Consider the following 56,257-nt stretch of genomic DNA (forward strand, 5'->3'; position numbering starts at 1 on the left):
CCTTACTTAGGTCATAAGGGGTCATTTCTACTGTGACTTTATCCCCAGGCAATATACGAATATAGTGTTTACGAATCTTGCCAGAGATATGTGCTAACACACTATGTCCATTCTCTAACTCAACGGTAAAGGTGGTGTTTGGTAATTTCTCTTTAACAACCCCTTCTAACTCAATGTAATCACTTTTTGACATATTTACTTTAACGACTTTATAAATAAAAAAGGTCATTTTACCCCATTTTATCCCATATACAAAAAGGTTTAACATTCGATAAATACGATATAATTATTGTATTTATAGACTATAAATAGAGACAAATGAAAACAAGTTTTGAGTTTTTCCCACCAAGAACAGAAAAAGGTCAGAAAACTTTGGCACAAGTCCGACAAGAATTAAGTGCCATTCAACCTGAGTATTTCTCGGTAACTTTTGGTGCAGGTGGGACGACGCAGGAAGCAACTTTGGAAACGGTATTAGACATTCAAAAAAATGATAGTATTCCCGCTGCCCCGCATTTATCTTGCATTGGGTCAAAAAAAGATGAAGTTATTGCCTTGCTTGACCAATATAAAAAAGCAAACATCAATCGCATCGTTACCCTAAGGGGTGATGTGCCGTCGGGAATGCGTGATATTGGCGATTTTCATTATGCCAACGAATTGGTGGAGTTTATTAAAACTCAGTACAATGACCATTTTCATATTGAGGTAGCAGCGTATCCTGAGATGCATCCACAGGCAAAAAATATTCAGGCAGATTTACAGCATTTTGCCAATAAGGTCAGTGCGGGTGCAGATGCGGCGATTACGCAATACTTTTATAACGCAGATGCCTATTTTAGATTTGTAGATGAAGCGGAAAAATTAGGGGTTGATATTCCGATTACACCAGGAATTATGCCAATTACCAATCACACGCAATTAGTCAGATTTTCTAACATGTGTGGTGCGGAAATTCCAAAGTGGATTTTAGAGCGCTTAAGATGCTACGAAAATGACTTGGAGGCACTCAGTGCATTTGGCACGGAAGTAGTGACAGATTTATGCCAAACGCTTAAAAATCAAGGGGTGGACAGTTTTCACTTTTACTCAATGAATCGCACCCAGCCTTCTTTAGATATCGCCAAAACACTGTAAATTAAGCGTCTCACTAATGTTGGGATTTAACCCAACCTTGTAATTTGTGTAATGCAATTTTATCCTGAGAATGACATTGCTCTTCAAGTACTATTAAGCGCTCAGTCAATTCAGCAAACACCATTTGGTGGTGTTGATTTTTGATTTCTTCTTGTGCAAATTTGGCTCTTAGCGTGCCAATGATGCCAAGATAAGTTTTTTCATTTTCACTGCGTGCGACTACATCTGCTTCTATTTTATTCATTGCCTCATCTTTAATGCGTTGCATCTTCTGAATATGCTGATCTTCTTCAGAGTCTAAATTAGAGTTTGGATAGGCCAATCGTAAACTATCAGTGGTCACATAGCCCTCATGTGTTTGTAATTTGCCATTATTGATTTGATTTTGAATATCAAAACGACTGATGCCCAACATTCTGGCTGCCTTTGAAACACTTAATTTGATCATTTTCCCCCCCAGGAAACGAGTTATACCGATAGATTAATCTTATTTAAGGATTTCGTCAAGTATATTAACATATTATAAAATACTTTGAATGGCTGCAAGCAAACCTTCATCACGAGTTTCACTGGCAACTGAAATTTTATTAAAACCTACAGACTGTGCAAAAAATTTAATGCGCTCACTCAGTACAACAAGCGGATATTGTTTGATTAAAGTGAGTGCATCCAGATCAATTTGCGCCACCATTGAGGTAAACGCAGAGAGATTCTCAACACTGGTGGCAGTAACAACGCCCTTATCACTTTGCAGAAAGGTAGATAAGGCATTATGGTGTTGCGGTGCGATATCACAAGGAGCACGCCGATAAACTTCAATATATTCAACACTATTATTTTTTTCTAAACCCTGTTTAAGCGTTTCTCTACCACCTTCACCTCTAAAAATCAAAATTGATTGCTCACTTAGATTTTTTATCATTGGCATTGCCAATAAGGCCTCACTGGATGCTTTTTGTTTTGGAAAGCCATCAACTTTAATATTGTAATTTTCTATTTTTTTTGCAGTTGCTGCGCCTATGGCAAAAATTTTAGCTTGATTTTTAAAATTTTTTAAAATATCTATCCCATAATCAACCGCATTGGCACTAATGAAAATTAACGCATCGTATTCGGTTTTTAAAGGTTGGTTGGCAAGTGCTTTAATTTCTAAACTTGGAAAAAGTATGGGCTGATAACCCTGTTCACTTAATAAATTTTGCAAGGGCTGAACTTGCGATAAAGCGCGCGTTAATAAAATATTCAAACTTTTAGTATCCCAATAATTCGGCAATAATACGCATTCTGTCCAATGCATCTCGTTCTGCATATTTGCAGATTAAAATGGTTTTAGTATTAACACTTGCAATACTCTCAAGATAGTTGCGCATTTTCTTATCATCCCATGGCTGCGATGAATAAAGCACGGGGTATTGATTAAAACTTAAGACGGTGTTAGCAACGCTTACTTCTTTTAGATTAAGTTTAAGTGCTTTGCTTGACTGAAAACACACTTTATAGTCGGCTAATATTGTCATAATTGCCTTGCTTGGCGCGTCACTCACCTCACAAAATAAAATAAAATCGTTTGCATATTCTTGCACAGTGCTCAGTAATTTTTGCAGGCTTATTGCGTCACTCAGTTGCGATTCTTCAATCGTTAACACCAGATAAAACCCCTCCTCATCTTCTTGTATGTCTGCAAAAATTTGATCAAGGTCTTCGTCGGTATCAATGGACAAAGAAAGGGTTTTAAAAATGGCGGCATAATAATCAAAACGCCAATCTTCTGGCAAATCATCTGGATAAAAATCGTCTTGCAAGCCCAAACCGCTACGACCAATTAAAAATTCTGTTTTATTCATTTTCTTCTATAACCCTTTATAATATGAAAAAAAAATACTCTATTTATTATGCCCGATATTCTACTACCAATCATCGCCTTATTAACAGGTTTTCTACTTTTAATTTGGAGTGCCGATGTATTCACAGAAAATGGCGCAAAAATTGCAATGATATTCAAAGTATCGCCTTTGGTGATTGGCTTGCTCATTTTTGGCTTTGGTACCTCTGCACCTGAGATGTTAGTGTCTGGGTTGGCAGCGATGGAAGGTAACACAGGCATAAGTATTGGCAGTGCAATTGGCTCTAATATTTTTAACATTGCTTTGGTGTTGGGCATTAGTGCATTAATTACACCAATTGCTGTTAGTAATAATGTTTTGAAAAAAGAATGGATGTTTTTGATGTTTATTACCCTGGTAGTGGGTTTCTTACTATGGGATAAGCGCCTTGATGTGATTGATGGCTTTATTTTAGTATCTTTATTAGCCATATTTTTAATCTACACATTTAAAACTGCAAAACAGGACAATAATAACGAATTTGATGAGGCAATGGAAGAGATTAAGGAAAACCAATCTGGCAAGACTTGGTTACTGCTAATTATTGGCTTAATCGTATTGATTACCAGCGCCAAATTAATCGTTTGGGGTGGTGTAGAAGTTGCCCAAAGTTTTGGTGTGTCAGATTTAGTCATTGGACTTAGTGTCATCGCATTAGGTACCAGCCTGCCAGAGTTAGCGGTGTCTATTGCCAGTGTCTTGAAAAAACAATATGAGATGGTGGTGGGTAATGTGATTGGCTCTAATATTTTTAATACCATTGCAGTCTTGGCAATCCCCGGACTCATTCATCCGTCAGCTGTGGCAGATGAGGTTATCACCAGGGACTACCCTGTTATGCTTTTACTGACCATTTTGTTGTTTGTTCTTGCTTACAAATTCGGTAAACAGCCTATTATTAATCGCTTTGGTGGTATTGTTTTGGTTTGTATATTTGTCGCTTATATGTGGCAATTATTCTAATAAATATGACGATAGAATTAACACTCAATAACGAAACTGAAACTCAGAAATTCGCTCAAAGGTTAGCACAAAATGCCAAAATGCCTTTAGTAATTTATCTGCAAGGGGACTTAGGCGTGGGGAAAACCACCTTTGCCAGAAGTTTTATTCAGTTTTTTGGATTTAATAAAGTCAAAAGTCCAACTTATTCTTTGGTGGAAAGTTACCAAAATCAAGACATTAATATTCACCACTTTGATTGTTATCGTCTCAGTGACCCCGAAGAATTGGAATACATTGGCATTCGTGAATATCTCAAGGGTAGTCATATTCAACTGATTGAATGGCCGGATTTAGGCAAAGGGATGGTCGCACCTGCGGATTTAACCATTGCGCTCAGTGGCAATAACGATACGAGAAAATTAACAGCAACTGATCACAGTAATATCGGCCAAGAATTGTTACAGCGTATTGCCTGAAATATTAAGACTTTTTAGGGGCTATGTCTTTTTCTGGTGGCTGATAATTTGGGTCATTAGGATTCATAAAGAGGAAGCCGTAGCCGCCTTCAGTATCAATTTCGTCAAAATCAACGACCATACCTTCTATTAACTCTTTTTGAGAATAAGCAAGGACATATTCAATGCCGTTTGATTCTAAGTGAATATCACCTTCTGAAAGCTCGTCAAAGCCCATAAGATACTGCCAACCTTCGTCTCTTACATCAACGGCAAAACGCATTTGTAATCCTTGTGCATCAGGATTTTGAGTAGAGAGTCTTATTTCTTCGGCGGCACTCTTGGTAATTGTAATCATAATTTCACCTTGATAAAGTTAACAAATTGCTTGACCCAATGATTACCGCCGACGCTACGCAAATGTGCATAGGTGGCTAATAAATTGTAGGTCAAAATTCCATCTTGCTTATTATCCACACCTACGCCGCGTAAAACCTTGTATGCATAATGGGTTTTAGGGTCAATATTTTCTAATTTAGAATAATGGAATTCATGGGCATATATTTTTTCAGCAACACCCGACCAAGGATGCGCCTTAGTCGGCGTTAATTGCACATAACCCCTGCCAATCGGCTTAGGCGTCATTACAGTGTCGCCCTTAATCACCCCAACCATTTTATGTGTTTTACCTTGGTGACTTATCTCTCGACTAAGGTACATTAAACCGCCACATTCTGCATAAGTTGGCAAACCTTGTTCTATCTTTGACTTAATGTCAGTAAGTAATAAATGATTATTACTTAACGCCTCTAATTGCATTTCTGGAAAACCACCACCGATGAACAGCCCATCACATCTTGGTAATTTTGATGCCTTCAAAGTATCAAAATATTCAATTTTCACGCCCAAAGATTTAAACGCATTCATATCATCTTGGTAATAAAAACCAAAGGCTTCGTCTTTTGCTACAGCAACGGTCAGAGATAAAGGAGACGCAGTCAAAGGGGGTGTTACCTTTTTTTCTTTTTTTAAAAAAAGGGGGGTGCCCCCCTTAGGTGTAAGACCATTAAGCAACAAAATTTTATCTAAGTTCACCTGATCGGCAATGATACGACCTGCACTATCAATAAAGGCTTGTGACTGTGCAGATTCATTGGCTGGCACAAGCCCTAAGTGGCGTTCATTGATAATAAGCGCCTTAGAACGACGAATAGCGCCTAAAACAGGGGTATCGGTGTAATATTCAATAGCTTGCAGCAGTTTTGATTCGTGGCGCTCACCAGCGACTTTATTTAAAATTACACCAGCAATATTCACATCGCTATCAAACGCCTGGTATCCCATCAACAAAGGGGCAATCCCCCGAGTAATGCCAGTGGTGTCAATCACTAAAATAACGCTTGAATTGAGTAATTTTGCCATATCAGCATTAGCATCACCACCACTCACAGTCATACCGTCATACAGTCCTTTGTTACCTTCAACAATAGAGATATCGCTCTGTTGCTGATGAAATAATGCTCTAATTTCATCGTCAGACATCGTATAAAAATCTAAATTGTAGCAAGCGTTACCACTAGCTTGAGAGAGCCAAATTGGGTCGATATAATCAGGGCCTTTTTTAAAAGATTGAACTTTGAGTGTGCGCTCTTTAAATGCGGCACACAAGCCTAAACTAATAACGGTTTTACCAGAGGACTTATGAGCGGCGGAAATATAGATAGACATCATCTATCCCAATTATGAAATCGGCTTATTTTTTATAATGAGGATCTGCAACATCGTCTGCCAAACTTTCGGGCAAGAATGGCAAGAACTTCACTAACAAGGTAACAGCAATGATTGCCACTGCAATGCCGCCAACACCTAGCATCACCTCAGGCAATGATGGCGTATAAGTAGCAATACCGCCATAACCTTCTAAGATTTCTTTACCTGGGAACATCTCCATTGGGTAAGCTTGTCCGCCAACAATAATAATATAGAGTTGTATAATGCCACCAACCAATACCAATACCGATGCCAATCCTAAAGTCATGCGATTGCCTTTAAATGCTGGAAAGTAAATCAACGCCATTGGCACTAAACCACCGATAACGATTTGACCAATCCAGAATAATGGCGTGTAAATATACTCACCAAATAAAATAAAATTTTCAACACCTGCATTCTCGGCAAGATACAAACTACCTAAATGCTTAATGGCAACAAAATACATTACAGCCGCTACAAACACACCCAATAGATTGCCTAAGCGATTAACAATCATGTCGCCTAATGGACGCTCAGTCCACTTATAACTTGCCATTAAAATTAAGATGAAGATCGCCAAGCCAAAAGCAAATGACATAATAATAAACATTGGCGCCATAATTACCGCGTCATACGCTTGACGCGCCACTAAAAAACCGAAAATAGAACCAGTACCTGTGGTTAAGATCAAACGCCAAGAGAACGCTGCCAAACCCGCTTTAGAGGTAAACTTATTCATACGACGCTCGAACATCATCCATAAATAAACAGCAACAATAACGAAGAAACCATTATATAAAATAATATTCCAGGCAAAAATTGAGTTGAAATTATATTCGGTCATTGCCACGATTAAACGGTCAGGACGACCTAAATCAAGCACCAATACCATTAAACCGCCTGCCAATAATGCTAGTGACACCAAGCCCGATAAACGCGCTAAAGGCTTATATATTTTTTTACCAAATACCGAGGCAATAGAGGCAACATTTAATGCACCCGAAGCTGCAACAATTAGAAACAAAGCAAATACATGAGGTATACCCCATACAACTCGATTACTCATACCTGTCACATAGTGACCATGGTGCTCCATAAACAACACACTACCAAGTGACGCTAAAATCAACACACCTAAGCCTGCAATTAATGCATAAAAACCTAAACTTCTTCCTTGAATTTGTTGGTAACGAATGTTCATAAAATTCCTAAATTATTAAATACCGCTATAACGCACACCAGTATTCAGATTTAAATCCGCTCTGATTTGCGTGCTTTGAACTTTTTTAAGCGTTTGATTGATTTTACTGCTTGCATCATACAAATCACCAAAAATCACTGCATCACTATCCACCGCTTCCGCACAGGCTGGCATCTCACCATTATCAACACGATGCACGCACATTGTGCAAGCTTCAACCGTACCTTTGCCACGGGGCATATGTTCTTTTTGGTCTGTTAAGTCTTCATGCACAAATGAACGAGATCCGTACGGACAAGCCATCATACAATAGCGACAACCAATACATAAATGTTTATCAACTAAGACTATGCCATCTTCTCGTTTCATTGAGGCGTTGGTTGGGCAAACATCCACGCAAGGTGGCTCTTCACAATGTTGGCACATCATTGGTAGTGCATCAATTTTACCTATCGCCTTGTCTTTTACTTTAACTTTTTTAATCCAATCTGGCTTTTGATCACCTGTGGAATGCTTTTCAGCGCCCCAGCCATTTTCTTCTTGACAGGCGTTAACCATATCGTCAATATTAGACTCGGTTAATTTATTGATATCAATCAACATACCCCAACGCTTTTCATTAGTCACTGGATTTTCATTGACAGCAGCAAATGTTGTCAAACTAATACCACTGGCAAGCGTTGCCACACCTGTTGTTGCAACGCTTGTATTTTTAATAAAGTCACGACGGTTTAATGTTGTACTCATTATAAATCCTCTTTTGGTGTTGTACGATGACAAGAAAAACAATCCAAACTGGTGCCGACTTTCTCATGGCAAGTTGAACAAAATTGGTCTGGTGCGTTGACTGGAATGTGTTCACCGTCCTTACTTGAACTGTGGCAATTAACACAAGCTTTCAATGAATTACGCTTAGTGCGAACACCTTGTCTTAGAGTTTTATCGCGCTTGTGCTTCAAAAACTCTGGGTGCATTTTTCTAATCTCAGCAAGACTCGGATGAATATCTCTACTCTTTCCTTCTTCCTTTAATTCAGTCGCTCTATCACCAAGATTAGTATGCTTATCGCTCCCATGCGCAAACACATTGGTAAAGGCTAAAGCCAATAAAATAATCGACAAATGTCTCATAATCGCTCTCATTAAATTAATTACTCGCCAAGTCCCATCTGGATATAACCTGTAGGGCATACATCAGCACAGATATGACAACCAATGCACTTATCATAGTCAGTGTCAACATAACGACCTAAGGTTGCTTTATCTTTCTTGACCTTGAATACCGCGTCTTGTGGGCAATACATTACACAGTTATCACACTCAAAACATAAGCCACAAGACATACAGCGACCTGCTTCTGCTTGTGCCTCTTCTTCGTTATAACCGATTAAACGCTCGTCAAAGTTGCCCAATACATTATCAACATCAACCAATTTATGGTTGCGCGCATTACGATCCTCATGGTCAAAATGACCTAAAAATAATTCTGTGTGTGGAATGATAGACGCAAATGAACGGTCTTCATAATTATGTACCGCATAATCAGCAGAATCTGTGCCTTGACTTAACTTACCATTTTCATAATCTGATGGCGCTAAATCCCACTCATTCAGTTTCTCCATTAAGTCAAAGTAATGCACATCAACTTTATTGCGTGATTTTTGGCTATTGCCATCAAGGTAATCACCGATACTTTCGGCAACAATACCCGCTTGACCAATCGCTGTTGTCAATAGGTGCGGACGCACAACATCGCCACAAACGAAGAATCCAGGCTTGTTTGGTACTTGAAAGTTTTTGTCAGCGTCAATAAAACCATGCTCATTGAAGAATGAATCATCCATACCTTCGCCATCAACACCTTGACCAATCGCAGGAACGATTAATTCGCATTCAACATCAAATTCAGAGCCTTCAATTGGCGTAGAGCCATCATCCTCTAAACGAATAAAACGCAATGCAGTTGCACGACCGTCAGCATCTTTAATGACTTCCACTGGCTGTAATTGCCCTTGGATTTCAACACCTTCACGATTAGCATCATCAATTTCTTCTTGTGCCGCTGGCATATTTTCAATAGTAGAACGCGTTGTTAACAACACATCCGCACCTAAACGCTTAGAGGTATCGACCACATCATGTGCGGTATCATCAAAAATAACGCGCTCAGGACGGTCTTTGTCAGCTGTGTTTTCAATGTTACCCAAACGACGGGCAACAGACACAACATCAATTGAAGTATCGCCACCACCAATACAAATCACCTTACCAGTGATATGCTTTAAACGACCTTGGTTGTAGGCTTCAAGGAATGCAACACCCGATACACAATTAGTCGCGTCGCCACCAGGAATTGGCAACATACGACCACTCATTGCACCGATTGCGAACAACACAGCATCATAGTCTTTTTCTAATTCTTCCATAGAAATATCAACACCCACTTTGGTGTTCATTTTGGTTTCAATACCCGTCTCAATAATACGGTCAATCTCATATTGCAACACATCGCGGGGCACACGGTAATCAGGGATTCCGTACATCATCATACCGCCCAATTGCTCGTATTTTTCAAACACGGTAACGCTATGACCTTGCTTACGCAACTGCAATGCCGCAGACAAACCACCACAACCACCACCAATAATCGCAACTTTCTTGCCGGTATCTTTGGCGTTAATTTCAAATTTGTAGCCTTCTTTTTTGGCATTGTCACCAATGAATTGCTCTACTGCATTAATGCCAACAGTATCTTCAACTTCGTTACGGTTACAACCGTCTTCACAGGGTGCTGGACAAACACGACCCATAACGGAAGGAAATGGGTTTGCATCCGTTGAACGACGGAATGCGTATTCCTGCCAAGACATATCAGCAGAAGGTTTTTCCATGCCGCGAACGATATCTAACCAACCACGAATATTGTGACCAGAAGGGCAAGAACCTTGACAAGGTGGCGTTTGACTGACATAAGTAGGACACTTGTGTGAAGTGTCATTTTGAAAAATCTTTTGGCTCCATGGCACTGAACTTAAATCATCACCCTCATTCTTAAACATTCTGAATGTGTGGTTTTCGCCTTTCTCAATTTGTCCGTACGGGTTCTTTTGCATTTTAAATCTCCTTGTCTATTTATTCTGCTTCTGCGGTTTCTGTTTCTACTTCTTCAGCCATTTTGGCATCTGAATCTTCTGTTTGTGGCTTATCCATAATAATTGCCTCACTCACCAATTGGTGGGCACTAACAATCATATAAGGGTCAAAGTCAAATTTTGGTAATACTTTGCTGAACTGTGATTTACAAATAGCACAAATAGCAACCAGTGTATTAACAGCATCGGTTTTTTCTACTTCTTTGAGTGCTTGCATTCTCGGCATTGCACCTTTAATACGAATCTCCATCAAGTCATCTGTCAATAGACCGCCACCGCCGCCACAACAGAAAGTTGATTCCATAATCGTACTTCTTTCCATGTCTACATAGTTATTACAAACGGCTTTAATCACTTCTCGTGGAAGGATAAATTGACCATTTGGAATGCCACCCATGTTGGTTGCACGGGCAACATTACACGAATCATGGAAAGTTACTGTTCTGTCATCATTCGCAGACTTATCAAATTTCAACTTACCGCGTTGAATTAAGTCATGCGTATATTCAATAATATGTTGTGGCTGTGGGTAGCGAGAATCTAATTGATTTTGTAATTTCATTGCATGCTCATCTGATGAATTTGCACCTGCACCAACACCTGACAAAGTGTTCCAGAAACTATAGGCAACACGCCAAGCATGCCCACATTCACCAACCATAACGCGGGAGACTTCTAAATCAAGTGCCGCCTTGCGGATTCTAAGCGCCGCTTTACGCATTACATCGTAAGAACCAATGAACATACCAAAGTTTGCACCTTCAGAAGCATAAGAGCTCAAGGTCCAACTCACGCCATCTTGATGGAAAACCTTACCGTAACCAATCAAACCGTCAATATGTGGCTCAGCAAAGAAGTCAGCTGATGGCGTAATCAATAAAATTTCCGCACCTTTTTGGTCTAAAGGGTACTTAACTGCAATACCCGTCTCTTCTTCAATTTCTTCCTCAAGGTCAAGCAAAGTATCGCGTAATGCTGGCTCAGGCAAACCTAAGTTATTGCCTACTGTGATTGCCTTACCTAAAATTTGGTTACAATATTTTTGACCTACGCCAACTGCATCCAATACTTCACGCGCAGCCATTGAGATTTCAGCAGTATCAATACCATAAGGACAAAACACTGAACAACGACGACATTGTGAACATTGGTGAAAATAGTTATACCAATCATCCAACATTGCGTCGTCTAATTCTTTTGCGCCTACCAATTTAGGAAAGTATTTACCGGCAAAGGTAAAATGGCGACGGTAAACGCTTCTGAATAAATCTTGACGAGCCACCGGCATATTTTTAGGATCGGACGAACCTAAGAAATAATGACACTTATCAGTGCAAGCACCGCATTTCACGCAAGCATCTAAAAATACTTGAACCGAACGATACTTGGATTTAAGTTCACCCATTTTATTAATGGCTACTTCTTGCCAATTATCAACTTTCTCACCTGGAAAGCCTAAAGGTGTTTGAAATTCTTCGACGGATTTGAACGGACCATCGCCGTCCATAATACCTTCTTGAATTTTAGGAATTTCTAAGTAAGTGGGTAATTTTGGTATTTCAAAGTCCTTAGCCATAATTCTTAATCCTTGCCTAATGTTTGCTCTAATTTAACTTCATGGTCTTGCTCTTGTTTTAACGCCCAAGGAGAAATGTGGCGTTTTTTGCGTGCATCATCTACTTGGTTACGCGTCGGGCTAAAGAATATACCCGGAACATGTAATAATTTTGAAATTGGAAACAATGCCAATAATAAAAATGCCAAGAAAATATGCACCAAGAAATGAACCTCTGTTGGTAAATTAGCCCAATCAAAAGTCAACAAACCCGAAGCAAACCCTTTCACCATAATCACATCAGTATGATTACTGGTAAATGTCATTACCACACCACTAACACCAATGACCAATATCAAAATTAGCATTAAATAATCAGACGGCGCTGAGATATAACGAATTCGTTCAACCGTAATACGACGGCCTAACAAACCAATCAGTCCGATTACCATTGCAAATGCTGCGTATTTAAAGGGCTGAACCAATAAAAACACCTCTGGTAGGTTGCCTGGCCAAAAATAACGAGCATGACGAATTAAAACCAGTAGCAAACCTACATGGAATAGCCAGCCAAACAACCAAGTCCATTTGTTAGATTTAAATAAACTCTCGAACAGCACAACTTCGCGTGCCATACGCATTACCACACCCGTTTGCGTTAACGGCGTCGGTGCAGTTGGAATTTTAAGAGGCGCAGGCGTAATCCAATACTGGTAAATCTTCCTTGCCATACCGACAACGAATATCACCAAGGATATATAAAATAAAGCCGTAAAAAAAATGCTTACTACTGACATATTACTCTCAAAAAATTCAAAAAATTTGGGAAAACATCCATTTAAAAATGAATGCTTTCAATCCTCAACAAGAAACCGAAGTTTCTCGGAGGTATTTAGATACAACCAGTTGGCTTAGGAAGGCCAGCAAAACGACAACCTTGCTTACCTGGGCCATAAGGGAATAAAGAATAAAGGTACTTAGAGTTGCCTTTTTCTTTACCGAATTGTTTACCAATTGCTTTAGTAAGTACGCGAACCGCTGGTGCGATTTGATATTCTTCAAAGTAATCGCGTAAGAAATTGATCACATCCCAATGCTCTTCAGATAACTCAATATCATCACCTTTTGCCATTTCTACAGCAATTTCTTTGTTCCAATCACCTAGGTTTACCAAGAAACCTTCTTCGTCTACTTCTGCTCCACATATTTCAGCCATTTTTTACTCCTTTTTATCTTAAAATTAAACAATATACAGCGACTTAAATCGCTATAACCACGAAACCGCTGTTCCGTGCTCTACTACTAAATCAACAAAGCCTTCATAGTCAACCAATTTAATGTTGTCTGCAACCTTTGATGAAATTCCTCTTGCGTCCACATCACCCTGCAACGCATACACTCTACCTTGTGCCGCCAAGTCGGCAAGCACTGAAGATTTTGTGTTTTTTGCAGCGGAAATAACGCCGTCTTCGATGAGTAAAATTACGCTTGTATCGTCAATCGTATTAACACAAGACTGTAATGAATTACGCTCAAAAACTGATTTGTTTACTGTATGTAACATAGTAACTACCCCTTAAAAACTTAAACAAACATCTTGCTCAGACATTATTTTAGTAAGTTCAGCGTTAGAAACAATCTTAACGCTTGGCTTTTCTGCCCAATCATCATCCTCATCTTCGTAAACCAAAGGCATAAGGTCATCTGCACTCAGTCCTCTTTCTTCCAAAGATTCAGCCGATACGAAAAGTTGGTTAATGTCATAGTCGCCAAGTGCATGATAGGTTTTAGAAAAGTTTTTCATACCAATACCATCTGTATTTTGACCTTTAACGATTTGATAAACACCATCGTCAATAAATGCCAAAGACACATCTTGCTCAAAAGCAGCAGCAATCAACACCACCTCTAATGACTCTAATGCATACACAGTACCATAAGGCGCCTTACGGTTTAAATACATAAATTTCTTTGTGCTCATCTTAGTCTCCAAATACCACTAAACGATCGGATTGAATGCCTGCTTCAATTAACTGACCTAAACCAGAGATACGAAACGCAGGATGAATATTATTACCTTCAATCGCATTCTTCCCAGCTTCAGCTTCATCAACCAAACCACGACGAAGTGCAGCAGCAATACAAACCACTAGCTCAGGCTCGCCATCCGCATTTTTAATATTTAATGATGCCCAATTATTGACAACATGACGATCGTCTTGTGGCGGCACGGTAAAGCGTGTCGCGTTATCAACGCCATCATGATAAAAGAACACACGAAAAATCTCGTGTCCTTTTGCAATTGCAGCCTTAGCAAACTGATACGCTGTATCAGATGCTTGGTGCTGGTATGGACCTTCGTTAACTTGAATAGAAATCTTCATTTTGACCAACCCTTAAAAACGAATATAAGCAGAAGAGTTCAACTGATGACGCGTACCTTTCCAGTCAGAAACATGGAATTTAGTAAACGGCAATCCAGTCTTCTCAAAGAATGCCGGCCAGCCAATACGCTCAACCCATTCTCCAACACGCTCCCAATCACGAGCATCGCCTTTATAAACGGCAAGAATTTTCTTAACAACGGCGCCAACTTCCGGCCATCTTGGTGGATTGTTTGGTAGACCTGCTGCCACAAGCTTCTGGAAAGAAGGCTTAGAACGCGCATTCGAGTGTTTACCACCAATCCAAATAGCAATCTTAGAATGCTCTGGATCGTTGATTTGCATCGGAGGACAAGGTGGGAAGCAAGCACCACAACAGATACATTTCTTCTCATCAACTTCCAAAGTAGGCTTGCCGTTAACCATCGCAGGACGAATCGCAGCAACAGGACAACGCGCAACAACCGTTGGTCGCTCGCAAACATTTGCCACTAAATCGTGGTTAATCTTTGGTGGCTTAGTATGTTGAATGTTAATCGCAATATCACCATGACCACCACAGTTAATTTGGCAACAAGAAGTGGTCATATGCACACGATTAGGCATTTCTTCTTTTTTATATTCATCATACAACTCATCCATCAATGCTTTAACAACACCTGATGCATCGGTTCCTGGGATATCACAATGCAACCAACCTTGAGTATGTGAAATCATTGATACGGTTGGTCCTGTTCCACCTACTGGAAAGCCAGCAGATTCTAATGCTTCAATCAATGGTGCAACTTTTTCTTCCTTGTCAACCATAAATTCAACATTTGAACGAATAGTGAAGCGGATATAGCCATCGCCAAATTCATCAGCAATATCTGCTAATTTTTTAATAGTGTAAACATCCATTTGTCTTTGTGTGCCACAACGAACAGTCCAAATTTCTTCATTATGCTTTGAAGTATGGTGTAATACACCTGGACGAGGACGGTCATGGTAAGCCCATGCGCCATAGTTACGACGCATTGTTGGGTGCATATATTGTACAGGATCAGGACAACCTGATTCGATAGGCATTCTAACTGGTTCAGCCATAATATTTTCTCCTAAATTTCTTAATTAAATAAATTACGCGTTTGCTTCGGCTTTGTTTTCAAACCATTTAACCGCTTCTTCGTCCCATTTGTCCATACGAACATATGACATATAACGAGGCGAGTTAACCATGTTAGGATTAACATCTAAGCCAATACCTTCCATGAAGTTTACAATACCGATGCGCTCAATCATTTCACCAGTGCGCTCGTGCTCTAGTGCATTTTCAGCGAAGAAATCAATCACTTCACCTGCTAATTCTTCGATTGCCTCATAATCCTCTTCAGTTTCAAGTTTCATAAATGGCACAACAACCGTACCAAATAAGTCACCAATCTTCAATGTGCGTTTTCCACCCATACAGATAGTAACGCCTTTGTCGTCGCCCGTCGCTAAGATTGCACCTTCGGCAGCATCACTAATATACTTATGTGTCAATGGTGAGGTTGCATTTAAACAATGCATACACTTGACGCAGTTTTTATTGTCAATTGTCAATGAAGTATCAGATTCAATCTTCATTGCTTGCGTTGGACAACGAGAAGTAATGTTGTCAACCACATAGTCCATACCTTTGTCCGCTACCATTGCTTTCCATGCGTCTTGGTTGATTTTAATATCATCTCTCCAAGTGCCGATGGTTGAAAAGTCTGAACGCTCAATAGAGTTCATACAGTCGTTTGCACAACCTGAAACTTTAAATTTCATTTTGTATGGCAATGCTGGTCTGTGCATATCGTCAAGGAATGCATTAACCAATGTACGCAATGCAGCTTGCTCATTCGTGTTTGACATTTCACAACGCGAAGCGCCTACACATGACATACCCGTACGAACCGCAGGACCTGCACCACCCATATCAAAACCATAGTCGTTAAATTTGTTGAAAATAGTTTGTGTTGTTTCTTCACTTGCGCCTTGCAACATAATATCACCTGACTGACCATGGAATGCGATCAAGCCAGAACCGCCATTGTCAACAAACATATCACACATATCTCTTAATAATTTAGAGGTGTAATGCATACCTGCTGGCGGTTGAATTCTTAAGGTGTGAAATTCACCTGCGTCTTTAAATTTATATTCGCCTTCTTCGTTTTTAAGTTCGTTAAAGCGAGGAATTACACCGCCACCATAACCAACAACACCAACTGTGCCACCTTTCCAGTAACCTTTTTTAGTTACATAAGAGGTTTCAAGTGTTGCCAAAACATCACGAACCATGCTTGCGCCAGCGTGATCGTCTTGTGCAAGACGCTTAAGACCTGTTACAAACGAAGGCCATGGACCATTTTCCAACTCATCAAGGTTGGGCGTGTTATATAACTCTTTTGCCATTTTATTTCTCCAATAATTTTAATAAATTTCCTAATCCCCAAGAAAAGGAAATGTGAACGGGAGATATTATACGCAAATACCAAAAAATACCAAGATTTATTCGTGTTTTATTAGTGGTATTTAAGACTATCCCTTAGGAGGTATAAGACAATAAAAAAAGCGTGGTTACTTTTTTAGAATAAGTGCAATGACAATAAAACCAATGCCAGTTAATACAGGTGCAATAATGCCATTAGTAACGCCAACAACTATCATACTGAGTGCAATTATTAAGAGTAGTATTAATAGGTATTTCATGTTAAATAGTCGTTAACTTTAGCGGCGACGCCACGACCTTCGTTAATCGCCCAAACGACTAATGACTGACCACGACGGCAATCGCCAGCTGTGAAAATACCTTTTTTAGAGGTGGCGTATTCGCCATAGTTGGCTTGGTAATTGCCGTGTTTATCTAAATCAATGTTTGCATCGGTGCTTAAATAATGTTCTGGTGCGGTGAAACCCATAGATAATAAAACCAATTGCGTGTTCCAGGTTTTTTCACTGCCGTTAATTTCAATCAACTTGCCGTCTTTGAAATCAACATTCACCGTATTTAATCCAATAACTTTGCCCTCTGCATCTTTATTAAATGACTTGGTCAGCAAATGATATTGCCTCGGATCTGTGCCAAAAACTTTTGTGGCTTCTTCGTGTCCATAATCCACACGATAAATCAACGGCCAGAGTGGCCAAGGGTTGTTTTCCGCGCGATTTTTAGGTGGTTTGCCCATGAGTTCAAAATTCACAATCGATTTCGCACCTTGTCGCAACGCCGTGCCGATACAATCCGTACCTGTATCGCCACCGCCAATAACAATCACATCCTTATCTTTGGCGGACAAGTTTGATTCATCGGCGTGTCCAGTGTTTAATAAACTCTGCGTATTCGCCGTCAAATATTCCATTGCCAAATGCACACCTTGGGCATCGCGATTGTCCACTGGTAAATCACGCGCCTTGGTTGCACCCGTGGTAAACACCAAAGCATCGAAATCTTTTTGTAATTGCTTAGTCGTTACATCCTTGCCGACATTGACATTGGTAATAAACGCAATCCCCGATGCTTTTAGCAGATCCACACGGCGGGCAACCACATCTTTGCCAAGTTTCATATTAGGAATGCCGTACATTAGTAAGCCACCAATTCTATCGGCACGCTCAAAAACAGTCACGCTATGCCCCAACTTGTTTAATTCTTCTGCTGTCGCCAAACCCGCAGGACCCGAGCCAACCACTGCGACTTTTTTACCTGTACGCTTTGAGACGATATGCGGCTGAATCCAGCCTTCTTCAAAACCACGGTCAACAATCGCCTGTTCAATATTTTTAATTGTTACTGCTGGATTGTTTATCCCTAGCACGCACGCACCCTCACAAGGCGCAGGACAGACGCGCCCAGTAAACTCAGGGAAATTATTAGTCTTATGTAATCGCACCAACGCTTCTTGCCACTTATCGTGATACACCAAATCATTCCACTCAGGAATTAAATTATCGACAGGGCAGCCGTTGTTCGACTGACAAAACGGCACACCGCAATCCATACATCTTGCACCTTGATTTTGCAGATGGGCAACATCGTGCGCCCCTGAAAATATTTCATCATAATCCTTAAGTCGCAAATCCACAGGGCGATACGCCTCTGTTTTTCTATCAAATTCCTTAAAGCCTGTTATTTTTCCCATGACAAAATCTATACTTAACAAAAGTGCATAATTATATCTTGTTTAACAATCATAATGACTGTATAATTGCCCCTTTTTAAAGATTTGAACGAAGGAATACAGTCATGAATATAATTGACCAAATTGAAAACGAACAATTAAGAACGGACCTCCCTGCGTTCGCATCAGGCGACACAATTATTGTCCAAGTGAAGGTGCGTGAAGGCGACCGCGAAAGATTACAAGCATTTGAAGGCGTGGTAATTGCTAAGAAAAACCGTGGTATCGGTTCAGCATTTACCGTGAGAAAAATTTCTCATGGCGAAGGCGTTGAGCGTGTTTTTCAAACCCATTCAAAAATGATTGACTCAGTAGAGGTCAAACGACGCGGTAAAGTTCGTCAAGCAAAGTTATATTATCTTCGTGGGCTTACAGGTAAAAAAGCAAGAATTAAAGAAAAGTTGGCTGCTAGGAAATAATAGCGAACCAAGTTTTTTAGAAATACCGACACTGCGTCGGTATTTTTTTGTCTAATATCATTTTCAAAAATAAAATGAATAATATAGTGCTTATAATCGCCCAAGCATTATCAGTAAAAATCCCTATGTTACTGATTGATAACATTGAAATTTTTACTGATAATGCTTGGGATGAGAATGCGCGCTAGATTGTTTAGTTTATTTTTGAAATTGGTATAGAATTTAATAATGGAAAACAACCCAGCTATTATCGACCAATTCCTTGACCACTACTGGCTTTCTACTGGTGCCAGTCACAACACCTTGTCTGCCTATCGCTCCGATCTAAAAATATTCTCAAAGTGGCTAAATCATCCATTAGAATCTGTGGAAGACACCATAATCAACGACTATTTCAAATACCGTTCACTCAACCCAGCCACTCAAGCACGCATCCTTACCTGCTTAGGTACTTTTTATAATTATTTAGTCGCTACAAAAATCATTGCTATTAACCCCACCGAAAAACTCCACCAACCCAAACAAGGGCAAAAACTCCCTACCTTTCTCAACATCAACGAAGTAGAATCCCTATTAGATGCCCCGGATGAAAAAACTGGTTTCGGCATGCGCGACCGTGCTATGTTAGAACTGTTATATTCCTGTGGATTACGCGTCTCAGAACTCGTCAACTTAGAATGCCACAACCTAAATCTAAACGAAGAATACATTCGCATTCACGGCAAGGGCAACAAAGAGCGCATACTCCCAATGGGCGAAGTGGCAATGGATTACCTTACCATCTACGAAAAAAAATCCCGCCCCTTTCTGCTAAAAAATGGCCAGAACAATGCCTATTTCCTTAGTAATCGCGGTGCAGGCATGAGCCGTCAAAACTTCTTTTACATCATTAAGTCCTACGCCGTAAAAGCTGGGATTGACAAACCTCTCTCCCCACATACCCTTCGACACGCCTTTGCCACCCACCTAGTGCAACAAGGCGCTGACCTTCGCAGCGTACAACTTATGTTAGGGCATAGTGATATTTCTACCACACAGATTTACACTCATATCCAAAATACCCAACTTAAATCTCAACATCGTAAGCATCACCCTCGCGGCTAATTTTATACAGCTACATTTGTCTGAGATTGCGCACCTAATGGAACTTTTTCAGTGCGTAGCCTCAGTTTAGATATATTCGACTTCTAAAATTTCGTATTGAATTTTACCAGCTGGCGCGTTGACAGTTACTTCGTCACCTTCTTCGTTGCCGAGTAAGGCGCTGGCAATTGGGGAGTGGCAGGAGATTTTTTTGAGGGTGATATCAGATTCATCTTCACCGACGATTTGGTAGGTGATTTCGCTGTCATCTTTGAGGTTCATCAGCGTAACGGTGGTGCCAAAAACGCAGCGACCGTCTTGATTTAGTTTAGCAACATCAATAACCTGCATACGCGAGAGTTTTGACTCAATTTCTTTGATGCGACCTTCGATGAAACCCTGCTCTTCTTTGGCAGCATGGTATTCGGCATTTTCTTTTAGGTCGCCATGTGCACGAGCGGTGGCAATTTCTTCAACGATACGGGGGCGTTCAATATCTTTTAGATTGCGTAATTCTACTTCTAAAGCTTTTGCGCCTGCGACGGTCATTGGTATATTTTCCATATTGCCTCCTAACGATTAAGTGATTGCACCGTTCTCACGGTGATTGTATCATGGGTTTTTAAACCGTCTAGCATTGCGAATGCCGCTGCCACTGTGGTGGTGAATGGTACCTTATGAACTAATGCCTGACGGCGAATTTCTGCAGCATCTTCTGCACCTTGGGTGTCTTCGGTGGAATTAATAATTAAATCAATTTCTTTATTTTTAATCCTATCAACGATATGTGGAGAGCCTTCGGAAACTTTATTGACAACTTCACAGTCTAAGCCTGCCTCGGTCAAAATGTCTTTATTGCTACGCGTGGCGACCAAGGTAAAACCTTGTTTGACTAAAGACTTACCTAAGTCAACTAAATCATCTCGGTCTAATCTGCGTAAACTAACGAAAGCTTTACCGTCTTTTGGTGCACGACTGCCAGCGGCAAGTTGTGCTTTGTCAAAGGCAGAAGCGAAATCATCACCGATACCCATTACTTCACCAGTTGAGCGCATTTCTGGACCTAAAATTGGATCAACACCTAAGAATTTGTTAAATGGAAATACTGCCTCTTTGACGCTAAAATGTTTTGGAATAATTTCTTCGGTGAAGTTTAACACTTTTAAAGTTTTTCCTGACATAACACGGGCTGCAATATTAGCCAGTGGTTGACCAATTGCCTTAGAAACGAATGGCACAGTGCGTGAGGCGCGTGGGTTGACTTCAATAATATAAATTTCACCATCTTGGTATGCCATTTGCGTGTTCATTAAACCAATAACACCCAGTTTTTTTGCCATGGCAACGACTTGCATACGCATTTCGTCTAATACATCGTCAGGTAATGAGTAAGGTGGCAACGAACAAGCGGAATCGCCTGAGTGGATGCCTGCTTGCTCAATGTGTTGCATAATACCACCGATAACCACCTCTTCGCCGTCGCAAATAACATCAATATCAACCTCAATCGCATGGTCAAGAAATGAATCTAATAAAACAGGCGAGTCGTTAGACACTTGCACAGCGGTGTGCATATAGTGGTCAAGACTTTCCTTGTCATAGACGATTTCCATTGCACGACCGCCTAAAACATAAGAGGGACGAACGACCAATGGGAAGCCGATACCGTCGGCAATGTCTTGCGCTTGTTCTAATGAACGAGCAGTGCCATTTAATGGTTGCTTTAAGTCTAACTCTTGTAACATTTTAGAGAATCGTTCGCGGTCTTCAGCAAGGTCAATCGCATCAGGGCTAGTGCCAATAATATTAGCACCACTTTTCTCCAAGGCTTCAGCAAGTTTCAGTGGTGTTTGCCCGCCGTAATGGACGATAATGCCTTCTGGATTTTCGATTTCAATAACAGATAAAACATCTTCGAGCGTTAATGGCTCGAAATATAAGCGGTCAGAAATGTCGTAATCGGTGGAAACGGTTTCAGGGTTGCAGTTGACCATAATGGTTTCGTATCCGTCAGCACGCAACGCTAAAGAAGCGTGAACACAACAGTAATCAAACTCAATGCCTTGCCCAATGCGGTTCGGTCCACCACCCAAAATCATAATCTTTTTCTTGTCAGTTGGATTGGCTTCGCATTGCTGCTGGTAGGTTGAATAGAGATATGCGGTTTGTGTGTCAAATTCTGCAGCACAACTGTCAACACGCTTAAAAACAGGTTTAATATTTAAAGCTTTGCGTCGTTCACGCACTGAAGATTCACTACAATTACACAATTGGGCTAAACGGGAATCGGAAAAACCTTTGCGTTTTAAGTCAAATAATGCATCCGCATCAATGTCGGTAATGTCACTGCCATTAATTTGCATTTCGCTGGAAACGATGTCTTGAATTTGTGCCAAAAACCACGGGTCAACCTTAGATAAGTCAAAGACTTCTTCTAGTGTCATGCCCCATCTGAATGCATCGGCTAAATAAAAAATGCGTTCACTACGAGCAGTGATACATTCTGATCTGATTTTATTTTTTGCATCATTGGCACCTAAATCAACGATTGGGTCTAATCCTACTTTGTCCGTCTCCAACCCCCGCAAGGCTTTTTGCAAGGACTCTTGAAAAGTTGAGCCGATTGCCATTACTTCACCCACAGATTTCATTTGCGTCGTTAAACGATCATCTGCTTTTGGAAATTTTTCAAAAGCAAATCTTGGGATTTTAGTAACCACATAATCAATACTTGGCTCAAATGATGCTGGTGTTTTTCCACCTGTAATATCATTATCTAATTCATCTAATGTGTAACCTACGGCAAGTTTTGCAGCGACTTTTGCGATTGGAAAACCTGTTGCTTTTGATGCCAAAGCCGATGAACGCGATACCCGTGGGTTCATTTCAATAATGGTTAAACGACCATCTTTAGGATTGAGAGCAAATTGTACATTTGAACCGCCTGTGTCCACGCCGATTTCACGCAACACTGCTAATGATGCATCGCGCATTACTTGATATTCTTTGTCGGTTAAAGTTTGTGCAGGAGCAACAGTAATTGAGTCGCCTGTGTGAATTCCCATTGGGTCAAAATTTTCAATCGAACAAATAATAATACAGTTGTCCTTGGTATCACGCACCACCTCCATTTCGAATTCTTTCCAGCCTAAAATGGACTCCTCAACCAGCAATTCATTGGTTGGCGAAAGATCCAAACCGCGCTTACAAATCTCAATAAATTCATCTTCGTTATAAGCAATACCACCGCCCGATCCCCCCATGGTAAACGATGGACGAATAACGGTTGGGTAGCCGACAGTTTCTTGCACGGCAAACGCCTCTTCCATATTGTGCGCAACGGCTGCTTTCGGCATATCTAAGCCAATTTTAAGCATTGCCTCGCGGAATAAGTCACGGTCCTCAGCTTTATCAATCGCTTCTTTTTTAGCGCCAATCATCTCTACGCCGTGTTTTTTTAACACGCCATGACGCTCCAAGTCTAGTGCGCAATTCAGTGCTGTTTGCCCGCCCATCGTTGGCAGTAGCGCATCTGGCTTTTCAACTTCAATGATTTTCTCAACCGTACGCCACTCAATCGGTTCGATATAGGTTGCATCCGCCATTTGCGGGTCGGTCATAATCGTGGCTGGATTGGAATTGACCAAAATAACCCTATACCCTTCCTCACGTAAGGCAGTGCAGGCTTGCGCGCCTGAATAATCAAACTCACAGGCTTGTCCGATAACAATCGGACCTGCGCCAATGATTAGGATACTTTTAAGGTCTTGTCTTTTAGGCATTGTCTATTTTTTTAAATTAGGTTAGGTTTAAAACTCGTCGTCGTCTGGCAAATCGCCGTTATACACATTATATTTACTACTCTGTAAATAAGCCGAACGCGTTGTAATATAAGGGTCATCTGCTTTTTTAAGTAAATCAGTTGCTGGCAATAACTTAACACGGGTGTCTACTGCCTGAGTGATATTAATGCCGATTTTTTGTGCGCTAGTGAGATGCTTAGTTTGGCTAACTTTTTGCATACCATCCACCGCAACACCTGTGGCACCACGAACGCTTGAAGGACCTAAAACTGGCAGCACAACATAAGGACCCTCTGGCGTACCCCAAACGGCAAGCGTTTGTCCAAAATCTTCTTTGGTTTTTTCTAGACCAATGTCACTGGCCACATCAAATAGCCCGAACAATCCTATGGTAGAGTTAATTAAAACCCTGCCTAGGGTGTTGGCACTATTCAAAATTTCTAACTGCGCTATCTCGTTGCCAAGCGTGCCAATATCGCCAACATTAGACGAAAAATCACTGACGCGATTTTGCATAGGTTTAGGTGCATTTTCTTTGTAACTTTTGGCAACGGGTTCAAAAATATTTTCATCCAAGGTTTGATTAAACTCAAAAGTCGAGCGATTCATTTCTTCCCATGGATCTTCATTCGCTATCAGCGAAAAAGACATTAACATTAATAATATAAATTTCATTTTTCCATCTCCTTAATAAAATCGTCAAACAAGCCACTCATATCTCGTGGGCCTGGCGATGCTTCTGGATGTCCTTGAAAACCAAAGGCTTTCTTTCCAACCACCCTAACCCCTTGAATAGAACCGTCAAATAACGACCTATGTGTGATTTTAAGATTTGCTGGCATATTGTTCTCTGAAACAGCAAAGCCGTGATTTTGTGAAGTAATCATTACTTGCTTAGTATCTAAATCTTGTACAGGATGATTTGCACCATGATGACCGAATTTCATTTTTTCACTCGAAGCACCACTTGCCAATGACAATAATTGATGCCCTAAGCAAATACCGAACATTGGCACATCTTTTTCTAATAAAGTTTGAATGTTTTTAATTGCATAATCACACGGCTCAGGGTCACCTGGTCCATTAGATAAAAATACGCCGTCAGGATTGCTTGCTAAAATCTCTTCAACTGGGGTCTGTGCATTGACAACGGTTAAATCACAACCTCTATCAACCAACATTCTGAGGATGTTTTTCTTCACACCATAATCATAAACGGTCACTTTGAATTTAGCATTTAAAGCATTGAATTCACCGCTTTCTAATGAATAAGATCCTTGGTTGAATGTGTATTGCTCAGCGGCTGAAACCACCTTTGCTAAATCCATATTTTTCAGTCCTGAAAATGCCTGCGCTTTTTCAATGGCTGCCACTTCATCAATATTGTCACCCGTAATAATACAGCCTTTAAGCGCGCCTTTTTCACGCAAATGACGCGTCAACGCACGGGTGTCAATATCACTAATCGCAACAATATTATGCTTAGATAAATATTCGTCAAGTGGCATTGAACTACGCCAATTACTGACCATTAAAGGCAGGTCACGAATGATTAAGCCTGATGCGTAGATTCGCCCAGATTCTTCGTCAGCAGCGTTTGTACCAGTATTGCCGATGTGTGGGTAAGTCAATGCGACGATTTGCTGTGCATAAGAAGGGTCAGTCAGAATTTCTTGATAGCCAGTCATCGCAGTATTAAATACCACTTCGCCCACAGTATCACCATTAGCGCCAATAGATTTCCCCTTGAAAATCTGTCCATCTTCCAAAACTAATGTGGCTAATAATGTAACTTGTGACACTGAACGCTCCTTGGTTTAAAACTTCGGAAATTTTACCATAACTGCTGATTAATCTGACGCCCAATATGAGACCTTTGTATAAATATGATATAATATTGCACTTCAAAGACCAAATAAGGATTATCATGGAAATAATAGTTGAGAATATCAAATGTGGCGGTTGTGCTGGCACGATTACCAAGAAATTAAACGCAGCATTTGACACAGATAGTGTTGTCGTAAATGTCGAGCAAGGCTCTGTTAGTATTGATGTTAATGACAGCAAACACGATGAAATAGTCAAAACTTTATTAGGTTTGGGTTATCCTGAAATTAATTCCGTACAAGGCCTAAATTCAGCAAAAGCGAAAGCCAAATCATTCGTTTCTTGTGCCATCGGAAAAATGGATAAGTGACTCTTATTCTTAATGGTAAATCGCTAGAAGTCTCTGATAATCTTAGTGTTCACGATTTAATTGTGCAATTAGGTTATGAAAATCAACGCATTGCCTTAGAAGTCAACGAGACGATTATTGCCAAATCCAAACACACTGAATTCACCTTAAACGAAGGCGATATTTGTGAGATTATTAAAGCAGTAGGTGGTGGTTAGTCGTGAAAACCTAGTATCCATTCAAGTTTTTTCTCAATTTGTTGCATTTCATTTTTACTAAGCTTGGTCAGCATACCTGAGGTGAATTTTCTAGCATCAATTGCACGAATGTAATCACAAACAACATCTGAATCATATTCTAATTTATCTCTTTGATTAACCTTAAAACGCAAAAAAGTGTCATTTTTCAAACTTGAAGTGAGTGGTAAAATATTAACCGTTGGATGTTTAATACTATTTAACGCATTGGATTGAATAATCAAAACTGGGCGAACTTTGCCAATCTCAGTACCCCTGCTAGGATTTAAATTCGCCAAATAAATTCCTCCTCTAATGAAATTCATCAACCTTCCCAAGGTGGCAGAAGATATTCATCATCTATGGCTTCAAAATCTCTAATTAATTCATCACCTAAACCTCTAGTTTCAAAAGACGAATCTTGCATTTGCTTAACGATTTTTTGCCTTTCAAGTCTTTTATGATAGTCTGTAATCGCTTTACGAATCAGTGCACTCTTGGAAATACGCTCTTCTAAAGCCATTTGATTAATTTGCTCAAAGAAATCATCTTGTGTTTTTAAGGTAATTGTTTTCATAATACTTAAGTAATTTAAAAAGTAATACTTATTATAATACTTTTTTCTATACCATCCACTCTTTTTTGATTTCATCAGCAGAAAGTGGCTTAACACTAAACTGCTGTGCCACGCCAACTTTGAGTTTTACCTCTACATCAACTGACTCTTCTTCACGCCCTTGCGAATAGCGTGCCAATATACGAGCAGCGATTTTGACATCTTCTTGGTTAGGTTCACCGTCGATTAAAGCCAGAGGTCCATTGCAACTGGTGGGATATAAGTTTGCATATTGATTACGGTAGCCTTCTAAGAATTTCACCTCACCCTCTTCTCTGGCAACAATCATCTTAAAGCGCTTATTAGGACGAATATGCCTACCGACTTTAAGCATCATTAAATCATCTAATTCATATTCACGGTTGCCACGAGACGCCCACATATCTACCAATTTATCGGAGTATTGTTTATCCGTTAAAAAGCAACAACCCCCCGCAGGGGTCGCATAGTCTTCAAAGCCATATTGTTTGGCGAGTACCATTTGTGGTTTTCGGGTTCTACCTGAAAAATCTAACAATTTTTCTCTATCCACCCAACCTTCAATCTCCGCTTTGGTTTCTGGCAGATGCTTAGCGCACAAAGGTCGTAATAATAAATCATCAGCACCCGACTCCCTTTGCACAATTGGCATGGTTTCTTTGCGTTGCGACATTGGGCGTTGCCCCATCACTTCGCCAGTAATGATAAAATCAAAATCATTTTTTAGCATCCACTGTTTGGCTTTTTTAACCATAAAACCCTTACAATCAAGGCATGGATTCATATTTTTTCCGTAGCCATGCTTTGGGTTAAGTAACACATCACGATATTCTTCAATCACATCAATAATATGTAATTTAATCCCCAATTGTTCAGCAACCCATAAGGCATTATTACGTTTTGGCTTATCTGATTTTTGTTTGCGAATCGCATGTGTATGCCCTTCCACGCAAAAACCTGTAAAGAAGTTAATACCCTCCACATGAATACCTTGGTCTAATAATAATTTGGTGCTCAATAGTGAATCTAACCCACCTGAAATCAACGATACTGCTTTAATTTGTTTACTCATAGTTCTTACTTTCTCACTCCATTTACTCGACACCAATCTTCTTTTTTTACTACAATTAAGTCAGAAAAATATTCACCATACGCCTCTAATATCATCTCAACTTGCTCATGTAAAATACCTGATAAAACAATCTGACCACCTGTTTTAACAAGTCCAGAGAGGTGCTCGCACAAACCCACCAGTGGCTTTGCCAAAATATTCGCAACCATCAAATCTACTTTTTCCAACTGCCCTTCGTCATCAGTATGCAAAACTGTAATTTTAGACGCTTGGTGATTATTATTGACATTGCTTTGCGTGGCTGTCACTGCCTGCGGGTCGTTATCCGTGCAAATTGCTTGTTTCGCACCTAGTTTAATTGCCGCAATTGCCAAAATCCCCGTGCCCGAACCATAATCAATCAGCGTTTTATTAATCGGTGGGTTTTCATCTAAATATTGTAAGCATAAATCGGTAGTCTGATGTGTGCCCGTGCCAAATGCCAATCCCGGATCCATATCAATAATAACCGCATCATCAGGCAATTGAGCACTATCCTCCCACGACGGACAAACCCATAGGCGCTCGCCAAATTGCATCGCATGAAAATCCTTTTTACATTCATCTTCCCAAATCCTGTCCTTTAATAAAACAAAACTTACCTCATCAATGCCGCAAATTTGTTTAAGCATCTCTTTGACATACACCTCATCCGTCCCAATGGAAAATAGTGCAGTAATCGTCACATTCTGCCACAAAGGTGTCGTACCGAGCTCTGGCTCAAAAATTGCATCATCGAAGGTATCGCTAAAAGTCACCGATACGCTGTCCAAGCCCATCAGCACCTCACTGACGAAATCTGCCTGTTGTTTTGAAGTTTTTAGTGTAAGTTGCATCCAGTCCATGGGGATAAAATTATACCCTTATAAAAACCAAGCAAATGCGTTGGGTAATTAACTATAATGTAATTTGTTTATCAACAATTTAAGGAATAAAAATGGCACTAGAAAGAACAGGAAATGGATATTTGGTTGACCCAACTATCTGGAGCGAAGAGATTATGTTTGAGATGGCAAAAGAAGACGATCTTGAATTAACCGAAAGCATGGTGGCACAAATTATGGCAGCCAGAGAATATTTTGCCGAAAATTCATCAGTCCCACCGATTAGAACTTTTGCAAAAGTTGTAGGCATTGATAAAAAAATCTTATTTAAAGAATGGTTAACAGGTCCAATGAAGCCAATCACTAAATATGGCGGTATGCCACAGCCAACGGGCTGCGTCTAGCGCATCAGCAGAATTAACAAAACCCGCGAATGCGGGTTTTTTATTGTCTAAATTAAATCTTTAACTGAGGTAAGTGCCACATTTAAACTACTTGGATCCGTGCCACCACCTTGTGCCATATCGGGGCGACCACCACCTTTTCCGCCAACTTGGGCAGCAACATGGTTGAGGATTTTTCCAGCTTGATATTTGTCGGTTAAATCCTTGGTAACACCAGAGACTAAGGCGATTTTATTACCGTCAACGGCGGCTAAGACAATCACGGCTGAACCTAATTTGTCTTTTAATTTATCAGCAATGTCGCGTAAATCTTTACCGCTCACACCTTCAACGATACTTGATAGTAATTTAATGCCATTCACTTCTTGAACTTGATTAATTAAATCGTCACCTTGATTGCTAGCGAGTTGTTTTTGGAAAGAAGCGATTTGTTTTTCTAAGTCTTTTTGGGTTTTAATGAGTTGTGCAACTTTTTCTACTGCTTGCGTATTATTGGATTTTGTCATTTGTGCAATTTGACTCAAGCACTCTTGGGTTTGATTGTCAAATTGATAAGCATCATAACCTGTCATTGCCTCAATACGACGCACACCCGCAGCAACGCCACCCTCAGAAATGATTCTAAACAAACCGATGTTACCCAATTGATTAACATGCGTTCCACCACAAAGCTCTACTGAGAAATCGCCTTTTCCCATGGTTAAGACGCGCACAGTATCGCCGTATTTTTCGCCAAAAAGTGCTATTGCGCCCCTCTTTTTAGCACTTTCAATGTCGGTAACATTAGTATGTACTTTGGTATTGCCTAAAATTTTACGATTAACGATGCCTTCGATTTTTCCAAGGTCAACCTTGGTAATGGTTTCATCGTGTGAGAAGTCGAAACGCAATTTTTCACCATCGACTAACGAGCCTTTTTGGGTAACGGTTTCACCTAAAACCACTCTGAGTGCGGCGTGTAATAAATGCGTGGCAGAGTGATTACGAGCGATGCGTTTGCGCGTGGCTTTATCCACATTTACGCTAACAACATCGCCGACTTTCAAGGTGCCATTTTCCAAAAGCCCATGATGTTCGAATGCGCCTGATTTTTGCTTTTGCGTATTGCCGACTTTAAATAAAATATCAGCATTTGACAGCGTACCTAAGTCGCCCACTTGTCCACCTGATTCAGCGTAAAAACTTGAACTTGCTAACACCACAATCGCCTGGCTACCTGCGTCAATGCTTTCTACCAACTCGCCCTCTTGAATAATAGCTTGCACGGTTGATGTATTTTCTAATTGCTCATAGCCTAAAAAATTGGTTGCTTCACTGATTGCCACACCTTTTTGTGTGGTTTTAAAATCACCTGCTTGACGGGCGCGGTCTCTTTGCTTGGTCATTTCAACTTCAAAGCCTGCCATATCAATGGTTAAATTATATTCACGCGCCACATCAGCTGTCAAATCCGCTGGAAAACCATAGGTATCATAAAGTTTAAAAATGGTTTTTCCATCAATTTCATTGCCTTTAAGTTGCATGATTGCCTCTGTCAAAATGCCCATGCCTTTGTCTAGCGTCTGGGCAAAATTTTCTTCTTCACGCTTCAAAACCTTTTCAACATTTGCCAAAGATTTTTTCAGTTCTGGGTAAGCATCTTTGAATTCTAACGCTAAAATAGGTGCTAAACGATAGAAAAATACTTTATTAATGCCAATTTTATGCCCATGGCGAATCGCACGACGAATGATGCGACGCAACACATAACCACGCCCTTCATTTGACGGAATTACACCATCGACAATCATAAATGCAGTTGAGCGAATATGGTCAGAAATCACTCGAACTGAGGCATTATCTGTCTTAATATTATCACCTTTTGGTGTTAAACCCACCACGGCTTTAACCAAAGATTTAAAGCCATCGGTATCGTAATTATTATTCTTGTGTTGCAATACTGCGGCTAAGCGTTCAAGCCCCATACCTGTATCAACACAGGGCGCATCTAACGGTTTTAGATAACCATCTTCTTGTTTATCGTATTGCGTAAAAACCAAATTCCAAATCTCAATATAACGGTCGCCGTCTTCGTCAGCGTGACCCGGAGGTCCGCCAGCAATGTCCTCGCCATGGTCGTAGAAAATCTCACTTGATGGCCCGCAAGGTCCAGTATCTCCCATTTGCCAAAAATTATCTTTTGCACCGCAACGAGAAATACGGTTTCTTGGAAAACCAATTTCATTAACCCAAATATCTTCTGCCTCATCATCTTCTTCAAATACACTAATCCAAAGTTTTTCCTTTGGCAGTCCAATTTCTACCGTCAAGAATTCCCACGCATATTGAATGGCTTCGCGTTTGAAATAATCGCCAAATGAAAAATTACCCAACATTTCAAAGAAAGTATGGTGTCTTGCAGTATAACCAACATTTTCTAAATCGTTGTGCTTGCCACCTGCGCGCACGCAACGCTGGGATGAGGCGGCGCGCGTGTAAGGACGCTTTTCTATGCCGCTAAATACATCCTTAAACGGCACCATACCCGCATTCACAAACAATAAAGTTTTGTCATTATGGGGTATAAGCGAAGCACTTGGCTCAATGGTATGCCCCTTTGAAGCGTAAAAATCTAAGAATTTCTGTCTAATTTGTGCGGTTTTCATTTGTGTATAACTTTCCAATAAAGTGCTTAATTATACCTATTCAATAAATGAAATATCACCTGCACCTTGACGAATAACTTCTACCCCGCCCGATGACAAATCAATCACTGTTGTCGGCTCTGGCGGACAATAGCCACCATCAATAATGACATCTACCTGCCTATCCAATACATCGCGCACATCGTCAATGTCATAAAAATCAAGTCCTTCAAGGATTAATGACACGCTCATCAATGGGGTATCTAACGAATCAAGAATCGCTTGCACGACGCTATGCGCTGAAATTCTCAGCCCAATTGTCTTTTTTTTCGGGTGCAATAGGCGCTTCGGTACATCTCGTGTGCCTGCCAAAATAAAAGTATAAGCCCCTGGTAGAATCTTTTTTAACAAACGAAAGGCATTATTATCCAGCTTTGCATATTCACCAATATCCGATAAACCCCTCATCATCAAAGTGAAATCGTGGCGTTTTGACAAATTCCGGATCTTACGAATTCGCGCCAAACCATCCTTATTTCCCATCGCCGTGCCTAGCGCATAGCCAGAATCGGTCGGATACGCTACCACCCCACCTTTATTCAAAATATCCACCACCTGCTTCACCAATCGAGCTTGTGGATTTTGTGGATGAATTACAAACAATTGTGCCATTACCACGCCTTCCATATTGCTTTATCCATATTCAGAAAATCTTTTAAACGCCCAATTTGCACCCTCTGATTGCCCCAGCCATGATAATCCGACCCACAAGAATAGCGTAAATTATAGTCATCCGCCCACTTTGATACACGGGTAATTTCTTCGTCAGAACTATGTGCCGTCACGATTTCTACGCCATCCAATCCAGCGTTAGATAAATGTGAAAACATTCGTTGAATTTTGGTGTTTGTCATTCTATATCTTAGCGGATGGGCTAATACTGCCACACCTCCTGCCGAATGAATCCACGATATCACTTCGTCAAATTGCGCCCATTGTCCACCAACACCTCCGGGCTTTTTACCTGTTAAAAAGCGTCTAAAGACAGATTTCATATCTTTACAAACCCCTTCCTGTATCAACATTTGTGCAAAATGCGTGCGAGTTACCATCCCGCCTTTGGTCAGTGCTTGCGTTTTTTCCAAAGCATTATAAACCCCCGCACCGCCTAAACCGCGTGCCATTTTTTCGGCTCTCAGTTGACGGAAATCTTGATGCCGCTTTAGCCCTGCTTGCAAAACTGGATTGCTTTTATCCACCTTCAGTCCAACAATATGAATGGTCATATTGCTCCACATTGCTGATATTTCGACGCCGTGAATCAAATTAATATTTTGGTTATCAGCCTCTTTTTGTGCCTCGTCTAATCCATCTGTGGTATCGTGGTCAGTAAGGGCAAACACCTCGCAATTTGAGTTTTTTGCCAAACGCACAACCTCACTCGGCGACAAAACGCCATCGGAATAATAAGAATGGTTGTGTAAATCAATCATGGCACTCATTATATTGACTATAATTTTAAACATTAATATTAATTACTATTTATATGTGTGGAATTGTCGGCGGGATTTGTAGAAATAACATTACACCTCTGTTAATTAAAGGTCTTAAACGCTTAGAATATCGTGGTTATGACTCAGCAGGTTTGGTAGTCTTAAGCAACGACAACGAACTACAGCGCGCTCGTTCAGTAGGAAAAGTTGTCAACCTTGAAAATAGCATTAATGCAGAAACTGTTAGCGGTAGTGTCGGCATTGCTCACACCCGTTGGGCAACCCATGGCGAGCCCACCACCAAGAATGCACATCCACATATTTGTAATAATGATGTTGGCGTGGTGCATAATGGCATCATTGAAAACTTCTTAGAGCTAAAAGTAAAACAACAAGCACAAGGTTATCATTTTACCTCTGACACTGACACCGAAGTTATTGCCCACAGCATTCACCAAACATTACAAGACAGCGATACTTTGCTGGAAGCCGTACAAAAAGCCGTCAAAACCTTCCAAGGGGCTTATGGCATCGGTGTCATTTCGCCAAAAAACCCTGGGCACATCGTTGTCGCTAGAAGTGGTTCGCCTTTGGTTATTGGTGTCAGCGACAAAGGTAATTTTATCGCCTCAGACCAAATGGCACTCTTAGAAGTCACCAAACAATTCATCTTTTTAGAAGAAGGTGATATTGCCAATATTACCACGGACACTGTCAACATTTTCGACAAAGATGGCGCGCCCGTAGAGCGAGAAATTAAAACCTCAAAACTCGAAAGTGGAAAAATTTCCAAAGGTGATTACGCCCACTATATGCAAAAAGAAATCTTTGAGCAGCCGCAAGCCATTGCCGACACTTTAGAGTCTCGCATTAGCAAAGACAAAATCCTCACATCTGCCTTTGGACACAGTGCCAAAGCAATTTTTCAAAAAATCGAACACATTCAAATCATCGCCTGTGGCACTAGTTACAACGCAGGATTAGTGGCAAAATATTGGCTAGAAGGCATCGCTAAAATTCCAACGCATATTGAAGTTGCTAGCGAATATCGCTATCGCAACCCCATCATTTTAGACAATACTTTATTCATCACTATTTCCCAAAGTGGTGAAACTGCCGACACTTTGGAAGCCCTTCGCGCTGTCAAAAAACGCAAAGAAAATATCCACTCATTAACCATTTGCAACAGTGCAGAATCTAGCCTCACCAGGGAATCAGAACTTACTTTCCTCACGCACGCTGGCGTTGAAATCGGTGTCGCTAGCACTAAAGCATTCACCACACAATTGGTTTCGCTCGCCCTGCTTTCCGTTGCCATTGGCAGATGCCACAATCGGGTGTCAACAGCACAAGAAAAAGCAATCGTTGATGGTTTAAATCGCTTACCTGGGTTAGTCGCACAAGCCCTAAAGCAAGAAGACCAAATCATTGAACTCGCCAAAACTTTCAAAGATAAATTTAATGCCTTGTTCTTGGGTCGAGGTTCAATGCATGCTATCGCCATGGAGGGTGCCCTCAAACTCAAAGAAATTAGCTACATCCACGCTGAAGCCTACCCCGCTGGCGAACTTAAACACGGTCCCATTGCTTTAATTGGCAAAGACACCCCCGTCATCGCAATTGCACCAAATGACGAACTCTTGGATAAACTCAAATCTAACCTCCAAGAAGTAAAATCCCGCGGTTCGCAAATGATTGTCTTTGAAGATGAAGATGCCAAAGTCACGCCAATGGACGGACTAAAAATTATCCCTATTACCAATAACTTAGGTCGTATCACTGCCCCAATTATATTTACAATCCCCTTGCAATTACTCAGTTACCATGTCGCCTTAATTAAAGGTACTGATGTTGACCAGCCGCGTAATTTAGCTAAGTCGGTTACCGTGGAATAAGCGATTTATCATTATCACACAAATAACAGGCGTTGCTTTTTACTAATCTGTCTAACAAATTATCGTATTCAATGCGTTTTTGATGATAAGTTTTCAAAACTAATAAATAATCCAATTGCGTTTGATAATGCTCATATATTTCATCTAACACAAAACGAATATTGCCATCACCTGAAAGATAATTGTCTAGTTCTACAGTGATTTGCTGTTGTTTTAATTTTTCTTTGTAATAACTGTCTAATGTTTGACTGCCAATTTTTAAATCATTCTTTAAAACTTTAGCATCCAATACTTTGTCTTTTAAATCAATCTCATAATCGGTCTGTTTTTTACTTTTTTCTAACTTGGATTTAAATAGATTGTAGTCATTAATAGGGTTGCCACTTAATGGATAGGATAAATCTAGGCTGATTTTATATTCGTTGGCATTCTTATAAGAGTAGCTAGAATAATTACCTTTATTTTGTGTTTTAATATGACTAAGATTAATATCTAAATCCGCCAAACCTTTATTTTTATAGGCATCAATATAGCGCTGTTTCTTGCCAATATCCAGTTTAGATATTTGTAAATCACGGCTATGTTTTTGCAAGTATTCCTGACTATTTTCAATCAACACACAACGAATATCGGCATTAAAATTAATGGTTGATAAATCGCTTTTATTAAAGTCAATAAAAGTTTTTAATGTTAAAATTGAAGACGCTAAATTAGACTCGGATTGTGCAATACTTGTTTTAGTTTTTTGAATTTGCGTCGCCAATAACTTGCTGTCATTTTTACGCTGTTTGACATACGCTTTGATTTTTTTAAACGCAGACAATCTGTCTTTGTAAATGTGCAAACGCTGGATGCCTATTGCCAAATCAATAAACGCAGTTAACGCATCTGCAACCTCATCTTCCTTGTTTTCCAATAACTCTAAAATCTCTACTTTTTGGTCAATTTCAGCCAAATCATAAAGTGCTTTACTGCTTCCGCCATCCGAATTTTTTAATAGTGGAATATTAATTTTAGTGGTTAAAACATTATTGCGCTCAGAAAGCTTTTTATCTTGATAATACACCCCACTTTTATATTTTTCTTGCTCATCAATTGGCAATTTTCTATCAAAATCAACACTAAATGACGACCCATTTTTAAAAGCAGTTGAAAGTTTTAGCCCTATATTTCGGTCTGTTTGATTTCGAGTGTAAGTGTAACTAGTATCTTTATCGGTTGAATCCTTCTCAATACCGTATTTAGCCGTCAAATCTAAGCGCCAACCATAATAATCTCGTTCTCTTGATTCTAATCGCCGCTGTTGAATAAGCATATCAATCTCATCACTTTCAAATAACTTATGATTTATCAAGACTTTTTGAATTAATGCTTGTTCGGTTAACGCTAACACATTAACGGAAAGTAAATACAAGGCACACAAAGCCATCCAAATGCTATTTTTTTTCATCTTTTTGATTTCTACCGTTGTAGTTGGCAGACTCCTCATTAACTGCCATCTCAAAGTTATTTGTTAATTCGACAAAAGAATAGTCAAGTGCTTGACAAATTTGATGTGTTTCTACTAAATCGACAAGACGGTCACCGTTCTCATACTTACTCACAAAAGATTGGGTTGTTTGTAATTCTGCTGCAAGTTGTTTCTGGGTGACTTTTTGATGCCTCCTTGCGTTCACTAACAATTGTCTTAAAATTTCTCGGCGTTTGTCAAATGGATTTCGTCTACTCATTTTATTATTTTAAATTAGAACAATAAATATTCCATAATAGGATATTTAAAAAAAGTTAATAAATGGCAAGATTGAACCTTGTCATTTATCAGGTGTTACATAAACGAAGTTTTTAAAAAAACAGTGTTTGCCTCTACGAAACCCTTGATACTACCACAATCAAATCGTTGCCCTTGAAACTTGTAGGCGATAACCTTACCTTGTTTGGCTAGTATCATTAATGCATCAGTAATTTGGATTTCGCCATTTTTATCGGGTTGGGTGTTAGCTAAAACTGTGAATATTTCTGGCGTCAATATGTAGCGACCAATGATGGCTAAATTGGTGGGTGCATCCGCTGAGTCTGGCTTTTCTAGCATATTATGGACGCGATAGGCGTTGTCGGAATTGTCTAATAATTTGCCATCGATGACACCGTATTTATCAACTTCATCCATCGGCACTTCTTCAATAGCAACGATGCAACAATCTGGGTGTTGTGCGTAGAGTTTGGTCATTTGTGCAAGGACTGAATCACCTACATTGGTACATAAATCGTCGGGCAAAATCACCGCAAATGCTTCGTTACCGATGAGGGGTTGCCCACTGTGGATTGCATGACCTAAGCCTAACATTTGTTGTTGTTCGATATAGGTAAAATCACAGTGTTCGGTGACATAATTGACCTCATCTAACAATGAAGCTTTGGCGGTGCCTTGTACGCTAGATTCAATTTCTGGATGTGCTCGAAAATGATCTTTGATGGCTTGCTTGTGCTTGCTAATTACCATTGCAATTGTGGTGATGCCCGCACTCATAGCCTCTTCCACGCCGTATTGAATTAAGGGCTTAGCAAGGATGGGTAGCATCTCTTTTGGAACAGCCTTGGTAACAGGCAAAAAACGCGTGCCATAGCCTGCAACCGGGAATAGGCATTTATTGATCAACATTTGAGCGCATTGGTAAGAATAACTTTTCCATTTTCCACGCCGGGCTGGTCGTAGGTGTTGATTTGTAAAAATTGCCCAATGGTGGATACCAAAAGTTGATAACTAAACATTAATTTAGCAATATTGTATTCGTCAACGGTAGAAATAGTGATGACATCACAGGGGATGTCTTTTTGCGCTTCGACAGATTGAATAGTGGCATCGGCTTGCTTGTTTAAGAGGTCGTTAAAACTCAACCCTTCGGCATATTCTAAACCTAAATTTGCACTGGATTTTGGAATAATAGTATCGTCCTTTAAATCAGCAATTTTGATGAAAGTCACGGTTTTATCACGCACACCGTCAATAATTAATTGCAAAAAACTATGTTGGTCCACTGGACCAATTAGGGCAATTGGGGTTAATGCTTGACGGGTTTTATTAATGTTGAGCTTGCCCAAACTTTCTGCCCAAAGTTGCACATACCATTTGTTAAAACTCTCCAATGAAGAAGAATAAGAAAAAATCGCGTTAATGTTAAATCGCGCTTTATTTTCTACCAAAAATCGCGCCTTGCTGATAATCGGCTGGTAGTATTCTTTTTGCTTAAAAAAACTATCAGAAACGCGCCTACAACCATTCAATAAATTATCAATGTCAGCGCCCACCATCGCAAGGGGTACTAAACCGACCACGCTGAATACGGAAAAACGACCGCCAATATTCTCAGCCAATTCAAAAACCTTGATATCGTTGTTGTTTGCGTATTTTGTTAACTTTGTTTTTGCCTCAGAAATGATGGTGCAATTTTTACCGTTTACTTCCACCAAAGTACTTAAATATTTAAACAAGCTGATGGTTTCGATGGTACTACCTGACTTTGAAATGACAACGAAGTGCGCATCATTAATGTCTAATTTCTTTAGGCAATATTTGATTTCGAGTGGGTCAACCGTTTCTAAAAAAATCAAATCTTTTTGATATTTATTTGACGGCAATAAAAATTCATAAATGGCCCTTGCACCCAAACTTGAACCGCCAATACCCAGTACGACGATGTGCCGTTGCCTGACTGTGGCAACATAATTTTTGATGTCGTTAGTATCTTGATAGGGTAAATCATAATAGCCAATTTCCGCGCGCTCATCTTTAATGCGTTGAAAAATATCGTCATTAGAATGAATTTGGTAGAAGTTTTTATTGTATTCCATGCGAGTTATTATAACCATAACCGCTACTATCACGCTATAATTTACCACCTATGAGCGACAATACAACAAACAACAAGCCCGTGATTAATTTTATTCGTCATCAGATTAACGATGACTTGGATAAAAACTTGCACGATTCAATTCAAACCCGTTTTCCACCTGAGCCAAATGGCTATTTACATATCGGTCATGCCAAATCTATTTGCCTGAATTTCGGCTTAGCGAAAGATTATAACGGTAAATGTAATTTGCGTTTTGATGACACCAATCCTTCTAAAGAAGAGGTAGAATTCATTGATTCTATTAAAAATGATGTGCAATGGCTGGGTTTTGATTGGGATGGCGAGGTTAGATATACTTCCAATTATTTTCCAAAATTTTACCAATACGCCAAAGAATTAATCGATAAGGGATTGGCATTCGTGTGCTTTTTGAATGCGGAAGAAACGCGTGAATATCGTGGCACTTTAAAACAAGCAGGTAAAAATAGCCCATATCGTGATACCTCAAAAGCAGAAAATTTAGACCTACTTGCGAAGATGAAAGATGGAAAATTTTCTGAAGGCGAATGCGTTTTGCGTGCCAAAATTGATATGGCTTCCCCGTTTATATGTCTGCGTGACCCGACACTTTACCGTATCCGTTTTGACAAACATCATCAGACCGGCAACGAATGGCGTATTTATCCAATGTATGATTTTGCCCATTGTATTAGTGATGCAATTGAAGGTATTACTCATTCACTGTGCACTTTGGAATTCCAAGACAATCGTCGCTTGTATGACTGGATATTGGAGAACTTGGACGATTTTAACAAGCCCAATCGCCCCCATCAATATGAATTTTCACGCCTAAATCTTGAATACACAGTAATGAGCAAACGCAAATTGCAGCAATTGGTAGAATACAATTTGGTTACTGGCTGGGATGACCCACGGATGCCAACCCTATCGGGCTTGCGTCGTCGTGGTTATACGGCGGCAGGTATTCGTGATTTTATCGATAGAATTGGCATATCGAAAGTAGACAGTATGACAGATATGTCCATTTTAGAAGCCAGCATTCGTGATGATTTGAATACCGTTGCACCTCGCACGATGGGCGTTATTGACCCGATTAAAGTTATTATTGAAAACTATCCAGAGGATAAAATTGAGTCATTGCAAGCGCCAATTCACCCGCAAAACGAAGCCATGGGCAAGCGAGAAATTTTCTTCTCAAGAATGCTTTATATTGACAGGTCTGACTTTGAAGAAGTTGCACCGAACAAAAAATTCAAACGCTTAGCACTCAATAAAGAAGTGCGCCTGCGTAATGCTTATGTGATTAATGCCACAACTTTTGACACTGATTTTGACGGCAATATTACTACGGTTTATGCGACTTATGATGCAGAGACTTTAGGCAAAAACCCTGCTGATGGGCGTAAAGTCAAAGGTGTGATTCATTTTGTTGAAGCCAGCAAAGCCCTTAAAGCAGAATTCCGATTATATGATAGATTATTTACCCTTGAAAACCCAGGTAAAAACGACCATTTTGAACAATTACTCAATTCAGAATCTTTGATAACGACTCATGGCGTGGTTGAGCCAGGGATGAAAAATGCAGAACCCGAACAGGCTTATCAATTTGAACGAGAAGGATATTTCTGCCGTGATGATAAAGATGAAAGTAAATATTTAATATTTAATAAAACAGTTGGACTAAGGGATACTTGGAGTTCGTCAAAAATCAGTTAATTCGCAATTAAAGATCCAAACCTCGCTCCAATGAATATTTTTTGATGTCGTGCGTCCCAATCTTTAAAATGAATGACTTTCTTTTCGTCGGGAAAACTGACGCTCATTTTTTCAAAATCAAGTGTGTAAAGTTTTAAATTAGGCTCTGCCAAAACTGCTCTTGGGTCATTGTGTTGCGTTGGCATATATTGGCTAACCACCCTCAATCGATTTGAATTTATTGGTTTTAATAAAGACTTCCCATTGATATTTTTATCAGGCTTCATACCAATAATATCCAAAATACTCGGCACAATATCTGCCTGCGATACAGGCGCATCTTGGTTGCGTAACAATTGTGCAATTTTGGATTTTGGTGCAGAGATTAAGAGTGGATTATGAATAGTATTCAAGTGTGGGTCTTGGTTGAATTTCCCTGCTTTACCACCCAAACCTTGCCCGTGGTCAGTAGAATAAAATACCCAACTATTTGGATATTCTTGTCGCATTTTTTGAATGATTTTAAACAGATATTCATCAGTTTTAACCACGGTATTGTCATAGGCATTGATAGAATTTGGCGTATTTTCAGGTAAGAATATTTTATGTTTTTTGGTGGAATGTTCTGCGTAAGGATAGTGCGACCCATCCATTTGTAAGACTAAGAAAAACGGCGTTTTTTGTTTACCAACTTTGGCAATATACGGCAGTGCAATCTCATTCAACACACGCATATCATCGGCACCTTTGTGTACCGATGCGTTCTTATTCATATCCACACCATGCCAAAAATAATCCACACTTTCATCAACAAACATTTCTTTAATATGACCCCAATCTGTATCCTGTGCGCTGATAAACGCTGTGGTGTAACCTCGCGCTTTGGCATAATTAAACACGGTTGGGGTTTGATAAATCCTGCCTTTTGGATCAATACCTTCAATGCCCACCAACATATATGGAACGCTGAGGCGGGTATGAGTGCCAATACTAAGTGCGTTATTGTATTTAATCAATTGCCTGTCTTTTTCAAGTTGTGCTAATTGTGGCGTGGTATTGCGCTTATAACCGTAAATACTCATGTGCGAAAGCGTCAACGACTCGCCCACAATATAAATTATATTCGGCAAACCCTCGGTTGATAATTGGCTAGGAATAACACTCGGTTTGTCATATTTGAATTCTAATACCTGCATGCGTGACATTTGCAACAAGGTAGAATAATATGACAGCGTTGAATTTTGAAAATTATTCACCCCATACCAACTAAAAGTTGTGAGTAAATATAGCAGTGTAAATCCAATCACATTTAACCCATAACGCCATCTGACTATTTTGGTTTTTACACCTGATAATAAGCTTAATAATCCATAGACAAACAGCAAAATAATAGTGGATTTTAGCCAATTAAATTGGTCCATCCACACACTCAACACCAATGACGGATCTTGTGAAAATTCACGAAAACCTGAGCTACTCGCAAAACTACGATACACCTCATAATGCGACATTTGTACCCACATTGGTACGGCAATAAAGGCAAAAACAAGATATTTACCTGTCTTAAAGTATCTAATAATCGGACTAAGAATAAACAAAAGTAACATCATTGCTAACGCTGTTAAACCATAATTAACAACCACACGCTTAGAATTCCAATGCTCAAATATCCAAGAAAAATCACGCACTACAAATAAATCAAGCAAAGTAATGCCCAGCCAAATCAGTAGAATTTTTAAGCCTGCTCTATCAAATCTAACCATAGGGAAACCGTATCCATTTCATTATATTTTGTTAAATCAATTTGCAATGGCGTAACTGAAACAAAACCATTGGCAACTGCATAAAAGTCCGTTCCCACACCATTATCTGCTTCCTTACCATTTTCACCAATCCAAAATTTTGAGGCATCGTCTTTATCGGGCAGGCTTTGCTCAGATTGGTGTCGTTTGCCCAAACGCGTGGTTTGCAAACCTTGAATCTCATCAATCGGCACATCGGGTACATTGACATTCAGAACAGTATCGTGTGATAAGGGGGCGTGAGAAATTTGTGCAACCAATCTTTGTGCGATGATACCCGCTGTTTCAAAATGTTCGCCCTCCCAGCTCGCCAATGAAATTGCTAACGATGGCAACCCTAAAAAACGCCCTTCAATTGCCCCAGCAACTGTGCCAGAATAAATCACATCATCCCCTAAATTCGCTCCAAAATTAATCCCTGTAACCACCAAATCAAATTCATCCTCCAACAGTCCGCTGAGCGCTAAATGCACACAATCACTCGGCGTGGCATCAACGCTATAGGTATTTTTTTTGATTTTAATCGGTTGCAAGGCTCTATTTAGTGTTAAAGAGCTACTGGATGCAGATTTATTTTCATTTGGCGCCACCACAACCACTTGATGATCTTTGGATAAATATTGCACCAAAGTTTTGATGCCCTGCGCATCAAAACCATCATCATTACTGATTAATATTTTCATTTAATGGTAAGTGTGATTTTGTCTTTTTTAATCTCAACTTTGACAGTGCCTCCTGTGACTAACTTACCAAATAACAACTCATCCGCTAAGGGTTTTCGGATTTCTTTTTCTATCAATCGTGACATTGGGCGAGCACCCATTTTGGCGTCATAACCGTTTTTGGCAAACCATTTTCTTGAGGTTTCTGAGACGATTAGGGAGACATTTTTGTCTTCTAAAGCCGATTCTAATTCAAACAAGAATTTATTAACAACAAAAACAATGGTTTTTTCGTTTAATGAATTGAAATAAATGACTTCAGACAAACGATTTCTAAATTCTGGGGTAAAGGCTTTTTTCAATTCACCTTCATAGTCCAACGAATGGTCTTGCTCGTTAAAGCCAATTGATGCACGCCCAACACTTTGCGCACCAATGTTAGAGGTCATTACCAAAATCACATTGCTAAAATCAACTTCTCGTCCATTCGCATCAGTGAGTTTACCGTTATCCATCACCTGTAATAATAAATTGAAAATATCAGGATGCGCTTTTTCAACTTCGTCCAACAACAATACTGCATATGGATTAGCATTCACCGCTTCGGTCAACAAGCCCCCTTCATCGTAACCCACATAACCTGGTGGTGAGCCCACCAATTTTGATATTGAATGGCGTTCCATATATTCACTCATATCAAAACGCAATAATTTAACCCCCATAATGCGAGCAAGTTGTTTGCAAATCTCGGTTTTACCAACACCTGTTGGACCAGCAAATAGAAAAGAGCCCATTGGCTTGTCTTCGTGCGCCAAACCCGAACGAGATAATTTAATAGCCGTCGATAGACTTTCAACTGCCTTCTCCTGTCCGAACACACCGAGTTTTAAATCTGCTTCCAAGCTCTTCAATAAAGACTTGTCATCCTTTGTCACTTGTCGCGACGGAATACGCGCTAATTTTGCGACAATGTCTTCAATATCGCCCACACCAATATTCACTTTTCGTTTAGATTTAGGTTGAATTTGTTGCAGGGCACCAACTTCATCGATCACATCAATTGCTTTATCTGGCAGGCGACGGTCATTCATATAACGGTGTGACAACTCCACTGCCGACACCAACGATGCCTTAGAATATTTAACCTTATGATGCGTTTGATAAGCTTCTTTCAAGCCATTTAAAATCTTAATCGTGTCATCTACCGATGGCTCATCAATGTCAATTTTTTGAAAACGACGCGATAGCGCATGGTCTTTTTCAAATACCTTGCGATATTCTTCGTAAGTCGTCGAACCCATACATTTCAATGTGCCATCCGCCAATGCGGGTTTTAACAAATTAGACGCATCCAATGAGCCACCAGACACACTACCTGCACCGACAATAGTATGGATTTCGTCAATAAACAAAATAGCATCAGGGATTTTTTCTAAATCACTGAGTACCGATTTCAAACGCTTCTCAAAATCTCCCCGATACTTTGTTCCTGCAACCAACACACCTACATCTAATGAGTAAATACTAGCATTTTTTAAAACCTCTGGCACCTTTCCATCGACAATTTTTTTGGCGATTCCTTGTGCAATTGCCGTTTTACCTACGCCCGCCTGTCCAACAAACAAAGGATTGTTTTTACGGCGTCTGGATAAAATCTGCACTGTGCGTAACACCTCTTCTTCTCTACCAAGTAGCGGGTCAATCTTGCCAGACTTCGATTTTTCGCACAAATTAGTGGTGTAAGTTTCTAACGCATTTTTGTTCTTTTTCTTTGGCTTGGCATCGGTTTTATAATCCCTATCATCATCAGTATATGCGGCTGTTTGCGTTGACATAGCCTCCATCACTTCAAGGCGAGAAACGCCATTTTGCTTAAGTAAATAAACCGCATAAGATTCTTTTTCAGAAAAAATACTGACCAAAATATTCATTGCATAAACTGTATTTTTCTGTGCTGATTGTGCTTGATAAACACTGCGTTGCAACACGCGTTGAAAGCCTACAGTAGGCACAATATCGATTTCTGATTGCTGAGGAATAAGCGGCGTATTTGAATCAATATAGTCTTCCAAATCAGCACGAAATTCTTCCAAATTCACTTGCTTATTGCGTAAAAAACTCACCACTTCGTCAATATTAAACAAAGCAATTAATAAATGTTCAACCGTTACAAACTCCAAACGGTTGTTACGCGCTTTGGTCATAATGTAATTAATTTCTTGTTGTAAGCCAGCTTCAATCATAATGCGTATTATACTTCCCTAACGACACACATCAACGGTTGTTCGTTGCTACGGGAAAAATCAATTACTTGCGTTACTTTTGTTTGTGCCACATCGTGCGAATAAATACCGCAGACACCTTCGCCATCAATATGAACTTTAAGCATAATTGCGTGTGCGGCTTCTTCAGTTTTGGCAAAAAACTGCATCAACACCTCAATAACAAAATCCATTTCGGTATAGTCGTCATTCAACAGCAGCACTTGAAATTGACTGGGCTTTTTGAGTTTCGGCTTTGCCGTTTTGGTCAATGTATCGTCCATCTATAGAATCTTTACAAAAGAGTGCTATTTTAACAATGTAATTTTCATTAAAATAGAGTCTTTATTATTTTATAGTAGCCGTAATGGAAAATATTCACAAAGACAAAATTCTTATCCTTGATTTTGGTTCGCAATACACACAACTTATTGCTCGTCGCGTGCGTGAAATCGGTGTTTATTGTGAGTTGTTACCTTACGATGTTGATGAGAATTTCATTAAGCGATTTAACCCAAAAGGTATCATCCTTTCAGGCGGTCCTGATACCGTAACTTTGGACGATTCTGCGAGAGCACCACAAATCGTTTTTGACCTTGGTGTGCCAATTTTAGGTATTTGTTATGGCATGCAAACGATGGCAACGCAGCTCGGCGGTTTGGCTGTTTCAGCTGATAAACACGAATACGGCTTTGCCAAAGTTCGTGCCCGCAATCACTCATCGTTACTAAATAATATTATGGACGAAGTTAATGACGAAGGTCATGGCTTGTTGGATGTATGGATGAGTCACGGCATTGAGGTTAAAGAATTACCAAAAGGCTTTAAACTCATCGCTTCTACTGATAATTGTGCGATTGCAGGGTTTGCTAATGTAGAAAAACACTATTATGGTTTGCAATTCCACCCAGAAGTTACGCATACAAAACAAGGTGTACACATCTTAGAGCGATTTGTTTCTGGTATTTGCGACTGTGAGAAAAACTGGACCACCGATAATATTATTACCGATTTAATCCAAGCATTAAAAAATCAAATCGGTGATGGCAATGTCCTACTAGGACTGTCAGGTGGTGTCGATTCTTCCGTTGTTGCCGTGCTATTACACCAAGCCATTGGCAATCAATTGACTTGTGTTTTTGTGGATAACGGACTATTGCGACTCAACGAAGGTGATGAAGTCATGAAAACTTTCGCTGAAAATATGGGTGTTAAAGTTATCCGTGCTGATGCACAAGAAAAATTCTACAATGCCTTGTCTAATGAAAATGAACCGGAGGCAAAACGCAAAATTATTGGCCGCACCTTCGTTGAGGTATTTGAAGAAGAAGCAAAACACCTTGATAATATTAAATTTTTGGCCCAAGGCACTATTTACCCCGATGTGATTGAATCAGCAGGCGCTGCTTCGGGCAAGGCAAAGGTTATTAAATCCCACCACAATGTTGGTGGATTGCCCGATGATTTAGCCTTTGAATTGGTCGAACCACTTAAAGAATTATTCAAAGACGAAGTCCGCACTATCGGTGTCAAACTCGGCATCCCTGCCCATATGCTTTACCGTCATCCATTTCCAGGACCGGGTTTAGGCGTTCGTATTTTAGGGCAAGTCAAACAAGAGTATGCCAATATTTTGCGCGAAGCCGATGCTATCTTTATGGATGAACTTTATAAAAACGATTTATACGATAAAGTTAATCAAGCCTTTGCTGTATTTCTACCTATTAAATCCGTCGGCGTTACTGGCGATGAACGCCGCTACGACTATGTCATTGCTCTGCGCGCTGTTGAGACCATCGACTTTATGACCGCCCGTTGGGCGCACTTGCCATACGATTTTTTAGACACCGTTTCTAACCGAATTATGAATGAAATATCGCGTGTTTCTCGCGTGGTTTATGACATTTCAGGCAAGCCACCAGCAACGATTGAGTGGGAATAATAATGTGTGATAATCTCATTGACTCTCAATGGATGGCATTAGCAATAGAACAAGCATTACTCGCTGAAAAAATAAATGAAGTCCCCGTTGGTGCTGTCCTAATACAAGATGAACAACTCATTGCTAGCGCTCACAATCAACCTATCAGCAACAACGATCCAACCGCCCATGCGGAAATTCAATTATTACGCAAAGCAGGCGAAAAACTGAACAACTACCGCCTACCCAATACAACCTTATATGTGACTTTAGAACCTTGTACAATGTGCTTAGGTGCAATGGTTCATGCCCGTATAAATCGCATTGTATTCGGTGCTTTTGATGAAAAAACAGGTGTTTGTGGTTCCTGCCAAAATCTTGCAAACAGTGATTGCTTCAATCACAACATACAAGTAACAGGCGGCATACTTGCCACCGAGTGTAAAACCTTACTACAAAACTTTTTTAAGCGTCGTCGCTAAAGAGACTGTTAAACGGTGTACATACCACCATTGACATGAAGCGTTTGAGCGGTAATATAAGAACCTGCATCCCCTGCCAAGAACAATACCGAATTAGCAACTTCCTCAACCAAGCCCAATCGACCCATCGGAATTTGTTTCGCTAAAGCGTCTTTTTGCTCTTCTGGCAACGCATCCGTCATATCGGTTTTAATAAACCCTGGTGCCACTGCATTGACAGTGATACCACGAGCACCAACTTCCCTAGCGAGGGATTTGGTAAAACCCATAATACCCGCTTTTGCGGCAGCATAGTTGGTTTGCCCTGCGTTACCCATTGCACCAACGACAGAAGCAATTGAAATAATACGACCTGCTTTTTTCTTCATCATGCCGCGCAAAACAGCTTTTGACATTTTGTAAACAGAGGCTAAATTAGTGTTCATAATATCATCCCATTCCTCTTCTTTCATACGCATCAGCAAATTATCACGCGTGATTCCAGCGTTATTAATCAAAATATCTACCGCGCCATAAGTATCAACAATAGCATTCATCACTTCGGCAATTTGGTCGTTGTTAGTGACATTCAATGCCATGCCCACACCAATTACACCATTCTCTTTAAGTGTTGCGCTGATTGCATCTGCACCTTTATCACTGGTCGCTGTGCCGATGACAGTTGCACCTGCGCCACCCAAAGTAAGGGCGATGGCTTGTCCAATACCACGGCTTGCGCCAGTGACTAAAACGATTTTTCCCGCTAAATTGTTCATTGTTCTATCTCCTGTGAAATTGCCGCAATATTTTCTGTGGTCAAAATGGCGCTTGCCGTTAATGATTTTTCAATTCTACGCGTCAATCCCGTCAATATTTTACCTGGTCCTGCTTCAATTAATCTTGAAACGCCCATATCGTGCATCGCTTGAACCGTACCCGTCCACAAAACTGGTCGGTGTAATTGCGCTACTAATTTTGCACGAATATCATCGGCATCGGTTGCTTTTTTTGCATCTACATTATGCAACACATCAACACCACCCAATCTAAATTGAACACCCTGCAGCGCATTTGCCAACATCGTCGCCGCATCATTCATCAGTGAACAATGCGAAGGCACACTCACTGGCAATATCACCGCGCGTTTTGCACCTGCCGCTTTCATCAAATCGCAAGTTACATCAACAGATTCTTTATTACCCGCAATCACCACTTGCCCCTTAGAATTAAAATTCACCGCTTCAACAATACCCTCACCTGAATATTGTGTGCAAACCTTAACCACAGTCTCATCATCCAGACCTAAAATCGCCGCCATTGCACCAACGCCAGCAGGCACGGCCGATTGCATTAACTCTGCGCGATGCTGCACCAATTTAATGCCATCAGCAAATCCCAATGCACCCGAAGCCACCAATGCTGTGTATTCACCCAAACTATGTCCTGCCATACAAACAGGTGATAAATCTATTTCATTTTCCAACACTTCATAAGTTGCATAACCCGCTGCCAACATTGCTGGCTGCGTTTTTTGTGTTTGATTGAGCCCCTCTTGATCCTCTTGCGTGAGTTTCCATAAATCATAACCCAATACATCACTTGCATGCTCAAAAGTCACTTTAACTGATGCAAAATTATCCGCCAAATCAGACAACATACCAAGAGATTGAGAGCCTTGCCCTGGGAATACGATAGAATATTTCATGATAAATCCTTTATTATTTTAAATAATAAAAAAGCACCCGAAAGTGCTTTTTTTAAATGCTTATTTGATAAACAAATTATGCAGATTCAATAGAAATATATTGACGCATAAATTTACCTTTTTTAGCAAAAACAACCTTACCATCTGCAGTGGCAAACAAAGTGTCGTCTTTACCTTTACGGACATTGGTGCCTGGATGGAATTTAGTGCCTCTTTGACGCACTAAAATATTACCCGCCAAAGCAACTTGACCACCAAATTTCTTAACACCCAATCTTTTTGATACCGAATCTCTGCCGTTATTAGTACTACCGCCTGCTTTCTTATGTGCCATGGTCTATTTCTCCTTATGCTTTAATTTTTGTGATTTCAATTTCAGTGAACAATTGTCTGTGACCTTGTTGCTTCATTGAGTGCTTACGACGACGGAATTTAAGGATATGTACTTTTTTACCTTTGCCTTGTGCGATGATTTTCGCTTCAACAGAAGCTTTTGCAACGGTTGGTGCACCGATTTGAACTTTGTCGCCATCAGCAACCATTAAAATATCGTCAAAAGTAATGCTCTTACCTATTTCAACTTCTAATTTCTCAACTTTTAGTGTCATACCTTGCTCAACTCTAAACTGTTGACCACCTGTTTTGATAACTGCGTACATAATAAAACCTATCTGTGTGTCGTAAAAAGGAGAAATTATACGCTAAGCGATGTGTTTACGAAAGGTATAATTTACATTTTTGTTTAGACAAGCACACAATGATTATTTTAAAAACTAATATGGGCGACATTCACATCGAATTAGATGCCAAAAATGCACCGATAACCAGCAAAAATTTTATCGATTATGTCAAATCTGGCTTTTATGATGGCACAATTTTTCATCGTGTGATTAAAAATTTTATGATTCAAGGCGGCGGTTTTACAGAAGATATGAAAGAAAAGCCAAGCAAAAAAGAAATTAAAAACGAAGCCAAGAATGGGTTAAAAAATTCTAAATACACTATAGCAATGGCAAGAACAGCGGCACCTCATTCAGCCAGTTCACAATTCTTCATTAACACTAGCAACAACAGTTTCCTAGACTATCCAGGTCAAGACGGCTGGGGCTATTGTGTATTTGGCGAAGTGGTTAAAGGTGAAGAAATTGTGGATAAAATCAATGATGTTAATACGGGCAATCTCGGTATGCATGCTGATGTACCGAATGACGCCGTTATCATTACTAAAGCCACCGTAAAAACGCCAACTAAAAAGAAACCTGTTGCTAAGAAAGTTGCTACGAAAAAGAAACCTGTTGCTAAGAAAGCTGTTGTGAAAAATCCTGCCACCAAGAAAACAACCGCTAAAAAAGCAACCACCAAAAAGACCGCAACTAAAAAAACAACCAAAAAATAATCAATGCAAACTTTACTGATTGCAGATTTACACTTAATCTCTGGTGAAACAGAAAAAACCAATCTGTTTATCAGGTTTTGCCAAGAACAGGCATCGCAAGCAGATCAACTCTTTATTTTAGGAGATTTGTTTAACACTTGGCTGGGTGACGATTTGTCAATTAATAACTATCCGAGTATTATTTCCGCATTAAAAGCGTTGAGCAGCACGACCAAAGTTTTTATTACTGGGGGCAATCGTGATTTTTTATTGGGTGATGATTTTGTCACACAAACGGAATGCGTGTTATTAAAAACCCCTTACTTATTAACGACCGAAAACAAAAATTATGTCTTAATTCACGGCGATGAATTGTGTACTGATGATAAAAACTACCAAAAGTTAAAAAGCATTCTACGACACCCAATCACCCAATTTATTTTCTTGCGTTTACCGACAAAGACCCGCCTAAAACTCAGCGGTCAATTACGCAAAAAAAGCGTGGAAGCGCAGCAGTATAAAACCCGAAAGATTATGGATGTTAATCAAGCATTTACTGATAAATTTATGCAAAAATATCCAAATGCAGATTTAATTCACGGACACACGCATCGTCAAAACACGCATATTGGCGTCAGTTATACGCGTTTTGTTCTAGGAGATTGGTGCACCGACCAAGGTAACGCCATTAAGGTTGACGAGCAGTTAAGTTACCTTGAAATTCGCTGATTTATCAACCAAATTAACACGCGTCACCTGAAGTTGCATTTCTTCATCTAATTTTGGCAGATTTTTAAATTTAATCTGCGTCATCATCCCTAATTCAGGAATCATAAATAACGCCTTATCGCCACGAGTATCAACAACGATGCCCGTACCCAACCACTTTGGATTTTGCATTAAAAAGACGCATTTAAAATGGTCTTTGCTAAAACGGTCAACCCTGCCGACATCTGCCAACGCCATATTAACTGAGCCGATAATTTCTTTCACGCGTTTCACTTCCAACATTGGTTTATCATTGATGAAATTAATAATTTGCTGGTGTGCCAATAAATCATAATAGCGACGCATCGGACTGGTTACGCGCAAATAATAAGGCAGTCCTAAACCATAATGTAATAACGGTTTAACTGAAATTGCAGAGCGCTTAAAATTCTTAATCGCTAAAAAAGATTCGCTCAGAGTTAATGCGTCTTTTTTTGCCAAAAATTCTTCGTCAAAATCTCCTTTATCCTGCAAAGCATAAGGCACAGGAATTAGATTATCATTCGTAAATTGTGCCATTGTACGCCCTGCCATCACCATCATTTCTGCCACTAAATCTCGACTGGCACTGGTCGCTTGAGGTGCAATAATGACTTTTCCATCAACCAAGCGCACATCAACATTTGGCAAATGCAGGTTAATAGACCCTTGGGCATCTCGATATTTTTTATGCGCCTCGCCAATCGCTTTGATGCGTGCCAAATCCTCATTAGAATTCGCCATCAACATCTCATCTACCGCTTCATAAGTGGTGTTAGTCACACAAACCACACTTTGCATAACTTTAATATTATTAATGTTCTCACCGTCAAATTCAAAACTAAATGACAAAGCGTCTGATTTTTCCGTTGCCCCTAAGGCTGATGCCTCCGTCACTGAAACTGGCAACATATGAATAATTTCATTCGGCAAATAAAAATTAGAGCCTCGCTCCTGTGCATAAACATCCAAATCCGACCCAGATGGTACAATATTTGCCACATCTGCCACATGTACCCACAGCGTATTGCCATCAATACTAATGGCATCATCGGCATCATTTGAGCCGTCATTATCAATGGCGTAACAAGTCAAATGCGTTAAATCAACGCGCTCTATTTCTGGCACTTTCACTGCAATTTCTTCGTCTTTAGGAATGGCAAAACGGGCAGGATATGGATTAAAATCTACTGCAAAATATTTAATTTTAAGTAACAATTGATACGCTGCATCGGGTGTATTTTCCACACCGACTTGCGCTAAAATTTTTGCCGTTTTCGACTGATTAAGCGCTACTCTAGCAATCTCTTTAAGGTAGGGCTCATCTGCCTCATTAAAGGTGTTATTAGACAAATTCTCAACACAATGTGTCAAACTTTGTGCCGCCAATTTCTCAGCATCGCGCTTTGCTTGTATATTCTCAATCTGCGAAGTCGGCCGCACAAAAATACGGTCTTTTTGCCAATAAAAATACAGCCCATCTTCCACCATTAGGCACACACACCAAGCGTTTTGCGCCGTATATTCGTCAAACAGCCATTCGGTAATTTCTTGCAGGGTTAAGGTTTCTTCTTGAAATTCTGCCAACATTTCAAAGTCGGCTTTTGAGTAGTCTTCATTGACTGTGGTAAATTCCGGATGAATAAATCGAAAATCTTTCTCGCGTACTTTTAGCGTTGCACCATCGGCAAATTCTAAGGCGAACTTGCTTTCAACAATATCGGTAATGCGTGCAGGTTTGCCCTTGTAGGCAACCAGAGAATTCTTCATTAAAGCGTTTTAGTCGAGCGTTTCGCTATACGCTGCAGCATCCATCAAGCCGTCAATCGCATCTGACCTAAATTTCACCAGCCAACCATCATCATAACAACTGGTATTTACCAATTCAGGCTCGCCATCAAGGACTTCGTTCGCCTCAAGGACTTCCAAATCAACTGGCGCATACACACCGCTCGCCGCCTTCACCGACTCCACCACACAAAATTCATCTTCCGCGCTCGCCTCGTCGCCTGCGCCTGGCAATTCAACAAAAACCATATCGCCTAATAACGCCTGAGCATGATCAGTCACACCCATTGTGTAAGTGCCATCGCCATTGTCTAAAATCCACTCATGTGTTTCTGTATATTGTCTATCGTCCCTTACTTCACTCACGCCGCTCTCCTTGTTGCTTAAACTAAAATTTTTCCATTTCTGACAAATGGTGGTTTGACTATTTTAGCCGATACCTTCTTATTACGCATCTCAATTTCACACAATCCTTCACTGCCTTTTGGTACGCTTGCCAACGCAATCGCTCTGCCCATCGTCGGTGAGAATGTGCCCGAAGTCACTTCGCCATCGCCAAGATTAGTCACAACTTTTTGGTGGTCACGAATGACACCTTTGCCTTCTAATACCAGTCCAACAATGGTTCTGTCCGCACCTTTTTGTTTTAATGCTTCCAACGCCTCACGACCTACAAACGCACGATTTTTATCAGACAAATCAACCGTCCACGACAATGCAGCCTCCAACGGTGAGACTTCCTCGTTCATCTCTGATCCATACAAACTCATTCCTGCCTCTAAACGCAGCGTATCACGAGCACCCAAACCACAAGGCTTGACACCTGCTTCCAGTAACATTTTCCAAGTAAATTCCGCCGACTTTTCTGGCAACATAATTTCAAATCCATCTTCGCCTGTATAACCTGTGCGCGCAATAAACAGCGCACCCAAATGTGCGGCATTAAACAATTTCAATTCGCCACAAACCTCCTCAACACCGGGCATTGCCTGATAGACTTTCTCTCGTGCATTCGGACCCTGTACTGCAATCATTGCCAAATCAAATTTCGGCTCAACACTGACCTTAAACCCTTCCGCCTGCTGATTAATCCAGGCGATATCCTTCTGCGTTGTGCCTGCATTAATCACCATACGATAATCCGTATCATCTTGATAATATACAATTAAATCATCAACAACGCCGCCGTTTTCATTCAGCATACAACTGTATAACGCCTTGCCTGTGATTTTAAGTTTATCAACATCGTTGGCGATCAAAGTCTGCAAAAATTGCTTCGCCTCACTGCCCTTAAAATCCACTACCGTCATATGCGAGACATCAAACATCCCTGCATCCTCACGCACTTGATTGTGTTCTTCCAATTGCGAACCATAATTCAACGGCATTTCCCAACCGCCGAAATCAACCATTTTTCCATTGGCATCTAAATGGGCTTGATATAAAGGGGTTTGCTTCATGATTTCTTCTTAATATGTTTTGATATTGTTATAACGGTTAGTAAAATAAGTACCAAAGTTAATCCCATGGTGCCAAATAATTTAAAATTAACCCAAGATTCCTCTGCCTGCTGCGCTAATAAACACAATGCTTGATTAGCACTTGTGGCGCAATCAAAACCACTTAAACCAAAACGCTCACCCGTACCAAAAAAATTATCATTTGCCTGTATGGACGGCAACACATAATAATAGGCATTAACGATTGCGATACCCACAAAACCCAACCCCCAAAGCCAAGTTATTTGCATCCAAACTTTACCAGGCAAATCAAGTTCTTTACCAAGCATACGCTGTAGTAAACTTTTTTCACCAATCCACAAACTTGCCACTAAAGCTAAGGCAAAAACAACATACAAGACGCTCACTTTCCACATGATAAAAACAGGGTTATCAATATAAATCGTTATTCCGCCAAACACCACCAAAAACACCAGTCCAATCACTTGTGCTTTTTCAAATTTCTTTTGCTTAATATAGGTAACAGAAATTTGCACAACTGTTGCCAATATCATGGCAATAATGGCAGAATGCAATCCTTCATTTTGATAAAAATGCAACGCTTTTATCTTATAAACTGCAAAAAATAACGCAATTGGGAAAAAATCTAACAGTAATTTCATAATAATCTCCTACACACACTCTTTAGAGCAATAAATTTTTCCATTCTGCATAATCGCCTCATTTTCAGGAATATGCACCTTACAAACACTACACGCCACCATTTTATCCTTAGATGGTTGCTTTTCCGTCGTGCTACGCGGACTTCTCATTTTCTTAAATAAATAAAATCCTACAAACACCAACAGTGCAATCGCAATAAATCGAATACCCATGTAAATACCACAACAAAAGAATGGAATTTTACCTGTGCTTAGTATATAATTTCCCATTTTTATTGTGTCTATAAAATAATTACACAACGCATTGCCCGGGTGGTGAAATTGGTAGACACACAGGACTTAAAATCCTGCGCCTTCACGGGCGTGCCGGTTCGATTCCGGCCCCGGGCACCATATATTAGAAAAACTATCTATACGATAGTTTTTTTTCGTCTGTAAAAGTTAATATTTAGATTGTTGGAAGTAATGTATATTTACCCACTGAATAAACATCTTTGCCATCACCATTGGTGAATAATAGAGGTCATAAT

Annotated in this window: 61 protein-coding genes, 1 tRNA gene and 1 pseudogene (1 of these 63 running past the window's edge); 15 read left to right on the plus strand and 48 right to left on the minus strand. The window is 40.1% G+C overall.

Features of this window, described 5'->3' with window-relative positions; genetic code table 11:
• Positions 1 to 193, minus strand: partial view of a translation initiation factor IF-1 gene (gene infA, locus BSEPE_RS06310; protein WP_066046156.1) — the 5' portion only. It extends 26 nt beyond the left edge of the window; 193 of the gene's 219 nt are visible here — the first part of the coding sequence; its start codon is at positions 191 to 193; its stop codon lies beyond the left edge, outside the window.
• Between the two features lie 125 nt (positions 194 to 318).
• Between infA and metF the strand changes: the two genes are divergently transcribed.
• On the plus strand, positions 319 to 1,137 hold the full coding sequence (gene metF, locus BSEPE_RS06315) for a methylenetetrahydrofolate reductase [NAD(P)H] (protein WP_066045232.1): 819 nt from the start codon (positions 319 to 321) through the stop codon (positions 1,135 to 1,137).
• A gap of 13 nt (positions 1,138 to 1,150) precedes the next feature.
• Here metF and BSEPE_RS06320 read toward each other — a convergent pair whose 3' ends face one another.
• From BSEPE_RS06320 to BSEPE_RS06330, 3 genes are all read right to left on the minus strand, one after another.
• Positions 1,151 to 1,585, minus strand: coding sequence for a hypothetical protein (locus BSEPE_RS06320; protein ID WP_066045234.1), 435 nt, complete (start codon positions 1,583 to 1,585; stop codon positions 1,151 to 1,153).
• A 72-nt stretch (positions 1,586 to 1,657) separates the two neighbouring features.
• Complete coding sequence (locus tag BSEPE_RS06325) at positions 1,658 to 2,434, minus strand: uroporphyrinogen-III synthase (RefSeq protein ID WP_070104573.1); 777 nt, start codon at positions 2,432 to 2,434, stop codon at positions 1,658 to 1,660.
• Positions 2,388 to 2,981 (minus strand): hypothetical protein, encoded by a 594-nt coding sequence (locus BSEPE_RS06330; RefSeq protein WP_066045236.1) that lies wholly within the window; start codon positions 2,979 to 2,981, stop codon positions 2,388 to 2,390. The genes BSEPE_RS06325 and BSEPE_RS06330 overlap by 47 nt, the downstream gene beginning before the upstream one ends.
• A gap of 48 nt (positions 2,982 to 3,029) precedes the next feature.
• On the opposite strand from BSEPE_RS06330, the gene BSEPE_RS06335 reads away from it, so the two are divergent.
• Both BSEPE_RS06335 and tsaE read left to right on the plus strand, forming a co-directional pair.
• Positions 3,030 to 3,983: a calcium/sodium antiporter gene (locus BSEPE_RS06335; protein WP_173636497.1), complete on the plus strand. Its 954-nt coding sequence runs from the start codon at positions 3,030 to 3,032 to the stop codon at positions 3,981 to 3,983.
• An 11-nt stretch (positions 3,984 to 3,994) separates the two neighbouring features.
• Positions 3,995 to 4,441, plus strand: a complete 447-nt coding sequence (tsaE, locus tag BSEPE_RS06340; RefSeq protein WP_066046163.1) for a tRNA (adenosine(37)-N6)-threonylcarbamoyltransferase complex ATPase subunit type 1 TsaE — start codon at positions 3,995 to 3,997, stop codon at positions 4,439 to 4,441.
• A 4-nt stretch (positions 4,442 to 4,445) separates the two neighbouring features.
• On the opposite strand, the gene BSEPE_RS06345 is transcribed toward tsaE, so the two are convergent.
• The 16 genes from BSEPE_RS06345 to BSEPE_RS06415 form a co-directional block, all read right to left on the minus strand.
• The gene (locus BSEPE_RS06345) at positions 4,446 to 4,778 is read right to left on the minus strand and encodes a HesB/IscA family protein (protein ID WP_066045238.1); all 333 of its coding nucleotides are present in this window, start codon (positions 4,776 to 4,778) and stop codon (positions 4,446 to 4,448) included.
• Positions 4,775 to 6,151, minus strand: coding sequence for a cobyrinate a,c-diamide synthase (locus tag BSEPE_RS06350; protein ID WP_066045241.1), 1,377 nt, complete (start codon positions 6,149 to 6,151; stop codon positions 4,775 to 4,777). Before BSEPE_RS06350 ends, BSEPE_RS06345 begins: the two co-directional genes overlap by 4 nt.
• A 22-nt stretch (positions 6,152 to 6,173) precedes the next feature.
• Positions 6,174 to 7,373, minus strand: coding sequence for an NrfD/PsrC family molybdoenzyme membrane anchor subunit (gene nrfD / locus BSEPE_RS06355; RefSeq protein ID WP_066045243.1), 1,200 nt, complete (start codon positions 7,371 to 7,373; stop codon positions 6,174 to 6,176).
• 15 nt (positions 7,374 to 7,388) lie between these two features.
• Entirely contained in the window at positions 7,389 to 8,120 is a 732-nt protein-coding gene (dsrO, locus tag BSEPE_RS06360) for a sulfate reduction electron transfer complex DsrMKJOP subunit DsrO (protein WP_066045245.1), read from the minus strand.
• Positions 8,120 to 8,503 carry a sulfur reduction protein DsrJ gene (locus BSEPE_RS06365; protein ID WP_066045246.1) on the minus strand — a complete coding sequence of 128 codons (384 nt, stop codon included), beginning with the start codon at positions 8,501 to 8,503 and terminating at the stop codon, positions 8,120 to 8,122. The genes dsrO and BSEPE_RS06365 overlap by 1 nt, the downstream gene beginning before the upstream one ends.
• Positions 8,504 to 8,523: 20 nt before the next feature.
• Positions 8,524 to 10,485 (minus strand): NAD(P)-binding protein, encoded by a 1,962-nt coding sequence (locus tag BSEPE_RS06370; RefSeq protein WP_066045248.1) that lies wholly within the window; start codon positions 10,483 to 10,485, stop codon positions 8,524 to 8,526.
• Between the two features lie 19 nt (positions 10,486 to 10,504).
• Positions 10,505 to 12,100, minus strand: a complete 1,596-nt coding sequence (gene dsrK, locus BSEPE_RS06375; protein ID WP_066045250.1) for a sulfate reduction electron transfer complex DsrMKJOP subunit DsrK — start codon at positions 12,098 to 12,100, stop codon at positions 10,505 to 10,507.
• Positions 12,101 to 12,105: 5 nt separating this feature from the next.
• Positions 12,106 to 12,876: a respiratory nitrate reductase subunit gamma gene (locus BSEPE_RS06380; protein ID WP_066045252.1), complete on the minus strand. Its 771-nt coding sequence runs from the start codon at positions 12,874 to 12,876 to the stop codon at positions 12,106 to 12,108.
• Positions 12,877 to 12,971: 95 nt separating this feature from the next.
• Positions 12,972 to 13,295: a TusE/DsrC/DsvC family sulfur relay protein gene (locus BSEPE_RS06385; RefSeq protein ID WP_066045254.1), complete on the minus strand. Its 324-nt coding sequence runs from the start codon at positions 13,293 to 13,295 to the stop codon at positions 12,972 to 12,974.
• Positions 13,296 to 13,346: 51 nt separating this feature from the next.
• Positions 13,347 to 13,643 carry a sulfurtransferase complex subunit TusB gene (gene tusB / locus BSEPE_RS06390; protein WP_066045256.1) on the minus strand — a complete coding sequence of 99 codons (297 nt, stop codon included), beginning with the start codon at positions 13,641 to 13,643 and terminating at the stop codon, positions 13,347 to 13,349.
• A gap of 12 nt (positions 13,644 to 13,655) precedes the next feature.
• Positions 13,656 to 14,060 (minus strand): sulfurtransferase complex subunit TusC, encoded by a 405-nt coding sequence (gene tusC / locus BSEPE_RS06395; protein ID WP_066045258.1) that lies wholly within the window; start codon positions 14,058 to 14,060, stop codon positions 13,656 to 13,658.
• A gap of 1 nt (position 14,061) precedes the next feature.
• Positions 14,062 to 14,463, minus strand: coding sequence for a sulfurtransferase complex subunit TusD (tusD, locus tag BSEPE_RS06400; protein WP_066045260.1), 402 nt, complete (start codon positions 14,461 to 14,463; stop codon positions 14,062 to 14,064).
• A 12-nt stretch (positions 14,464 to 14,475) separates the two neighbouring features.
• A complete protein-coding gene (dsrB, locus tag BSEPE_RS06405; RefSeq protein ID WP_066045263.1) occupies positions 14,476 to 15,549 on the minus strand; it encodes a dissimilatory-type sulfite reductase subunit beta in 1,074 nt (357 codons plus the stop codon).
• A 33-nt stretch (positions 15,550 to 15,582) separates the two neighbouring features.
• Positions 15,583 to 16,887: a dissimilatory-type sulfite reductase subunit alpha gene (gene dsrA, locus BSEPE_RS06410; protein WP_066045264.1), complete on the minus strand. Its 1,305-nt coding sequence runs from the start codon at positions 16,885 to 16,887 to the stop codon at positions 15,583 to 15,585.
• A 165-nt stretch (positions 16,888 to 17,052) separates the two neighbouring features.
• Positions 17,053 to 17,184: a hypothetical protein gene (locus tag BSEPE_RS08210; protein WP_269450656.1), complete on the minus strand. Its 132-nt coding sequence runs from the start codon at positions 17,182 to 17,184 to the stop codon at positions 17,053 to 17,055.
• Positions 17,181 to 18,614 carry a glutamate synthase subunit beta gene (locus BSEPE_RS06415; RefSeq protein WP_066045266.1) on the minus strand — a complete coding sequence of 478 codons (1,434 nt, stop codon included), beginning with the start codon at positions 18,612 to 18,614 and terminating at the stop codon, positions 17,181 to 17,183. The genes BSEPE_RS08210 and BSEPE_RS06415 overlap by 4 nt, the downstream gene beginning before the upstream one ends.
• Positions 18,615 to 18,718: 104 nt before the next feature.
• Between BSEPE_RS06415 and rplS the strand changes: the two genes are divergently transcribed.
• Together rplS and xerD are read left to right on the plus strand one after the other, a co-directional pair.
• Entirely contained in the window at positions 18,719 to 19,072 is a 354-nt protein-coding gene (rplS, locus tag BSEPE_RS06420) for a 50S ribosomal protein L19 (protein ID WP_066045268.1), read from the plus strand.
• A gap of 228 nt (positions 19,073 to 19,300) precedes the next feature.
• Complete coding sequence (gene xerD, locus BSEPE_RS06425) at positions 19,301 to 20,176, plus strand: site-specific tyrosine recombinase XerD (protein ID WP_066045270.1); 876 nt, start codon at positions 19,301 to 19,303, stop codon at positions 20,174 to 20,176.
• A gap of 66 nt (positions 20,177 to 20,242) precedes the next feature.
• Here xerD and greA read toward each other — a convergent pair whose 3' ends face one another.
• The 4 genes from greA to carA are packed head-to-tail and all read right to left on the minus strand — an operon-like array spanning position 20,243 to position 25,760.
• Positions 20,243 to 20,719, minus strand: a complete 477-nt coding sequence (greA, locus tag BSEPE_RS06430; RefSeq protein ID WP_066045272.1) for a transcription elongation factor GreA — start codon at positions 20,717 to 20,719, stop codon at positions 20,243 to 20,245.
• An 8-nt stretch (positions 20,720 to 20,727) separates the two neighbouring features.
• A complete protein-coding gene (carB, locus tag BSEPE_RS06435; protein WP_066045274.1) occupies positions 20,728 to 23,937 on the minus strand; it encodes a carbamoyl-phosphate synthase large subunit in 3,210 nt (1,069 codons plus the stop codon).
• Between the two features lie 27 nt (positions 23,938 to 23,964).
• Entirely contained in the window at positions 23,965 to 24,633 is a 669-nt protein-coding gene (locus tag BSEPE_RS06440) for an MlaA family lipoprotein (RefSeq protein ID WP_066045276.1), read from the minus strand.
• The gene (carA, locus tag BSEPE_RS06445) at positions 24,630 to 25,760 is read right to left on the minus strand and encodes a glutamine-hydrolyzing carbamoyl-phosphate synthase small subunit (protein ID WP_066045277.1); all 1,131 of its coding nucleotides are present in this window, start codon (positions 25,758 to 25,760) and stop codon (positions 24,630 to 24,632) included. Before carA ends, BSEPE_RS06440 begins: the two co-directional genes overlap by 4 nt.
• 125 nt (positions 25,761 to 25,885) lie before the next feature.
• Here carA and BSEPE_RS06450 point away from each other — a divergent pair, with 125 nt between their 5' ends.
• Entirely contained in the window at positions 25,886 to 26,155 is a 270-nt protein-coding gene (locus tag BSEPE_RS06450; protein WP_066045279.1) for a heavy-metal-associated domain-containing protein, read from the plus strand.
• The gene (gene thiS, locus BSEPE_RS06455; RefSeq protein ID WP_066045281.1) at positions 26,152 to 26,352 is read left to right on the plus strand and encodes a sulfur carrier protein ThiS; all 201 of its coding nucleotides are present in this window, start codon (positions 26,152 to 26,154) and stop codon (positions 26,350 to 26,352) included. The genes BSEPE_RS06450 and thiS overlap by 4 nt, the downstream gene beginning before the upstream one ends.
• Here the strand turns inward: thiS and BSEPE_RS06460 are convergent.
• From BSEPE_RS06460 to prmA, 4 genes are read right to left on the minus strand one after another with little or no spacing between them, the layout of a single operon-like run.
• A complete protein-coding gene (locus BSEPE_RS06460) occupies positions 26,349 to 26,696 on the minus strand; it encodes a type II toxin-antitoxin system PemK/MazF family toxin (RefSeq protein WP_066045283.1) in 348 nt (115 codons plus the stop codon). The genes thiS and BSEPE_RS06460 overlap by 4 nt on opposite strands.
• Positions 26,696 to 26,947 (minus strand): ribbon-helix-helix domain-containing protein, encoded by a 252-nt coding sequence (locus BSEPE_RS06465; RefSeq protein WP_070104591.1) that lies wholly within the window; start codon positions 26,945 to 26,947, stop codon positions 26,696 to 26,698. Before BSEPE_RS06465 ends, BSEPE_RS06460 begins: the two co-directional genes overlap by 1 nt.
• A 46-nt stretch (positions 26,948 to 26,993) precedes the next feature.
• Complete coding sequence (locus tag BSEPE_RS06470) at positions 26,994 to 28,037, minus strand: tRNA (5-methylaminomethyl-2-thiouridylate)-methyltransferase (protein WP_066045287.1); 1,044 nt, start codon at positions 28,035 to 28,037, stop codon at positions 26,994 to 26,996.
• A 5-nt stretch (positions 28,038 to 28,042) separates the two neighbouring features.
• Positions 28,043 to 28,912, minus strand: a complete 870-nt coding sequence (prmA, locus tag BSEPE_RS06475) for a 50S ribosomal protein L11 methyltransferase (protein ID WP_231893492.1) — start codon at positions 28,910 to 28,912, stop codon at positions 28,043 to 28,045.
• Between the two features lie 101 nt (positions 28,913 to 29,013).
• Between prmA and BSEPE_RS06480 the strand changes: the two genes are divergently transcribed.
• Positions 29,014 to 29,304: a TusE/DsrC/DsvC family sulfur relay protein gene (locus BSEPE_RS06480; protein ID WP_066045292.1), complete on the plus strand. Its 291-nt coding sequence runs from the start codon at positions 29,014 to 29,016 to the stop codon at positions 29,302 to 29,304.
• Positions 29,305 to 29,351: 47 nt separating this feature from the next.
• Here BSEPE_RS06480 and alaS read toward each other — a convergent pair whose 3' ends face one another.
• Genes alaS through BSEPE_RS06495 form a run of 3 tightly spaced genes read right to left on the minus strand, consistent with a single transcriptional unit; the run spans position 29,352 to position 33,454 of the window.
• Positions 29,352 to 31,949 carry an alanine--tRNA ligase gene (gene alaS, locus BSEPE_RS06485; RefSeq protein WP_066045294.1) on the minus strand — a complete coding sequence of 866 codons (2,598 nt, stop codon included), beginning with the start codon at positions 31,947 to 31,949 and terminating at the stop codon, positions 29,352 to 29,354.
• Positions 31,950 to 31,985: 36 nt separating this feature from the next.
• Positions 31,986 to 32,600 (minus strand): L-threonylcarbamoyladenylate synthase, encoded by a 615-nt coding sequence (locus tag BSEPE_RS06490; protein WP_066045296.1) that lies wholly within the window; start codon positions 32,598 to 32,600, stop codon positions 31,986 to 31,988.
• A complete protein-coding gene (locus tag BSEPE_RS06495; protein WP_083502994.1) occupies positions 32,600 to 33,454 on the minus strand; it encodes a PHP domain-containing protein in 855 nt (284 codons plus the stop codon). The genes BSEPE_RS06490 and BSEPE_RS06495 overlap by 1 nt, the downstream gene beginning before the upstream one ends.
• A 20-nt stretch (positions 33,455 to 33,474) precedes the next feature.
• On the opposite strand from BSEPE_RS06495, the gene glmS reads away from it, so the two are divergent.
• Complete coding sequence (gene glmS / locus BSEPE_RS06500; protein ID WP_066045300.1) at positions 33,475 to 35,316, plus strand: glutamine--fructose-6-phosphate transaminase (isomerizing); 1,842 nt, start codon at positions 33,475 to 33,477, stop codon at positions 35,314 to 35,316.
• On the opposite strand, the gene BSEPE_RS06505 is transcribed toward glmS, so the two are convergent.
• The 4 genes from BSEPE_RS06505 to BSEPE_RS06520 all read right to left on the minus strand — a co-directional run bounded on the left by BSEPE_RS06505 (position 35,303) and on the right by BSEPE_RS06520 (position 39,165).
• Positions 35,303 to 36,766: a TolC family protein gene (locus tag BSEPE_RS06505; protein ID WP_066045303.1), complete on the minus strand. Its 1,464-nt coding sequence runs from the start codon at positions 36,764 to 36,766 to the stop codon at positions 35,303 to 35,305. The two genes, glmS and BSEPE_RS06505, sit on opposite strands and share 14 nt — an antisense overlap.
• Positions 36,753 to 37,046: a helix-turn-helix domain-containing protein gene (locus BSEPE_RS06510; protein ID WP_070104574.1), complete on the minus strand. Its 294-nt coding sequence runs from the start codon at positions 37,044 to 37,046 to the stop codon at positions 36,753 to 36,755. Before BSEPE_RS06510 ends, BSEPE_RS06505 begins: the two co-directional genes overlap by 14 nt.
• Positions 37,047 to 37,141: 95 nt before the next feature.
• The gene (gene galU, locus BSEPE_RS06515) at positions 37,142 to 37,975 is read right to left on the minus strand and encodes a UTP--glucose-1-phosphate uridylyltransferase GalU (protein WP_083502996.1); all 834 of its coding nucleotides are present in this window, start codon (positions 37,973 to 37,975) and stop codon (positions 37,142 to 37,144) included.
• Complete coding sequence (locus BSEPE_RS06520) at positions 37,969 to 39,165, minus strand: glucose-6-phosphate isomerase (RefSeq protein WP_066045306.1); 1,197 nt, start codon at positions 39,163 to 39,165, stop codon at positions 37,969 to 37,971. Before BSEPE_RS06520 ends, galU begins: the two co-directional genes overlap by 7 nt.
• Before the next feature lie 50 nt (positions 39,166 to 39,215).
• Here BSEPE_RS06520 and BSEPE_RS06525 point away from each other — a divergent pair, with 50 nt between their 5' ends.
• Positions 39,216 to 40,904, plus strand: a complete 1,689-nt coding sequence (locus tag BSEPE_RS06525) for a glutamine--tRNA ligase/YqeY domain fusion protein (protein WP_066045308.1) — start codon at positions 39,216 to 39,218, stop codon at positions 40,902 to 40,904.
• Here the strand turns inward: BSEPE_RS06525 and BSEPE_RS06530 are convergent.
• From BSEPE_RS06530 to clpS, 4 genes are read right to left on the minus strand one after another with little or no spacing between them, the layout of a single operon-like run.
• Positions 40,901 to 42,646, minus strand: coding sequence for a phosphoethanolamine transferase (locus BSEPE_RS06530; RefSeq protein WP_066045310.1), 1,746 nt, complete (start codon positions 42,644 to 42,646; stop codon positions 40,901 to 40,903). The two genes, BSEPE_RS06525 and BSEPE_RS06530, sit on opposite strands and share 4 nt — an antisense overlap.
• Complete coding sequence (surE, locus tag BSEPE_RS06535) at positions 42,619 to 43,368, minus strand: 5'/3'-nucleotidase SurE (RefSeq protein WP_066045312.1); 750 nt, start codon at positions 43,366 to 43,368, stop codon at positions 42,619 to 42,621. Before surE ends, BSEPE_RS06530 begins: the two co-directional genes overlap by 28 nt.
• Positions 43,365 to 45,590: an ATP-dependent Clp protease ATP-binding subunit ClpA gene (clpA, locus tag BSEPE_RS06540; RefSeq protein ID WP_066045314.1), complete on the minus strand. Its 2,226-nt coding sequence runs from the start codon at positions 45,588 to 45,590 to the stop codon at positions 43,365 to 43,367. The genes surE and clpA overlap by 4 nt, the downstream gene beginning before the upstream one ends.
• An 8-nt stretch (positions 45,591 to 45,598) precedes the next feature.
• Positions 45,599 to 45,892: an ATP-dependent Clp protease adapter ClpS gene (gene clpS / locus BSEPE_RS06545; RefSeq protein WP_066045316.1), complete on the minus strand. Its 294-nt coding sequence runs from the start codon at positions 45,890 to 45,892 to the stop codon at positions 45,599 to 45,601.
• Positions 45,893 to 45,975: 83 nt separating this feature from the next.
• On the opposite strand from clpS, the gene guaA reads away from it, so the two are divergent.
• Positions 45,976 to 47,550, plus strand: a complete 1,575-nt coding sequence (guaA, locus tag BSEPE_RS06550; protein ID WP_066045318.1) for a glutamine-hydrolyzing GMP synthase — start codon at positions 45,976 to 45,978, stop codon at positions 47,548 to 47,550.
• A gap of 2 nt (positions 47,551 to 47,552) precedes the next feature.
• Positions 47,553 to 48,011 (plus strand): tRNA adenosine(34) deaminase TadA, encoded by a 459-nt coding sequence (gene tadA, locus BSEPE_RS06555; RefSeq protein ID WP_066045320.1) that lies wholly within the window; start codon positions 47,553 to 47,555, stop codon positions 48,009 to 48,011.
• An 8-nt stretch (positions 48,012 to 48,019) separates the two neighbouring features.
• Here tadA and fabG read toward each other — a convergent pair whose 3' ends face one another.
• The 4 genes from fabG to rplU all read right to left on the minus strand — a co-directional run bounded on the left by fabG (position 48,020) and on the right by rplU (position 50,354).
• The gene (gene fabG / locus BSEPE_RS06560) at positions 48,020 to 48,766 is read right to left on the minus strand and encodes a 3-oxoacyl-ACP reductase FabG (protein WP_066045322.1); all 747 of its coding nucleotides are present in this window, start codon (positions 48,764 to 48,766) and stop codon (positions 48,020 to 48,022) included.
• Entirely contained in the window at positions 48,763 to 49,695 is a 933-nt protein-coding gene (gene fabD / locus BSEPE_RS06565) for an ACP S-malonyltransferase (protein ID WP_066045324.1), read from the minus strand. The genes fabG and fabD overlap by 4 nt, the downstream gene beginning before the upstream one ends.
• Before the next feature lie 76 nt (positions 49,696 to 49,771).
• Positions 49,772 to 50,029, minus strand: coding sequence for a 50S ribosomal protein L27 (rpmA, locus tag BSEPE_RS06570; RefSeq protein ID WP_066045325.1), 258 nt, complete (start codon positions 50,027 to 50,029; stop codon positions 49,772 to 49,774).
• 13 nt (positions 50,030 to 50,042) lie between these two features.
• Positions 50,043 to 50,354, minus strand: a complete 312-nt coding sequence (rplU, locus tag BSEPE_RS06575; protein ID WP_066045328.1) for a 50S ribosomal protein L21 — start codon at positions 50,352 to 50,354, stop codon at positions 50,043 to 50,045.
• Between the two features lie 98 nt (positions 50,355 to 50,452).
• Between rplU and BSEPE_RS06580 the strand changes: the two are divergent.
• Both BSEPE_RS06580 and BSEPE_RS06585 read left to right on the plus strand, forming a co-directional pair.
• Positions 50,453 to 50,935: pseudogene (locus BSEPE_RS06580) on the plus strand (peptidylprolyl isomerase); the annotation flags it as partial.
• A gap of 159 nt (positions 50,936 to 51,094) precedes the next feature.
• On the plus strand, positions 51,095 to 51,799 hold the full coding sequence (locus BSEPE_RS06585; protein ID WP_066045331.1) for a UDP-2,3-diacylglucosamine diphosphatase: 705 nt from the start codon (positions 51,095 to 51,097) through the stop codon (positions 51,797 to 51,799).
• Here BSEPE_RS06585 and BSEPE_RS06590 read toward each other — a convergent pair.
• Genes BSEPE_RS06590 through BSEPE_RS06610 form a run of 5 tightly spaced genes read right to left on the minus strand, consistent with a single transcriptional unit; the run spans position 51,776 to position 55,940 of the window.
• Entirely contained in the window at positions 51,776 to 53,587 is a 1,812-nt protein-coding gene (locus BSEPE_RS06590) for a ribonuclease catalytic domain-containing protein (protein WP_066045332.1), read from the minus strand. The two genes, BSEPE_RS06585 and BSEPE_RS06590, sit on opposite strands and share 24 nt — an antisense overlap.
• A gap of 9 nt (positions 53,588 to 53,596) precedes the next feature.
• Positions 53,597 to 53,971 carry a glycine cleavage system protein GcvH gene (gene gcvH / locus BSEPE_RS06595; RefSeq protein ID WP_066045335.1) on the minus strand — a complete coding sequence of 125 codons (375 nt, stop codon included), beginning with the start codon at positions 53,969 to 53,971 and terminating at the stop codon, positions 53,597 to 53,599.
• Positions 53,972 to 53,988: 17 nt separating this feature from the next.
• Positions 53,989 to 55,068: a glycine cleavage system aminomethyltransferase GcvT gene (gene gcvT, locus BSEPE_RS06600; RefSeq protein WP_066045337.1), complete on the minus strand. Its 1,080-nt coding sequence runs from the start codon at positions 55,066 to 55,068 to the stop codon at positions 53,989 to 53,991.
• Entirely contained in the window at positions 55,062 to 55,727 is a 666-nt protein-coding gene (locus tag BSEPE_RS06605) for an inner membrane-spanning protein YciB (RefSeq protein ID WP_066045339.1), read from the minus strand. The genes gcvT and BSEPE_RS06605 overlap by 7 nt, the downstream gene beginning before the upstream one ends.
• A gap of 9 nt (positions 55,728 to 55,736) precedes the next feature.
• Positions 55,737 to 55,940, minus strand: a complete 204-nt coding sequence (locus BSEPE_RS06610; protein ID WP_066046172.1) for a PP0621 family protein — start codon at positions 55,938 to 55,940, stop codon at positions 55,737 to 55,739.
• A gap of 93 nt (positions 55,941 to 56,033) precedes the next feature.
• On the opposite strand from BSEPE_RS06610, the gene BSEPE_RS06615 reads away from it, so the two are divergent.
• A tRNA-Leu gene (locus BSEPE_RS06615) sits at positions 56,034 to 56,120 on the plus strand.
• The last annotated feature ends 137 nt before the right edge of the window (positions 56,121 to 56,257 follow it).

Origin of the sequence: endosymbiont of Bathymodiolus septemdierum str. Myojin knoll (assembly GCF_001547755.1) — a bacterium.
Lineage (GTDB): Bacteria > Pseudomonadota > Gammaproteobacteria > PS1 > Pseudothioglobaceae > Thiodubiliella.

What these genes read in the sequence shown, in the direction of transcription:
- fabG (WP_066045322.1), bottom strand. Translation starts at nt 48,766, where the DNA reads ATGAACAATTTAGCGGGAAAAATCGTTTTAGTCACTGGCGCAAGCCGT.
- BSEPE_RS06365 (WP_066045246.1), bottom strand. Translation starts at nt 8,503, where the DNA reads ATGAGACATTTGTCGATTATTTTATTGGCTTTAGCCTTTACCAATGTG.
- BSEPE_RS06605 (WP_066045339.1), bottom strand. Translation starts at nt 55,727, where the DNA reads ATGAAATTACTGTTAGATTTTTTCCCAATTGCGTTATTTTTTGCAGTT.
- dsrB (WP_066045263.1), bottom strand. Translation starts at nt 15,549, where the DNA reads ATGGCTGAACCAGTTAGAATGCCTATCGAATCAGGTTGTCCTGATCCT.
- BSEPE_RS06590 (WP_066045332.1), bottom strand. Translation starts at nt 53,587, where the DNA reads ATGAAGAATTCTCTGGTTGCCTACAAGGGCAAACCTGCACGCATTACC.
- BSEPE_RS06510 (WP_070104574.1), bottom strand. Translation starts at nt 37,046, where the DNA reads ATGAGTAGACGAAATCCATTTGACAAACGCCGAGAAATTTTAAGACAA.
- clpA (WP_066045314.1), bottom strand. Translation starts at nt 45,590, where the DNA reads ATGATTGAAGCTGGCTTACAACAAGAAATTAATTACATTATGACCAAA.
- BSEPE_RS06320 (WP_066045234.1), bottom strand. Translation starts at nt 1,585, where the DNA reads ATGATCAAATTAAGTGTTTCAAAGGCAGCCAGAATGTTGGGCATCAGT.
- BSEPE_RS06465 (WP_070104591.1), bottom strand. Translation starts at nt 26,947, where the DNA reads ATGAAAACAATTACCTTAAAAACACAAGATGATTTCTTTGAGCAAATT.
- tusC (WP_066045258.1), bottom strand. Translation starts at nt 14,060, where the DNA reads ATGAGCACAAAGAAATTTATGTATTTAAACCGTAAGGCGCCTTATGGT.
- BSEPE_RS06460 (WP_066045283.1), bottom strand. Translation starts at nt 26,696, where the DNA reads ATGAATTTCATTAGAGGAGGAATTTATTTGGCGAATTTAAATCCTAGC.
- BSEPE_RS06490 (WP_066045296.1), bottom strand. Translation starts at nt 32,600, where the DNA reads ATGGCACAATTGTTTGTAATTCATCCACAAAATCCACAAGCTCGATTG.
- BSEPE_RS06470 (WP_066045287.1), bottom strand. Translation starts at nt 28,037, where the DNA reads ATGAGTAAACAAATTAAAGCAGTATCGTTGATTTCAGGTGGGTTAGAT.
- BSEPE_RS06530 (WP_066045310.1), bottom strand. Translation starts at nt 42,646, where the DNA reads ATGGTTAGATTTGATAGAGCAGGCTTAAAAATTCTACTGATTTGGCTG.
- metF (WP_066045232.1), top strand. Translation starts at nt 319, where the DNA reads ATGAAAACAAGTTTTGAGTTTTTCCCACCAAGAACAGAAAAAGGTCAG.
- BSEPE_RS06610 (WP_066046172.1), bottom strand. Translation starts at nt 55,940, where the DNA reads ATGGGTATTCGATTTATTGCGATTGCACTGTTGGTGTTTGTAGGATTT.
- BSEPE_RS06325 (WP_070104573.1), bottom strand. Translation starts at nt 2,434, where the DNA reads ATGCATTGGACAGAATGCGTATTATTGCCGAATTATTGGGATACTAAA.
- tusD (WP_066045260.1), bottom strand. Translation starts at nt 14,463, where the DNA reads ATGAAGATTTCTATTCAAGTTAACGAAGGTCCATACCAGCACCAAGCA.
- tadA (WP_066045320.1), top strand. Translation starts at nt 47,553, where the DNA reads ATGTGTGATAATCTCATTGACTCTCAATGGATGGCATTAGCAATAGAA.
- rplS (WP_066045268.1), top strand. Translation starts at nt 18,719, where the DNA reads ATGAATATAATTGACCAAATTGAAAACGAACAATTAAGAACGGACCTC.
- greA (WP_066045272.1), bottom strand. Translation starts at nt 20,719, where the DNA reads ATGGAAAATATACCAATGACCGTCGCAGGCGCAAAAGCTTTAGAAGTA.
- fabD (WP_066045324.1), bottom strand. Translation starts at nt 49,695, where the DNA reads ATGAAATATTCTATCGTATTCCCAGGGCAAGGCTCTCAATCTCTTGGT.
- surE (WP_066045312.1), bottom strand. Translation starts at nt 43,368, where the DNA reads ATGAAAATATTAATCAGTAATGATGATGGTTTTGATGCGCAGGGCATC.
- BSEPE_RS06385 (WP_066045254.1), bottom strand. Translation starts at nt 13,295, where the DNA reads ATGGCTGAAATATGTGGAGCAGAAGTAGACGAAGAAGGTTTCTTGGTA.
- glmS (WP_066045300.1), top strand. Translation starts at nt 33,475, where the DNA reads ATGTGTGGAATTGTCGGCGGGATTTGTAGAAATAACATTACACCTCTG.
- clpS (WP_066045316.1), bottom strand. Translation starts at nt 45,892, where the DNA reads ATGGACGATACATTGACCAAAACGGCAAAGCCGAAACTCAAAAAGCCC.
- dsrO (WP_066045245.1), bottom strand. Translation starts at nt 8,120, where the DNA reads ATGAGTACAACATTAAACCGTCGTGACTTTATTAAAAATACAAGCGTT.
- BSEPE_RS06350 (WP_066045241.1), bottom strand. Translation starts at nt 6,151, where the DNA reads ATGATGTCTATCTATATTTCCGCCGCTCATAAGTCCTCTGGTAAAACC.
- BSEPE_RS06495 (WP_083502994.1), bottom strand. Translation starts at nt 33,454, where the DNA reads ATGTTTAAAATTATAGTCAATATAATGAGTGCCATGATTGATTTACAC.
- BSEPE_RS06525 (WP_066045308.1), top strand. Translation starts at nt 39,216, where the DNA reads ATGAGCGACAATACAACAAACAACAAGCCCGTGATTAATTTTATTCGT.
- xerD (WP_066045270.1), top strand. Translation starts at nt 19,301, where the DNA reads ATGGAAAACAACCCAGCTATTATCGACCAATTCCTTGACCACTACTGG.
- galU (WP_083502996.1), bottom strand. Translation starts at nt 37,975, where the DNA reads ATGTTGATCAATAAATGCCTATTCCCGGTTGCAGGCTATGGCACGCGT.
- carB (WP_066045274.1), bottom strand. Translation starts at nt 23,937, where the DNA reads ATGCCTAAAAGACAAGACCTTAAAAGTATCCTAATCATTGGCGCAGGT.
- dsrA (WP_066045264.1), bottom strand. Translation starts at nt 16,887, where the DNA reads ATGGCAAAAGAGTTATATAACACGCCCAACCTTGATGAGTTGGAAAAT.
- BSEPE_RS06335 (WP_173636497.1), top strand. Translation starts at nt 3,030, where the DNA reads ATGCCCGATATTCTACTACCAATCATCGCCTTATTAACAGGTTTTCTA.
- tusB (WP_066045256.1), bottom strand. Translation starts at nt 13,643, where the DNA reads ATGTTACATACAGTAAACAAATCAGTTTTTGAGCGTAATTCATTACAG.
- prmA (WP_231893492.1), bottom strand. Translation starts at nt 28,912, where the DNA reads ATGCAACTTACACTAAAAACTTCAAAACAACAGGCAGATTTCGTCAGT.
- BSEPE_RS06415 (WP_066045266.1), bottom strand. Translation starts at nt 18,614, where the DNA reads ATGGGAAAAATAACAGGCTTTAAGGAATTTGATAGAAAAACAGAGGCG.
- dsrK (WP_066045250.1), bottom strand. Translation starts at nt 12,100, where the DNA reads ATGGCTAAGGACTTTGAAATACCAAAATTACCCACTTACTTAGAAATT.
- nrfD (WP_066045243.1), bottom strand. Translation starts at nt 7,373, where the DNA reads ATGAACATTCGTTACCAACAAATTCAAGGAAGAAGTTTAGGTTTTTAT.
- alaS (WP_066045294.1), bottom strand. Translation starts at nt 31,949, where the DNA reads ATGAAAACCGCACAAATTAGACAGAAATTCTTAGATTTTTACGCTTCA.
- BSEPE_RS06585 (WP_066045331.1), top strand. Translation starts at nt 51,095, where the DNA reads ATGCAAACTTTACTGATTGCAGATTTACACTTAATCTCTGGTGAAACA.
- BSEPE_RS06440 (WP_066045276.1), bottom strand. Translation starts at nt 24,633, where the DNA reads ATGAAATTTATATTATTAATGTTAATGTCTTTTTCGCTGATAGCGAAT.
- BSEPE_RS06505 (WP_066045303.1), bottom strand. Translation starts at nt 36,766, where the DNA reads ATGAAAAAAAATAGCATTTGGATGGCTTTGTGTGCCTTGTATTTACTT.
- BSEPE_RS06370 (WP_066045248.1), bottom strand. Translation starts at nt 10,485, where the DNA reads ATGCAAAAGAACCCGTACGGACAAATTGAGAAAGGCGAAAACCACACA.
- BSEPE_RS06345 (WP_066045238.1), bottom strand. Translation starts at nt 4,778, where the DNA reads ATGATTACAATTACCAAGAGTGCCGCCGAAGAAATAAGACTCTCTACT.
- BSEPE_RS06330 (WP_066045236.1), bottom strand. Translation starts at nt 2,981, where the DNA reads ATGAATAAAACAGAATTTTTAATTGGTCGTAGCGGTTTGGGCTTGCAA.
- BSEPE_RS06380 (WP_066045252.1), bottom strand. Translation starts at nt 12,876, where the DNA reads ATGTCAGTAGTAAGCATTTTTTTTACGGCTTTATTTTATATATCCTTG.
- BSEPE_RS06520 (WP_066045306.1), bottom strand. Translation starts at nt 39,165, where the DNA reads ATGGAATACAATAAAAACTTCTACCAAATTCATTCTAATGACGATATT.
- rpmA (WP_066045325.1), bottom strand. Translation starts at nt 50,029, where the DNA reads ATGGCACATAAGAAAGCAGGCGGTAGTACTAATAACGGCAGAGATTCG.
- BSEPE_RS06480 (WP_066045292.1), top strand. Translation starts at nt 29,014, where the DNA reads ATGGCACTAGAAAGAACAGGAAATGGATATTTGGTTGACCCAACTATC.
- BSEPE_RS08210 (WP_269450656.1), bottom strand. Translation starts at nt 17,184, where the DNA reads ATGAAATACCTATTAATACTACTCTTAATAATTGCACTCAGTATGATA.
- BSEPE_RS06450 (WP_066045279.1), top strand. Translation starts at nt 25,886, where the DNA reads ATGGAAATAATAGTTGAGAATATCAAATGTGGCGGTTGTGCTGGCACG.
- rplU (WP_066045328.1), bottom strand. Translation starts at nt 50,354, where the DNA reads ATGTACGCAGTTATCAAAACAGGTGGTCAACAGTTTAGAGTTGAGCAA.
- guaA (WP_066045318.1), top strand. Translation starts at nt 45,976, where the DNA reads ATGGAAAATATTCACAAAGACAAAATTCTTATCCTTGATTTTGGTTCG.